The 47,624-nt window shown below is 48.0% G+C and carries 45 protein-coding genes; 23 read left to right on the top strand and 22 right to left on the bottom strand.

The features are described from left to right. Positions 1-164 precede the first annotated feature (164 nt). The 8 genes from mutM to KU855_RS10295 form a co-directional block, all read right to left on the bottom strand. The gene (mutM, locus tag KU855_RS10330) at positions 165-980 is read right to left on the bottom strand and encodes a bifunctional DNA-formamidopyrimidine glycosylase/DNA-(apurinic or apyrimidinic site) lyase (RefSeq protein WP_218530199.1); all 816 of its coding nucleotides are present in this window, start codon (positions 978-980) and stop codon (positions 165-167) included. A 7-nt stretch (positions 981-987) separates the two neighbouring features. Further along, entirely contained in the window at positions 988-1,383 is a 396-nt protein-coding gene (locus KU855_RS10325) for a hypothetical protein (protein ID WP_218530198.1), read from the bottom strand. Between the two features lie 149 nt (positions 1,384-1,532). Continuing rightward, positions 1,533-2,519 (bottom strand): GTP 3',8-cyclase MoaA, encoded by a 987-nt coding sequence (gene moaA / locus KU855_RS10320; RefSeq protein WP_218530206.1) that lies wholly within the window; start codon positions 2,517-2,519, stop codon positions 1,533-1,535. A gap of 13 nt (positions 2,520-2,532) precedes the next feature. Then, complete coding sequence (locus tag KU855_RS10315) at positions 2,533-4,320, bottom strand: bifunctional molybdopterin-guanine dinucleotide biosynthesis adaptor protein MobB/molybdopterin molybdotransferase MoeA (RefSeq protein ID WP_218530197.1); 1,788 nt, start codon at positions 4,318-4,320, stop codon at positions 2,533-2,535. Between the two features lie 7 nt (positions 4,321-4,327). Further along, on the bottom strand, positions 4,328-4,930 hold the full coding sequence (mobA, locus tag KU855_RS10310; protein ID WP_218530196.1) for a molybdenum cofactor guanylyltransferase MobA: 603 nt from the start codon (positions 4,928-4,930) through the stop codon (positions 4,328-4,330). After that, entirely contained in the window at positions 4,917-5,597 is a 681-nt protein-coding gene (locus tag KU855_RS10305; RefSeq protein WP_218530195.1) for an ATP-binding cassette domain-containing protein, read from the bottom strand. The genes mobA and KU855_RS10305 overlap by 14 nt, the downstream gene beginning before the upstream one ends. A 10-nt stretch (positions 5,598-5,607) precedes the next feature. Further along, positions 5,608-6,315 (bottom strand): ABC transporter permease, encoded by a 708-nt coding sequence (locus KU855_RS10300; RefSeq protein ID WP_218530194.1) that lies wholly within the window; start codon positions 6,313-6,315, stop codon positions 5,608-5,610. Continuing rightward, positions 6,312-7,133, bottom strand: coding sequence for a substrate-binding domain-containing protein (locus KU855_RS10295; RefSeq protein WP_218530193.1), 822 nt, complete (start codon positions 7,131-7,133; stop codon positions 6,312-6,314). Before KU855_RS10295 ends, KU855_RS10300 begins: the two co-directional genes overlap by 4 nt. Positions 7,134-7,418: 285 nt before the next feature. Between KU855_RS10295 and KU855_RS10290 the strand changes: the two genes are divergently transcribed. Then, complete coding sequence (locus tag KU855_RS10290) at positions 7,419-8,804, top strand: sigma-54 dependent transcriptional regulator (protein ID WP_218530192.1); 1,386 nt, start codon at positions 7,419-7,421, stop codon at positions 8,802-8,804. Further along, the gene (locus KU855_RS10285) at positions 8,805-10,949 is read left to right on the top strand and encodes a HAMP domain-containing sensor histidine kinase (RefSeq protein ID WP_256260972.1); all 2,145 of its coding nucleotides are present in this window, start codon (positions 8,805-8,807) and stop codon (positions 10,947-10,949) included. It begins immediately after the preceding gene. A 157-nt stretch (positions 10,950-11,106) separates the two neighbouring features. On the opposite strand, the gene KU855_RS10280 is transcribed toward KU855_RS10285, so the two are convergent. The 3 genes from KU855_RS10280 to KU855_RS10270 all read right to left on the bottom strand — a co-directional run bounded on the left by KU855_RS10280 (position 11,107) and on the right by KU855_RS10270 (position 13,759). Next, the gene (locus KU855_RS10280) at positions 11,107-11,583 is read right to left on the bottom strand and encodes a GNAT family N-acetyltransferase (RefSeq protein ID WP_218530191.1); all 477 of its coding nucleotides are present in this window, start codon (positions 11,581-11,583) and stop codon (positions 11,107-11,109) included. 16 nt (positions 11,584-11,599) lie between these two features. Continuing rightward, positions 11,600-12,259 carry a 7-cyano-7-deazaguanine/7-aminomethyl-7-deazaguanine transporter gene (locus tag KU855_RS10275; RefSeq protein WP_218530190.1) on the bottom strand — a complete coding sequence of 220 codons (660 nt, stop codon included), beginning with the start codon at positions 12,257-12,259 and terminating at the stop codon, positions 11,600-11,602. Between the two features lie 135 nt (positions 12,260-12,394). Beyond that, positions 12,395-13,759, bottom strand: coding sequence for an isochorismate synthase MenF (locus KU855_RS10270; RefSeq protein ID WP_218530189.1), 1,365 nt, complete (start codon positions 13,757-13,759; stop codon positions 12,395-12,397). 382 nt (positions 13,760-14,141) lie between these two features. Here KU855_RS10270 and KU855_RS10265 point away from each other — a divergent pair, with 382 nt between their 5' ends. The 6 genes from KU855_RS10265 to KU855_RS10240 all read left to right on the top strand — a co-directional run bounded on the left by KU855_RS10265 (position 14,142) and on the right by KU855_RS10240 (position 19,018). Beyond that, on the top strand, positions 14,142-15,527 hold the full coding sequence (locus KU855_RS10265) for an ABC transporter ATP-binding protein (RefSeq protein ID WP_218530188.1): 1,386 nt from the start codon (positions 14,142-14,144) through the stop codon (positions 15,525-15,527). After that, positions 15,514-16,173 carry an energy-coupling factor transporter transmembrane component T gene (locus KU855_RS10260; protein WP_256260971.1) on the top strand — a complete coding sequence of 220 codons (660 nt, stop codon included), beginning with the start codon at positions 15,514-15,516 and terminating at the stop codon, positions 16,171-16,173. Before KU855_RS10265 ends, KU855_RS10260 begins: the two co-directional genes overlap by 14 nt. After that, positions 16,170-16,706 (top strand): core component of ECF transporter, encoded by a 537-nt coding sequence (locus KU855_RS10255; protein ID WP_218530186.1) that lies wholly within the window; start codon positions 16,170-16,172, stop codon positions 16,704-16,706. Before KU855_RS10260 ends, KU855_RS10255 begins: the two co-directional genes overlap by 4 nt. 2 nt (positions 16,707-16,708) lie before the next feature. Beyond that, positions 16,709-17,452 carry a DNA-binding protein gene (locus KU855_RS10250; protein WP_218530185.1) on the top strand — a complete coding sequence of 248 codons (744 nt, stop codon included), beginning with the start codon at positions 16,709-16,711 and terminating at the stop codon, positions 17,450-17,452. After that, complete coding sequence (locus tag KU855_RS10245) at positions 17,452-17,682, top strand: hypothetical protein (protein ID WP_218530184.1); 231 nt, start codon at positions 17,452-17,454, stop codon at positions 17,680-17,682. Before KU855_RS10250 ends, KU855_RS10245 begins: the two co-directional genes overlap by 1 nt. 172 nt (positions 17,683-17,854) lie before the next feature. Beyond that, entirely contained in the window at positions 17,855-19,018 is a 1,164-nt protein-coding gene (locus tag KU855_RS10240; protein ID WP_218530183.1) for an HD-GYP domain-containing protein, read from the top strand. A gap of 229 nt (positions 19,019-19,247) precedes the next feature. On the opposite strand, the gene gorA is transcribed toward KU855_RS10240, so the two are convergent. The 3 genes from gorA to KU855_RS10225 form a co-directional block, all read right to left on the bottom strand. After that, complete coding sequence (gorA, locus tag KU855_RS10235) at positions 19,248-20,603, bottom strand: glutathione-disulfide reductase (protein WP_218530182.1); 1,356 nt, start codon at positions 20,601-20,603, stop codon at positions 19,248-19,250. A 132-nt stretch (positions 20,604-20,735) separates the two neighbouring features. Then, complete coding sequence (locus KU855_RS10230) at positions 20,736-21,161, bottom strand: hypothetical protein (RefSeq protein ID WP_218530181.1); 426 nt, start codon at positions 21,159-21,161, stop codon at positions 20,736-20,738. Between the two features lie 124 nt (positions 21,162-21,285). Next, positions 21,286-21,993 carry a hypothetical protein gene (locus KU855_RS10225; RefSeq protein WP_218530180.1) on the bottom strand — a complete coding sequence of 236 codons (708 nt, stop codon included), beginning with the start codon at positions 21,991-21,993 and terminating at the stop codon, positions 21,286-21,288. Between the two features lie 278 nt (positions 21,994-22,271). On the opposite strand from KU855_RS10225, the gene prlC reads away from it, so the two are divergent. Further along, on the top strand, positions 22,272-24,311 hold the full coding sequence (gene prlC / locus KU855_RS10220; protein WP_218530179.1) for an oligopeptidase A: 2,040 nt from the start codon (positions 22,272-22,274) through the stop codon (positions 24,309-24,311). Positions 24,312-24,480: 169 nt separating this feature from the next. Beyond that, a complete protein-coding gene (locus tag KU855_RS10215) occupies positions 24,481-25,011 on the top strand; it encodes a thioesterase family protein (RefSeq protein WP_218530178.1) in 531 nt (176 codons plus the stop codon). Here KU855_RS10215 and KU855_RS10210 read toward each other — a convergent pair. Continuing rightward, on the bottom strand, positions 25,008-25,655 hold the full coding sequence (locus KU855_RS10210) for a glutathione S-transferase family protein (RefSeq protein WP_218530177.1): 648 nt from the start codon (positions 25,653-25,655) through the stop codon (positions 25,008-25,010). The two genes, KU855_RS10215 and KU855_RS10210, sit on opposite strands and share 4 nt — an antisense overlap. Positions 25,656-25,685: 30 nt before the next feature. After that, positions 25,686-26,612, bottom strand: a complete 927-nt coding sequence (locus KU855_RS10205) for a LysR family transcriptional regulator (RefSeq protein ID WP_218530176.1) — start codon at positions 26,610-26,612, stop codon at positions 25,686-25,688. Positions 26,613-26,687: 75 nt separating this feature from the next. On the opposite strand from KU855_RS10205, the gene KU855_RS10200 reads away from it, so the two are divergent. Beyond that, positions 26,688-27,383: a DNA-3-methyladenine glycosylase I gene (locus KU855_RS10200; protein ID WP_256260970.1), complete on the top strand. Its 696-nt coding sequence runs from the start codon at positions 26,688-26,690 to the stop codon at positions 27,381-27,383. Between the two features lie 52 nt (positions 27,384-27,435). Here KU855_RS10200 and KU855_RS10195 read toward each other — a convergent pair whose 3' ends face one another. After that, entirely contained in the window at positions 27,436-28,212 is a 777-nt protein-coding gene (locus KU855_RS10195) for a TorF family putative porin (protein WP_256260969.1), read from the bottom strand. Between the two features lie 366 nt (positions 28,213-28,578). Between KU855_RS10195 and KU855_RS10190 the strand changes: the two genes are divergently transcribed. Beyond that, entirely contained in the window at positions 28,579-29,724 is a 1,146-nt protein-coding gene (locus tag KU855_RS10190) for an efflux RND transporter periplasmic adaptor subunit (protein WP_218530175.1), read from the top strand. Between the two features lie 12 nt (positions 29,725-29,736). Beyond that, on the top strand, positions 29,737-32,871 hold the full coding sequence (locus tag KU855_RS10185) for an efflux RND transporter permease subunit (RefSeq protein WP_218530174.1): 3,135 nt from the start codon (positions 29,737-29,739) through the stop codon (positions 32,869-32,871). A 223-nt stretch (positions 32,872-33,094) separates the two neighbouring features. Here KU855_RS10185 and yfcE read toward each other — a convergent pair whose 3' ends face one another. Then, the gene (gene yfcE / locus KU855_RS10180; protein WP_218530173.1) at positions 33,095-33,652 is read right to left on the bottom strand and encodes a phosphodiesterase; all 558 of its coding nucleotides are present in this window, start codon (positions 33,650-33,652) and stop codon (positions 33,095-33,097) included. A gap of 249 nt (positions 33,653-33,901) precedes the next feature. On the opposite strand from yfcE, the gene KU855_RS10175 reads away from it, so the two are divergent. The 6 genes from KU855_RS10175 to KU855_RS10150 all read left to right on the top strand — a co-directional run bounded on the left by KU855_RS10175 (position 33,902) and on the right by KU855_RS10150 (position 39,440). Continuing rightward, positions 33,902-34,096, top strand: a complete 195-nt coding sequence (locus KU855_RS10175; RefSeq protein ID WP_218530172.1) for a hypothetical protein — start codon at positions 33,902-33,904, stop codon at positions 34,094-34,096. A gap of 170 nt (positions 34,097-34,266) precedes the next feature. Next, positions 34,267-34,458 carry a hypothetical protein gene (locus KU855_RS10170; RefSeq protein WP_218530171.1) on the top strand — a complete coding sequence of 64 codons (192 nt, stop codon included), beginning with the start codon at positions 34,267-34,269 and terminating at the stop codon, positions 34,456-34,458. 105 nt (positions 34,459-34,563) lie between these two features. Beyond that, positions 34,564-35,133, top strand: coding sequence for a hypothetical protein (locus KU855_RS10165; protein WP_218530170.1), 570 nt, complete (start codon positions 34,564-34,566; stop codon positions 35,131-35,133). A 71-nt stretch (positions 35,134-35,204) separates the two neighbouring features. Next, on the top strand, positions 35,205-36,428 hold the full coding sequence (locus KU855_RS10160; protein ID WP_218530169.1) for an efflux RND transporter periplasmic adaptor subunit: 1,224 nt from the start codon (positions 35,205-35,207) through the stop codon (positions 36,426-36,428). A 29-nt stretch (positions 36,429-36,457) separates the two neighbouring features. Beyond that, positions 36,458-37,141, top strand: a complete 684-nt coding sequence (locus tag KU855_RS10155) for an ABC transporter ATP-binding protein (protein WP_371316349.1) — start codon at positions 36,458-36,460, stop codon at positions 37,139-37,141. Then, entirely contained in the window at positions 37,128-39,440 is a 2,313-nt protein-coding gene (locus KU855_RS10150; protein ID WP_218530168.1) for an ABC transporter permease, read from the top strand. The genes KU855_RS10155 and KU855_RS10150 overlap by 14 nt, the downstream gene beginning before the upstream one ends. 62 nt (positions 39,441-39,502) lie before the next feature. Here the strand turns inward: KU855_RS10150 and KU855_RS10145 are convergent, their stop codons facing one another. Then, a complete protein-coding gene (locus KU855_RS10145) occupies positions 39,503-41,107 on the bottom strand; it encodes an AbgT family transporter (protein ID WP_218530167.1) in 1,605 nt (534 codons plus the stop codon). Positions 41,108-41,651: 544 nt separating this feature from the next. Here KU855_RS10145 and KU855_RS10140 point away from each other — a divergent pair. Beyond that, the gene (locus KU855_RS10140) at positions 41,652-42,314 is read left to right on the top strand and encodes a lytic transglycosylase domain-containing protein (RefSeq protein WP_218530166.1); all 663 of its coding nucleotides are present in this window, start codon (positions 41,652-41,654) and stop codon (positions 42,312-42,314) included. Between the two features lie 42 nt (positions 42,315-42,356). On the opposite strand, the gene KU855_RS10135 is transcribed toward KU855_RS10140, so the two are convergent. Then, the gene (locus tag KU855_RS10135; protein ID WP_218530165.1) at positions 42,357-43,199 is read right to left on the bottom strand and encodes a 23S rRNA (adenine(2030)-N(6))-methyltransferase RlmJ; all 843 of its coding nucleotides are present in this window, start codon (positions 43,197-43,199) and stop codon (positions 42,357-42,359) included. A gap of 132 nt (positions 43,200-43,331) precedes the next feature. On the opposite strand from KU855_RS10135, the gene KU855_RS10130 reads away from it, so the two are divergent. Continuing rightward, positions 43,332-44,105, top strand: coding sequence for a class I SAM-dependent methyltransferase (locus KU855_RS10130; RefSeq protein WP_371316348.1), 774 nt, complete (start codon positions 43,332-43,334; stop codon positions 44,103-44,105). A 454-nt stretch (positions 44,106-44,559) separates the two neighbouring features. Here the strand turns inward: KU855_RS10130 and KU855_RS10125 are convergent, their stop codons facing one another. Beyond that, a complete protein-coding gene (locus KU855_RS10125; protein WP_218530164.1) occupies positions 44,560-45,513 on the bottom strand; it encodes an integron integrase in 954 nt (317 codons plus the stop codon). Between the two features lie 365 nt (positions 45,514-45,878). On the opposite strand from KU855_RS10125, the gene KU855_RS10120 reads away from it, so the two are divergent. Continuing rightward, complete coding sequence (locus KU855_RS10120; protein ID WP_256260968.1) at positions 45,879-46,397, top strand: hypothetical protein; 519 nt, start codon at positions 45,879-45,881, stop codon at positions 46,395-46,397. Between the two features lies 1 nt (position 46,398). Continuing rightward, on the top strand, positions 46,399-47,286 hold the full coding sequence (locus KU855_RS10115) for a Kiwa anti-phage protein KwaB-like domain-containing protein (protein ID WP_218530163.1): 888 nt from the start codon (positions 46,399-46,401) through the stop codon (positions 47,284-47,286). Positions 47,287-47,396: 110 nt separating this feature from the next. Here the strand turns inward: KU855_RS10115 and KU855_RS10110 are convergent. Continuing rightward, positions 47,397-47,624, bottom strand: a 228-nt coding sequence (locus KU855_RS10110; protein ID WP_371316347.1) for a transposase, incomplete at its 5' end; no start/stop codon positions are given.

Here is a 47,624-nt window from a genome sequence, read left to right as displayed (position 1 = left end):
GATTGATATGAGTACGCGCCAAAGCTTCTGAAAGTTGCATAAAAAAATCCGATGACAAGGGGTCATCGGATTTTGATCCTTTCAGTGAGATCGTCAAGCGATCTGTCTTAACTGATCGGCATTAGCCCATCGGGCGCCTTTATTGTATTGTCTGGCAATATCTATCAGGGCTTTTGGCAATGTGGGCAATAGACAGTGGCTCGCTGTCCCAGCTTAATTTCCCTTAGCAATAATCCACAGTGATGGCAGGGTTGATTACCCCGACCATAGACGCGTAACTCTTGGGCAAAATAGCCCGGTTTACCTTCGGCATTGGTAAAATCTTTTAAGGTAGTGCCCCCTTGGGTGATGGCATCGGCCAAGATGGTTTTCACCTTATGGGTTAACAAGGTCAGGCGTTGGTTATCAATCGAACCGGCGGCCGTTTGCGGATCAATGCCGGCGGCAAACAGGGCTTCATTGGCATAAATATTACCGACGCCCACGACAATATGATTGTCCATTAACGCCAGCTTGATGGCTTTCGTTTTGCCGTGGAGTGCTTGCGCGAGATACTCAGCATTAAAGGCGTCACTCAATGGCTCAGGCCCTAATTTGGCGAGCACGGGATGGCAACCATCCGGTAACTCACTCCATAACCAAGCACCAAAGCGGCGCGGATCATTAAGACGTAAGGCGCGGCCATTGGCCATCACCAAATCAATATGGTCGTGTTTCTCGGCCGGGGTATTCGCCGCTAAAACCCGTAAGCTGCCAGACATGCCGAGATGGATAATGGCAGTGCCAGCATCGGTTTCTAACAGTAAGTATTTAGCGCGGCGCCAAATGCGGTGAATTTTATGACCAATGATATTGGCCGCCACGTCAGGTACTGGCCATCGTAAATTGGGGTTTCTTACTATAAAACCCGTGACTTGCTGATTGAGCAAGTGCGGACTGATACCGCGACGAGTCACTTCAACTTCTGGTAATTCAGGCATAAAACCCCTAACGATTGGCGTTGGTCATTGGTGTTAGCGCCGCATTTAGGCTTGGCGGTATGGCAAACCAATTATTGGCTGGAGACTTTAACAGTTTTTGTTGCGGAAAATATAGCCATAACTGCATCTCAGACAGATTGCCGGCTTGGATCAGTAATTCTAGCGGGGACGATGAGATAGCCGGAGCGGCCAAAAGCGGCGATAAGGCCAGCATTTGCCAAGCGTTAGCCCATTGTTGGCAGTTAGTCACCGTCTCACTGCAAGTGATGACTTGGTTGTCAATCGCGAGCCACTCTTGTTCAAGTTGTAATTGTTGCAGTGGACTTTGGGTATCAAAGAAGGCCTGAGTCTCAGGCGCTGGCGGATTCATTTTGTCATGGATTAAGATCAAGCTTGCGATCATAACCAAGCAAAAAATAATAATGATGTTATTGATTTGTCGTCGACTTAGCGCCATTAACGATGACTTTTACAGTGAATTTCTAACAGTGTAACAGAGTCTTAGTCACAGTCTAGCCAGAGGCGCTGACGGACGAAGACTCATCTAATGAGCTAGCCGCCCGTGGCATTCATAAAGCGTAATATTTGGTTATGCTCGTGACCGCCAAAATCATGTTGTTGCGGTTTATGCCAAATAGCTTGGCTAATCACTTGTTTCAACATGGCAATATCGCCGGGATGTGCGCGTAACACGGCCTTTAAATCCACGGCGTTTTCATTGCCAAGGCACAGAAGTAATTGGCCTTCGACGGTCACACGCACTCGATTGCATTCGTGGCAAAAGTTATGACTGTGAGGCGAGATAAAGCCAATATAACAGTCACTATCAGCCATCTGATAATAGCGTGCAGGCCCAGCGGTACGCTCGCTTGACAGGGTTAATGGATATACTTGCTCAATGATGGCGCGAACCTCATCGCTGCTGCAATGGCGGGCGCTGGCGCGTGCTGATATTTCGCCAAGTGGCATTTCTTCAATAAAAGCGATATTGAGTGAGCGTTCGCGACAAAAATTAATGAGATCAATGACCTCATCGTCATTTTGCCCCTTCAGAATGACGGCGTTAAGCTTGATCTTCTCAAATCCTGCCGCCTTAGCGGCATCAATCCCGGCAATCACCCGTGCTAACTTGCCATTACGGGTGAGGGCGGTGAATTTTTGAGGGTCTAAGGTATCTAGGCTGATATTGAGGCGTGATAAGCCCGCGGCCTTCAGGCTCGGAGCTAACTTGGTTAAACGTGAGCCATTGGTGGTCATCGACAGTTCGCGCAAGTTCGGCAATTGAGTGAGCGCAGCGACTAATTGATCGCAATCTGAGCGCACCAAAGGCTCGCCGCCGGTCAGGCGGATTTTACTGACGCCTAGTTCAGTAAAGGCTTGGGCTATTTGCGCCAATTCCTCTAGGCTCAACACCTGTTTTTTATCAAGAAAACATGGGTCTTCACTCATGCAATAAACACAGCGGAAATCGCACCTATCGGTGACCGATAGGCGCAGATACTCGACTTTGCGATTAAACTTATCCAGCAAGGGCCCCATGGCGTCGGTAACCTTAGAGTAAGTCAGCAAACGGCTGAATATAAACGATTTGCCCTGGTGCAATCGCATCATCGGCATCGTCAATCACGATTAAGCAATTGGCCTTAACCATGGAGTTAAGCATGCCGGAACCTTGTGGGCCCGTGGTGCTAACATGGAGACGGCCATCATGACCTAAGTGATAAACACCGCGTAAAAATTCGCTGCGCCCGATGCGACTACTCAAGGGTTGATCGCTGATGGCTGGCAATAAAGGCGCTTGCCACTGATGCTCACCGGCCAGTTTACGCAGCGCGGGTTGAACAAATTGCAAAAAGGACACCATCACCGCCACTGGATTGCCCGGCAAACCAAAGAAGAGCGCATCGTTAATCTGACCAAACGCCAACGGGCGCCCTGGGCGCATATTGATTCGCCAGAAATTAATGCGTCCTATCTTAGCCAGTACCGTCTTAATGTAATCGGCATTACCGACCGATACCCCACCTGAGCTAATGATAACGTCGGCGGTAGCGGCTTGGGTTAATGCTTGGGTCAGCGCAGCTTCAGAATCTTCAATAATGCCAAGATCAACGACCTCACAACCTAATGCGGTTGCCATCGCGCTAATGGTGAAACGGTTCGCATCATAAATACAGTCAGGCTTGAGCGGTTCGCCCGGCTGACTGACCTCGTCGCCGGTACTAAATACGGCGATGACAGGTCGACGATACACATTGGCATTGGCAAAGCCGAGCGAAGCCAATAGGCCGATTTCGGCAGCACCTAAGCGTTGCCCAGCGCTGAGTGCGGTAGCGCCTTGGCGAATATCTTCACCGGCCAATCGTACATGTTGCCCCACAATGACCCCAGGTTCGCACTGCAGCTGACCGGCTTGCTCTGTGGTCAACTCTTTAGGGATCACGGTATCGGCACCTGCGGGAACCGGGGCTCCGGTCATGATCCGCACTGCTTCTGTGGCAAGTAATGGGCGGCCAAAGTTATGGCCGGCCAGCACTTCCCCAACGATCTGGTAGTTCTCGATGTTGGCGTCGTAGGCTAGGGCAAAACCATCCATTGCCGAGTTGGTTTGCTGCGGCACATTCACGGGGGAGATGGCATCTTGTGCCAATACCTTCCCGGCCAGTTGTTGCAAAGGCAGCGATTGGATCTCAGTGAGTGGGTTAACACAGTCAACAATGGCTTGCACGCCTTGAGCCACCGTTAAGGTCTGATTGGTTTGAGCCGGTGCGACTGTGGTTTGCGGGCGATGCGCCATCGCAGGTTGCCAATGGTTAACATAATCCATGACATAGTCAGCAATCGCACCCACATTGTTTAAATCTAAACGCGCCATGGTGGCTGGTAGCTGGGTATCGTCGCAACAGGCCACGGCCAAAATATTGTCATCATGCTCGTAAATAAATGGCTTGCCGTGCGCGGCGCGGTGGAGCTCAATTTTAGGCAATTCGAGTTTTTTAAAGCCTTCGACCAGCACCATATCGACTTTGTCGGCTTCAATTTGAGCGAGCAAGTGCGGTAATTGTGGATCACCGTCTACAGCGTCCTCAGTCATTAATGCCCAGCGAACATGGGAGGCAACCAGCATTTGTCTGGCGCCAGCTTTACGCATTTCGTAACTGTCTTTACCGGGAATATCGACATCAAAATTATGGTGGGCGTGCTTAATGACGGCTAAGCGTAATCCGCGCCGATTAAGCTCAGGGATTAATTGTTTCAGCAAGGTAGTTTTACCTGTGCCGCTATAGGCGCAAAACCCTAATACAGGAATAGAGAGCGGGTTTGAAAATGGAACAGTCATCGATGCCTCACTTAGCCATGCTGTGTAGGGTGGCTGCCAGTTGCTGTTTTTGCTCTGGCGTATTAACATTAACGAAAGCCTGCGGTTGATCGGCAAAGCTTACCTCTGCCACCCGTAAGCTGCGATACCAGAGATCAATTTTGCGATCGCCGCCATCTAAAAATGCCTGCATCGACTGGCGTAAGCTCGGTTTAAGCAGCATGATCACGGGTTGTTGGCGCTGGCCATCTGAGGCCACGGCCAGATCGGCTTGTTGTTGCTCTAAGGCGGTTTGCATCCGCGCGACTAAATCCAATGGCAGCAACGGGCAATCACAGGCCAAAGTGATCAGATATTGAGTGTCAGCGTCGCAATGATTTAGGGCGCTAACAATGCCTGCCAAGGGGCCAAGAAAACCAGAATCATTGTCAGTAAATACCAGATATCCGTAGCGCGCATACTTTGCTTGATTACGGTTGGCATTGATCATGATGTCAGCAACTTGGCCTTGAATACGATCAATCACGTGTTCGATCATCGGCTTGTCGTTGAGCGTCACTAATCCTTTATCGTCACCGCCCATGCGCTGGGCTCTACCGCCGGCAAGGATGACCGCTTTAATGGCTGACATATCGTTTCTCCTCAGGGAATTTACATGGCCAAGGCTGACAAATGAGACGTTGATTTTCAATGCGCCACTGCTGCTGACACATCTCGGTCAGGCCACATTGTTGATGGCTAGAGACCAGTAAGCCAGCACCTTGTTGTGCCAATGCGTTGACCATGGCTTGTACCAAGTGGCTGGACTCTAGATCCATATTTGAAATAGGTTCATCTAGTAATAATAATTTGGGATTTAATATCCAGGCTCGGGCAATGGCAAGACGTTGTCTTTCGCCACCGGAAAGATTGGCAGCATTGCTGCTAATCAGGTGTGATAGCCCTGCCATTTCAATCGCTTGATCTGTGCGCTGCTCAAGGGCTTTCCCTGAATCCCGGCTCAAACGAGCCGCAAAGTTGAGGTTATGTTTAACAGTACCCTCAAATAAATAGGGGTGTTGGTGCAAATACACCACGTGACCGAGGGGCGGCTTTTGCACCCCATTATCGGTGACGCTAAGGCGGCCTTGGCTGGGAGGGATGAGTCCCGCTAACAGCTTCATCAAGGTGGTTTTACCGCAACCATTGTCGCCTTGAAGATAAATATGTTGCCCTTGGCTGAACTGGAGTGCATCAATACTAAACAAGCGGCGTTGTTCGAATTGCATCACAATATCAGTGGCTTGCAGTGTAAGCATAAAGACCTGTTTAATGGCTGCGAGGCTCAGCTTTGCCTCTAAAGCTGCCAATACCAAAATTTAGTAATAGCGCTAAGATCAACAATACTAGACCTAAAGCAATCGCTTGAGCAAAATCGCCCTTACTGGTTTCCAAGGCGATAGCGGTAGGAATATTCCGAGTGGCGTACATGATATTGCCGCCCACCATCATTGAGCAACCGACTTCGGTCACAATCCGGCTAAAGGCAGCAATAATGGCTAAAATTAATGGCGCTCGCAGTTCGCGGCAGACGATCCATACCGCATGCCACCATGATGCCCCCATAGTGAGTGGGGTTTCCCAGGCGCGGCGATCGACACTTGAAAATGCCGCCTGACTCATGGCGATAAGTACCGGCGCACAAATCATCATTTGACCTAATATCATGCCTTTTTGGGTAAATAGCCAACCGAGGTCGCCCATAGGGCCGGTGCGAGTTAATAATAAATAGGCCAATAACCCAATCACAACCGTGGGAATAGACTGCAGTGTTTGTACTAAATTGGTGACCACCCAGCGGCCCGGGAAGCGGGTAAAGGCCAGAACAAAGCCGAGCATGATCGAGGGAACTAAGGTAATAAGAAGGGCAGAAAGTGAGACGATAAATGACACGCCTATGATCGACCACACCTCATGATTAAGTGAAAACAGCAGGCTTAAAGCCTGCTGTAATAATGCCGTCCAACTTTCAATCATTGCTGGTAAGTGGCCTTAAATAATTGCTCATCTTGTACCTTGTACTGATTGATCATTTGCTGCGCTTCATCGCTGATCATCCAGTCAGACAGGGCCTTGGCACCTTTGTGGTTGAGCTCTGGGTACTTGCTTGGGTTAATCAAGATAATTTGGTAAGGGTTGGCTAACGCATTGCCCCCATCAAAGTTGACTTTCAAATCGGTTTTGTTTTTATAAGCAACAAAGGTACCGCGGTCAGCCAAGGTGTAACCATGGAGCTCATTGGCCATTAAAATGGTTTTACCCATGCCTTGGCCCACTGAAGTGTAGCCAGAAAACTCAGGAGACATCGCCGCTTCTTTCCACAGAGATAATTCTTTCATATGGGTGCCGGAATTATCGCCACGAGAAATAAAGGGCACGTCTGAATGTGCGATGCGTTGCATGGCATCAGCCGCGGTTTTGCTTGAGCGGATGTTGGCGGGGTCATTATTAGGACCTAAGATCACAAAATCATTTTCCATAATGCCGCGTGGCATCCAACCAAAGCCTTCTTCGACAAACTTGGCCTCGGCGCCCGGGGCGTGGGTCATCACGACATCCACATCGCCTTGACGGCCTAAGGCTAATGCCTTGCCAGTACCTGTGGCAATGACTTGCACTTTATAACCTGATTCTTTTTCGAACGTGGGTAAAATGGCCGACAGTAACCCCGAATTTTCGGTGCTGGTGGTGGTCGCGAGTTTAACCACCTGATCGTTGGCCTTAGCTGGGCTGGCGGAGAGAAATAGCACGCCTAAAGAGAGTGTTAGCCATTGACCGATTGTTTTACTTTTCATATCTGCTCCAAAAATCCATCTGGTGTACCGCGCTAAGCAAAAGTGCTTGGTGCGGGCATTTTATTTCACTAATTGAGTCAGGGTAATAGCAAATACAATGCCAACTCAAAAATCGAGAAATAGAAGCCAGTTTGGCAAAAAGTGTGAACTTAGTCTGTATTTGATATCACAAGTTTCAGACAAAATGTCCTATGGCTCAGATTATTTGGTGCATAGTGACCAATTTCGACGTGACATTTGATAGACTCTGTTGCAATTGAGTCAAAATGTCCACAAGAGGACAAGATGAGCCTGAATCCAGTGAGATCTGCTACCCTGCCCACCGCCGTGTCTGTGCTAATTGTCGATGACGAGCCCGGCATGCGCAGTTTTTTAAGTAAAGCGCTTGCCAAAAAATTTGCCTTAGTCGAAACCGCAGGCAGTGTCGAAGAGGCTGAGCAGCTGCGCCAGCGTTGCCACTTTGACTTGTTGCTGGTGGACATTCGTTTACCGGGGCGTTCCGGTATTGAGTGGCATGAAGCCTTGTCAGATCAAGAGCGGCGCTCTGATGTGATCTTTATGACAGGGTTTGCCGATATGGAAGTCGCCATTCGTGCTCTGCGAGCCGGCGCCTCAGACTTTATCATGAAACCGTTTCATCTCGAACAGATGATGACCGCCGTTGACCGTTGTATTGAACGCCGTTTGTTAAAGCGTGAAAATTTAATGCTACGTCGTGAGGTGGCCATAGGTTACGCCAGTACCATCATAGGTAAGTCGCAAGCGATGTGCGATGTCAAAGACATTATTGCCCGGGTGGCGCCCACCAATTCAGTGGTGCTTATTCAAGGGGAGTCGGGTACCGGCAAAGAGTTGGTGGCGCGTCAGCTCCATCAGCTCAGTGGTCGCCAAGGGCCTTTTGTGCCAGTCAATTGTGGTGCCATCGCCCCGGAATTACTCGAAAGTGAACTGTTTGGTCACACGGCAGGTGCCTTTACTGGCGCCAAAGCGAGTCGCGAAGGATTATTTAGTTTTGCCTCTGGCGGCACCATCTTTTTAGATGAAATTGGTGAAATGCCATTAAAAATGCAGACCTCATTATTGCGGGTGCTCGAGCAAAAAGCTGTGCGACCAGTGGGCAGTGAAAAAGAGGTGAACATTGATGTGCGGGTGGTGGCGGCATCGAATCGTACCCTTATTGAAGAAGTCGAGGCCGGTAATTTCCGCCAAGATTTATTTTATCGCCTCAATGTACTCGATATCTTAATTCCTCCGTTGCGTGAGCGCCGTGATGACATAGTTGAATTGACTCATTATTTTACCTTGATGCTCTCAGCAGAGTTAGGGGTCAAGGATGTGGTATGGAGTCATGAAGATTTAGTCAAATTGCAGCAATATGATTGGCCGGGCAACATTCGAGAGCTGAGGAACATGATTGAGCGCTGCTTGTTGCTCGGTAAGCCGCCAGCAGAGTATTGGCGCAAAATCGAGCCGAAAGAGGAACAGGTGCAATCAGGTTACCCAACGGATTGGCCATTAAAGATGGTTGAAAAAGATCATGTGACGCGTGTCGTCGCCGCCTATGACGGTAATAAGAGTGCTGCAGCAAGGGATCTTGGGGTCTCACGTAAAACCTTGGATAGAAAATACAAAGAATGGTTTGAGGGTGATGCTGTTGAGGATCTTGGCTAAATGACATGGCTGGAGTCGGGGTTTAAGCAAATGTTTGGTATGAGCTGGATGCAGCTGAAGGCGAAGGTGCGGTATCGCATTTTAATTCTCACTCTGCTACCGATCTTGTTGACCTTAGTCAGCCTAGTGTTTATCACCATTTATTGGAATATTAGTTATACCGGCCAACAGCTCTTTATGAAGGTCAAAGCCGATCTGGCGGTGGCACAAAACACCTTAACTAGCCTGCAAGGCAAGCAGGCAGATCAACTGCAAAGCGTGGTATCTTCTTGGGATTTTCAGAATCATTTTCAACGGATAGGCGAAGAACAACAGATCCAGTTAATGGATGCTTGTTTGCAAAAGCAGCAACGAGAGCTCGGTTTAGATTTTTTACGGCTAGTGTCTGTCTCTGATGCTCAAGCGGATCCCAATTTACGGTTGATGCTACCTAAAACCCATCACCAACAAGCTTACTCAGGCTTGGTGGTGATGAGTGATCAGGCCTTGGGGCGCTTATCGGATCATCTGGCCGACCAAGCCATTATTCCGATTAAACCCACCAGTCGCGCCAAAGCACCGACCGCGACCGAGCTCACCCGCGGGTTAGTCAGTCGCAGTTTGCTCCCCGTGGCTGATAGCGAGGGCAATGTTTTTTGGTATCTCGATGGCGGGATCTTACTCAATCGCAATACCACTATCGTCGATGAAATTCGCGATCTAGTCTACGACGACGGCACCTTGCCAGAACGCTCTATTGGCGCGGTCACTATCTTTCTCGGTAATGTGCGTATTGCGACCAATGTGCCCTTAAATTTTTATCCCAGAGAAGGTCAAACGCGGGGGCGAGCTTTGGGGAGTTTAGTGTCTGAAGATGTTGATCAAAAGGTATTAACCGCAGGTCAGACTTGGGTCGATAGAGCCTTTGTGGTCGATGATTGGTTTGTGTCGGCATACGCACCGTTAAGCGATGTACGTGGTCATCGAGTTGGCATGATCTACACCGGCTTTTCGGAGTCGCCATTTGTCCATAACTATCTGTTAAATATCATCGAGCTCGGTACCATCTTAATGCTAGTGCTCTTAGTGTCTGGCTTATTGGTGTATCGCGGAGCCTATAGTCTTTTACAACCCATTGAGCGTATTCATCATGTGGTCAAGGGGGTGCAATCGGGCCGCAATATCCGCATTGGCCCATTAGGGTTAGAGCGCGATAATGAGTTGGCCCATTTAGCGGCGCAATTTGACCTGATGCTCGACCAACTGCAAGCGAGAAACCGCGAAATCCAAGCGGCGGCGGAACAGTTGGAAATGAAGGTTGAACAACGGACATTTAGCTTACAAGAAAAGACCTTGGAGCTAGAGCGCAACGTCAAGCTATTGAATGAAACGCGCCACCAACTGGTGACCAATGAAAAGCTGACGGCTCTTGGCGAATTAACCGCTGGTATTGCCCATGAAATCAATAATCCCACCGCGGTGATCTTGGGTAATATGGAGCTTATCCGCTATGAATTAGGCGACCAAGCGGATGGTGTGGAAGAGGAAATAGATCTAATTATTCAGCAGGTTGGCCGTATCAGCACCATCATTCGCAGCCTGTTGCAGTACAGCCGACCTGGCGAATTTAATGCACCGCTAGAAATGCATCAAGTGACCCCGATTATTGAAGAAACCATGGTATTGGTGCGTCATTCGATCAGCCAACAAGAAGTGATCTTGATTAAGGAGCTGCAAGCGCATTGCTTGGTCGAAATTAATCGACCTCAGCTGTTGCAGGTGTTGATTAATTTAGTGATTAACGCCACCCATGCCATGCAAGGTAAGGGACGAATTTGGATCCGCAGTTATGATTGGTATGCCCCTGGCGAGTCTGCTGCCGCAGGTGATCAGGCGCTTGGGGTCAGGATTGAAGTCGAAGACGAGGGCTGCGGTATTTCTGAGACTGGATTAAATCGGATTTTCGACCCATTTTATACCACTCGCAAAGACGGCACAGGGCTTGGCTTGTCATTAAGTTACGGCATTATTAAGCGATTAGGTGGCATTATCGAGGTAAGCTCGACTTTAGGTCAAGGCACCAAATTTACCATTGGTCTGTATCACCACGCGCGTGAAGCGGATGATAGCAATCCCTATGATGGCCTGCATTTTCAGTCAAATTGATGAGTGACGAGCAAAAAAAAACCGAGAAAAATCTCGGTTCAACAAAGGTTGCATAAGGCTGTCGCGCCTAAGATTAGCGCGACCAAGAACTTACCCGTAGGGCAATGCTCAGAACGCAATCAAATGATAATGATTATCATTTGATTGCACAAGTGCTTTAGCGCGTTGTCAGTGATTTATTGAGCGTAATCTTGTTATCCAAGCCAACATTGGCCACCGCCAGTGCGGTGATCTGATACTGGTGCTTGATCAGTAATTGCAGCATGGCGGCAAAGCGATTTTTGGTTTTCACCTCGATAGTGCGATACCCCTTGGTGCAGGCCCAATCTTGTTGTTGCACCAATAACGAATCAGCCAGCCCTAACTGTCTAAATTCAGGCAATACGCCACCGAGCCAGCTATAGAAGGTGTGCTCGTTGAGGGCATAACCTAGCTTGAAACCCGCCAACTCCCCTTCGACATACGCAAATTGAGCCAGTATTGGCTTGTCTTGCAGACGTTGCCGATAGTGCTCCTCACCATAGCTGTCTTGGCCAAATTGTTGGAACTCGGGGATCGCTGCCCCAGCACTTAGCAGCAGTGATAACGAGTGTTCATCAAGTTGTTCAACGTGAGATAAGGTGATGGTATACATGTAAACGTCTCAGTATTTAAATCAGTTTAGTGGCGGAAGCGCCGCTTAAAATCTTGTCTTGTAAGACTCTGAGTAACACCCCGTATGCAGGTAAGAATAAGGCGAAGCTAATGGCCAATTTAAAGCCATAATCCACCATGGCAATCTCAGGCCAATGTTGTGCCATAAACACATCGTTGGAGGCATAAAAAGCAATGCTGAAAAATACCAAGGTATCGACTAAGTTTCCGAGGAAGGTCGATGCCGCAGGGGCCACCCACCAACGGCTCATGGTGCGTAACTTGGCGAACACCCTGATGTCCATGAGTTGACCGACTAAATAGGCGGCAAAACTTGCAAAGGCAATGCGGAACATAAAGTCGTTAAATTCAGTCAGCGAGCCCAAACCTTGGAAGCTCCCCTGATGGAACAGCACGCCAATAATGTACGAAATCACTAAGGCAGGTACCATGGCCTTAAAAATAATGCCGCGAGCCTGTTGCTGTCCAAAAATCCGTACCGTGAGATCGGTGGCCAAATAGACGAACGGGAAACTAAAGGCACCCCAAGTGGTGTGGTAGCCAAAAATTTGAAAGGGTAATTGCACCAGGTAATTACTGGCGGTAATGATAAAAATATGGAAAGCAGTTAATAGCAATAGCGCGCGATGATATTGCGCCTTAGAAAGCATCAGCATCTTGTAGCCTTTTTAGTTTAAGGGCGGGGTTAGGGAACCCGCAAAAATCTCAGTGTTTGCTTCGCTGATCCATCGCCTGATGGCCGCGGAGGGCGCAAATTATAGGGAGCCGCTAACAGAAATCAAGTAGTAGGGCTAAAAATCGATCAGAATTGAGATGATGGTGGCCAGTTTGTTTTCTAGTTCTTGCCATTCGGCGTGGGGATCTGAGCCTGCGACAATGCCCGCACCGGCAAACAGGTTAATGCGATTAGGCTCAAACAAGGCACTACGAATGGCCACCGCAAATTCACTTTCCAAGCTATTAAAATAGCCGCAAGCACCCGCATACCAGCCGCGATGATAGCCTTCTTGATCGCGAATAAATGACATGGCCGCCTGCCGAGGTAAGCCGCCAACGGCGGGCGTTGGGTGTAATGCCTGCAGTAAATCAAAGTCATTAATCTCGCCTTTAAGCTCGGCGCGGATAGCGCGATGCAAATGCTGAATATGGGTTAGTTTAAATACCCTCGGGAGTTCATCGGCACCGACATAGTGACTTAATGGATTGAGCATATCAACGATATGTTCGCGAACTAACTGGTTTTCATACTTATTTTTGTCATCATCCAACAGTGCACGCGCTAACACTTCATCTTCTTCATCGCTAAGACCTCTGAGGGTCGTGCCGGCCAGTGCCTCGGTAAATAATTCGCGTTGACGGCGGCGAAATAAGCGCTCCGGCGAGCAGGAAATAAAGGCATGCTCAGGGCTAAATTGAAAGCCAAATTGAAAGCTATTGGGGTTACGACCTTGCCAGCAGGCCAGCACCATCCACGGATCTGCTTGACCATGAATATCGAGCTGGGTAATCCGCGATAACACCACCTTAGGGGTGGCTTGGTTAAAGTCAGGCGCAGTCACTTGCGTGACTAAGCTTTGCCAGCGCTCGAATGTTGGCAGATCGTGGCGGCTGCGTAGGGCTAATTTATGCGGCGGCATCAAAGGGCGGGCAGGCTTTATCTGCTGTAAACACTGGAGTGCTTCGGCTAATTCATTCTCGAGATTAGCCGCATCCAAATTAATATTGAGTTTGAGGCTAAAGTGCTCCGCGCTGCGCCGTAATTCGACTCTGGGTAGAACAAAGCGCGCTTGGCCAAATTCTGGCCAGCTTTTGAGGCTGCGATCAAAGGCGAGCCCACCGTAATAGCGAAATTGCGGGTTGTCACTCAATTGGCGTTGGCGTTGATAAACGGCGGCCAGTTGTTGGTCGCTGACATCTTGCTCAAAATAGAAACCTAAACATTGGCCTATGGCTGCGACTTCTTCAACTTTATCACGGCCTTGCCAGTAAATTCTTGGGTAGGTTTGCTGGGAAGCCAGCCAGGAAATCAGTGGGATCGCATCCACATCTTGAGACAGTTGGAGCAAGCGATCGCTGACACCTGAAGGTTGTTTTTTTAGCGAGTCAATTTTTCCCTTTAGGGTTTCAATGGCAGACAACAACGACTGAAAAGGCAAAATTGACTCCTACAACAAACAAAGACGCATAAAAATTGAAAAAGCAAAACGCTTAACAAGCCAATATTCATGCAATAGAACGTAATAATCGCTCAAATTAAGCTGCTGATTAGTCAGTGTCAACTAAATCGGCTCAGCTTGTGAGCTTATACCAATCCTTGGCTTAATGAGGGATTTACTTTGCTATCTGAGACATCAATTGTATCAGAGAAATACTGACCGGCATGGTTATCCGTTGGGACATTTTGTCTGTTACCTCGGCTCAAGCTTTGCCATTGACCTCAATTTATCGATCTCGGCAAATAAATGGCTATTTAGCGCTTGGAGCGCGCGCCTTGGTCTCCCACAATAATCATTTTGGCAGCCAACCTGGGAAACCTTTGTGAGCAACGCGCAAGTTAGTGCCGTCTTACCACGGATAGAATTATCTGGCATTCGACTCAGCATTGATTCGCATCCGATCTTGGATAATTTACAGTTAACCGTGTGTGCGGGTCAGTGTATCTGTGTGTGTGGCGATACTGGCGTTGGTAAGTCGACCCTATTGAAACTCATTGCCAATCAATATCATGCCCCCTATTCAGGCGAGCGTATCGTCCATGGAAACGGCCTGATTGCCTTAGTGATGCAAGATCCCAGTCGTCAATTCTTACGCCGCGAGATCGGGGCCGAAGTGGCTTTTGCCTTAGAAAACCTCGGTTACCGTAGCCAAGAAATGCCCGCATTAGTGCGGCGAGCATTGGACCGCGTCGGTCTTAGCTACCCCTTAGATTGGCCGATTGCTCAATTGTCGCTCGGCCAGCAGTATCGATTATTAGTGGCGGCACAAATAGTATATCAACCCGATATTCTGTTACTGGATGAGCCCTTTGCTCAGCTAGATGATGCCGGGGTGAGCGCCCTCATCACGGTATTGCAGGAATTAGCGCATGGGGGGGTTACGTTAGTTATCAGCGAACACCATCCCACCGCATTTATGGGCTTATGCGATGCCGTTTACCACTTGCATCAAGGCCAATTGCAACCATGGCAGCCGCCACGGGCGAGGGCGCTAACATCGTCACCATCCACCGCCATGGCCACGCCCCCCGCTAAGCTTGCGCCAGAGCCTGCGACCGACGCGCTCATCACCACCTCAGGGTTTGAGCTGAGTTATCCCCGTAAGCCGCCATTACTCAAGGTGCCGGCGCTGACAGTCACCGCCGGGCAATTGGTGATAATTTATGGCGATAACGGCGGCGGAAAATCGAGTTTATTAAAAGCCTTTTCAGGCATGGTCGCGCTGACTGATAGCGACGTCTTGGTGTTAGGTCGAGCCCCTGAGATTGGCTGTTATCAGCAGCAGTTAGGCTTGTTATTGCAGCGCCCCGCCCGACAATTATTTGCGCTGACAGTGCTCGATGAAGTGCAATTTAGCCTCACTCGTTTTGGTTTGGCGGCCATGGATGCGCGAGCCATCTTGACACGACTTGGCTTGGCCGCATTGGCGGCGCATTCACCGCATACCTTGTCTTATGGGCAACAGCATTTACTGGCGTTGGCATCTGTGATGGCTTATCAGCCCCGCTTGCTATTACTTGACGACCCCTTCGCAGGCCTCGATGCCATCAGCTGCAGCTATGTTTGGCGCGAAATAGCTTGGCTGAGAGCACAAGGTAGCGCCGTGCTGATTGCGATGCATAGATTGCCCGAACATGGGGGTGCCGACCAGTGGTGGCATATCCAGCAAGGCCAACTTGGCGTGAGGGCGAGCAATGCGAGCGCGTAATCCCTCACGGCCATCGTTGCCGCGGCCCAGCATCTCGCCATCTTGGGGGGTGATCTTGAGCCTTAGTTTATCGATATTGGCATTTATGGCGCCGGAAGCTGGGTTAGTGCCGCTGACAATCATTAGTACCGGCTTGTTATGGCAGGTGCGCTCAGCGGGCGGCTGGCGCGGCTTAGTCCAACTCTTTTTAGTGCAAATGCTGCTGACTCAAGCCTTGTATGTGTTGCTCTATGGGCCGCAATTGTGGTGGCAGGCCAGTGTCATTGTGTGGCGTTTGATGTTGGCTTTAGTGCCCGGTTGGTGGTTGGCACATCGCTATGCGCCGGAACAAACTGGAGCGGTATTTGCTAAGTGTTTACCACGGCAATGGGCTTTCGTGCTATCCGCCGCCTTATCGATGTTGCCGTATATTGCCTGCGAAGCCAAAGAAATTTGGCAAATTCAGCGTCTACGCGGCGCTAAGGTTAGTCTCAAACATTTGCGCCATCCTCGCCATTGGCGAGAGTTTTTCCAGTGCGTGTTATTCCCGTTATTAATCGCCTTACTCAAGCTGGCAAGAGAAAGCGCCGATGCTGCCCATTGCCGCCATTTCCATAGTCACCACCAGGCCAAACACCAGTATTGGCAGCAGGATAAAACTCGATGATCTTGGCTCGATTTACCTTACAACAATCATTATTCATAGGCTTTTGTGCCTGTTTACTTGTGGCGCTCAAAAGCATGCTCAAACTGAAATTAGGCATCTCAGGCCATTCGATGTTGCTGATGAGTTTTTTCTACCTGATTTGTTATGGCGCCTGCGGTCGCATCGGCAGCATTACTGCCTGTGGCTTGATGGCGGGGTTATTGTCGATGTTGCTCGGCGTCGGTAAAGGGGGCCCCTTGATCTTAATTAAGTATGTCATGCCCGCCATGGCGATGGATCTCACCTTATTGATATTCCCCATTGCCTTGATGAGCCGCAGTATTTTTATATTGGCTGTGACCGGTGCACTGGCATGGGGGCTAAAAGACGGCGTATTTCGGGCCTTGGCGGGGATGGCATTGGATGCCGCCGCGTTAACGGTGGCGATCAGCACAGCGCAAGGCCTAGTGTTTGCCATTGGCGGCATCGCCTTGGCCATTCCAGTGCTAAAGCAATTGAAAGCTCATGATTTAATCAATGACCATAGAGTGTAGTAATGAATCTTGAATACCTTATTTGTATTGATGACACCGATGATATTGGCACCAAGGGAACGGGGGAGATTGCCGAAGAACTAGCGCAAATGTTGCTGCAGCAATGGGGCGGGCATGCCTCATTAGTGAGTCGTCATCAATTATTTGTCCATCCAGATATCCCTTACACTTCCCACAACAGTGCCATGTGTTTTCGCTATCAAAGCCCCTTAGCTCAGCTTGCCGACATTGTGGCGTTGGCCTCTGAGATGTTAGTGGCAGAGTCGGCGCCGGCCGCCGATCCTGGCTTAGCCGTGGTTGCTGCGCCGAGTTGGCAACAGCAACAGGCATTGATAGCTTTTGGTTTGCAAGCCAAGCGCCAAGTGCTAACAAAGTCTCAGGCTTATGACTTGGCCGCTGCGCAGCAGATACATTTATCCGAGCATGGTGGCACAGGCCAAGGCGTCATAGGGGCCATAGCCGGGTTAGGCTTGTTTCTACAGGGCAGTGATGGCCGCATTAAAGGTCAATTTAATCTGGGGCAAAGTTCGCCAACCGCGGTCGTGATGACGGTCGCCGAGATTATCGCTACCACCGGCTTAGATAAGGTCATCGACACCGCGGGCGGTGAGATTGGCGCGAATGCTCGCATCCATTTATCGGGCAAGGTCAAGGCCGTGCGTTATCAGCATGCCAATGCCTTGCTGGTGGTCGCCGTAGATGGCGAATTTCATAATGCTGGCAAGTCGGTATTGAAGGGGTATTAATGATGCAAATATCGGCGGTATATCGCAAGTATGCGACAAATACCTGCGTGATTGATGAGGAAGATTATTCCTTATCACGACAGTTGGCGCTAGAATGTGGCCTCTTCGCGCAAGATGATGAAGATGAGCAAACGGATCCCACCTTGCTATCTTGCTTTAATTGTCGATATCGGCGTTGGTTAACGATAGGATTTGAGTGCAAAGTATCAAGGCCATTGACGGTTCGCTAAGTCAGCATAAGTGAATGCGTCAATCCATACCAAGCCTCCCGCGCCTTAGTCTATAAACCGCCTTTTTGTTTGGCGGTTTTTTTGTACTTATATTTGACAGTTCTGGGCAAGAAATCATTTCTTGTAATATGTTTATATAGAGTCCTTTCTCGCCTATTGGAGTGTTCTTTACATGGATAGTTCTGCCGTAACGGAAGAATTGTTAAAGATACCAGTGACCAAGTTGGCCGTGGGTATGTATGTGACCGCCATTGAAAATAATGGCAAGGTTGCTATTGCTAATGCCGGCCAAGTAAAGAACAAGGAAGCTATCCGCAAGATCCTCACCAGTGGTATCAAGTTCGTTTGGGTCGATATCGCCAAGTCAGCCAAAGGCTCAATGCCGTCCGTAAAAAAGAAGGCCGCGCCCACGGGTAATCGTAGTGTTCGCCAACAAAACGCCAAAAAAATTCTCGGCGAAGCCAAAGGATTAATTAAAAAGGTCATGGGCGAGATCTACGAAGGTAAAGCCATCGAGGTTGAACCGTTTGCCGCGCTGGCAGATAGCATGATTGAATCGGTGATGTTAGATGTCGATGCCTTTAAATGCATTTCCGCACTACGCTCTAAAGATGCTTACTTGCTCGAGCATTCAGTCAATGTGGCCTTTTTATTAGTGACCTTTGGGCGTCATCTGAAGCTCGATAAAGAATTGATGAAGCAAATTGCTATCGGCGGAATTTTGCATGATGTCGGCAAAATTCGGGTCGATAATAAAGTGCTGCATAAGCCCGGTAAGTTATCGCCGGAAGAGTTTGAGCATATGAAGTTGCATCAAGTCTATGCCCTCGAAGAAATGGAAGCGGCGCGAGGGTTATCGCAAATATCTAAAGATGTCTGCTTGATGCATCATGAGAAGTTGGATGGCAAAGGCTATCCTTGTGGCTTAAAAGGCGATGAGTTGCCTTTGCATGGCCGCATGAGTTGTATTTGCGATATCTTTGATGCGCTCACCGCGACTCGCTGTTATAAGCAAGCCATGAGCCCCGCCGCCGCCTTTAAGATCCTCTTGAGTCTCACGCCATTCCATCTAGACCAACAGCTAGTGTACGAATTCATTCGTTGTGTGGGGGTTTACCCCGTCGGCTCGCTGGTGGAATTATCTGATGGCCGAGTCGGCATTGTCTGGGACGCCAAAGACCGCGATGCGCTGCACCCCGTGGTGAAGTGTTTCTATTCGCTCAAGCATTACCGATATACCGAGGTCGACTTCATCGATTTGAATAAATCTGAGTTAGAAATCGAGCGCGGCGTGTCACCCAGTAGTTTGGATGTCGACCCCACCCCGTTTTATTGATGCCTGCATCTTTGCCCCAGTGTGAATGGCTTTAATGGCGACAGTGGCGTGATTGCTGGCCTGAGCGCTAGTGGTAAGGCATCGCGGCGCGTCCACTACCTTGTGCCTTAGCCTATGCCTAATGTCACAGCTCGTTCAGGGGATGCAAGTTCCCCCACGGTTTTTAAGCCATGCATGCACCGCAAGGCCTGCATTCGGCTTGCGGATGCGGCCACAAAAAAAAGCCAGGTTACCTCATGGTAACAAACTCTTCAGCGCCGGTGGGGTGCAGGGCAACACAGGCATCGAAATCGGCCTTGGTCGCGCCCATCTTAATCGCCACGCCGAATCCTTGCAGGATTTCGTCCATGCCAAAACCTATGCCATGTATACCGACGACTTGCTCATTGTCGCCAGCACATACGAGTTTGAATTTACATTCTTGGCGATGGGCTGTGATGGCGGTATACATGGAGGCAAAGGTTGAGCGATACACTTTAACCTGATCTTCCCCATATTTTTCAATGGCCTGAGGTTCGGTTAATCCCATGGTGCCAATCGGTGGGTGGCTAAAGACCACGGTTGGGACGGTGGCATAATCCATTTTGGCATGGGGCAAATTGCCAAAGAGTCGTTCAGATAAGAGTCGACCCGCTTTGACTGCCACCGGCGTTAACTCAATGCCGCCTGCCATGATATCGCCGACACAGTAAATGCCTTTATCTGTGGTGTTTTGGTATTCATCGGTGACAATAAAGCCGCGACTATCACGTGTGACTTGGGTATGTTCCAGGCCAATATCGTCGGTTGATGGCGTGCGGCCAATGGCCCAGATTAAGCAATCAACCTGATGCTGCTGTCCATTTTCAAGGGTGAGGATCAGGCTACCATCGGCTTGTTTCTCAACCGAGGTCGGAATGCTGTGCGGATGCACGGTTGGGCCAGTCTGCCCCATGGCGTCCATCAAGGCTTCGCTGATCATGGGATCAAAATTACGCAGCGGCATGTGCTTGCGCACAAATAAATGAGTCTCGCTGCCCAAGGCATGTAACACACCAGCGACTTCGACGGCGATATAGCCCGCGCCCACTACGGCGACTCGTTTAGGTTGTTCACTTAGGGCAAAAAAGCCATCAGAGTCGATACCGTATTCGGCGCCGGGGATCGCTGGGTAGCTAGGGCGGCCACCGGTTGCGATAAGAATGTGATCAGCGGTGTACTCGACACCATTCACTTCGACGGTACGACTATTGATAAAGCGGCCATAGCTACGCTCGACCGTGACTTGGTTGCTGGCAAGGCCACGATCGTAGGCGCCATGAATGCGACCGATATAGGATTCTCGGCTATTGATTAAGGTTTTCCAGTCAAAATTATTTACGGTTACGTCAAAGCCATAATCTTTAGCATATAAATGCATGGCTTCGGCAATTTGAGCCCCGTACCACATGACTTTTTTGGGAACGCAGCCAACATTGACACAAGTGCCACCCAAGGCTTTAGCTTCGATTAACAGAACCTTAGCGCCACGCATGGCGGCTCGATTGGCTGACGCGATACCACCACTACCAGCGCCTAAACATATATAGTCAAAATGTTGTGTCATTGGATATCTCCATCCTTGCGGCTAACGAGCAATAATGAGCTTATTGTAAGGAGGATGATAGCAAAATGATACAGGCTATTTTGTGGCGCCTTTGCCGCGTTCGCTGGCGCTCATCTAGGCTATGAGACTGATTTAACGTCGATATAAACAGCGGTCATGATCGCCAGACTTTGGGCCTTGCCCTGCACAATCCAAGCATTGCCATTCTTGCTGGCGTGCGTTTAGTTCAGTGTCTTGGTGACCATGGCGTTGGCGCTTGTCACTCAGTTGTTTGATCCTGCTATTAAGCCAGCGGCAACTGGGGTCGTTAGCCACATGCGCAGCGGACGATTGACGGCGCTTGGTGGGTGTCTCTTGGCGAGCAGGGGGCGCTTGAGTGGCTGGCATCACTAAATTGGGCGGCATGGATGGTATGGCAATTGGGTTGCCTTCGGCATCTCTTGCGCCATCGCGCGGCAGGGGATGAGTGGCATTTAATGGGGGGGCATCCGCCGCGCTGACCAGACCGCTGCTCAGGGTGCAGACTAGGAGTGCGCGCACTAACCAAGATGTTGTCATGACAAGTCTCCGGCGAAGGTTTATCGCTGAGTGTAGACTATCTTGGTGGGTGTTAAGGCTGGCAGAGTGGGATCATCGAGCCGCCAACATGACAGCTTGGTGATCCTACGTGAGCCAGAAGCCGTTACATGGCCCAGCTTAAATTCACTCCGGCCCAGGTTTGATCTTGATTAGCTTCGGGGTTGCCAGTGACTTGGGTTTCTCTGTCCATGGCGTGGCCGGCAAACACTTGGTTGGCGGTCACACTCACTGTCAGGTTCGGTTGCACCGTGAATTGGGCTCCGAGGGTCAAGGTGGTGTTATCTGAGCCCTTATGATCATGATTCACATAACCATAGTTAAAGCCCTGCACTGCACTGGCATATAAATAAGTGGCTTCCGAAGGATGGAAACCCGAGGTGAGGCCGAGCTCTAAATAGCCGCCTTTACTGACGGTTGAATACTGGTAGTTAACACTGGGCATGAGCCATTCGTAGTCGTTGTACTCCATGTTGACGATAAAATCATTGTCTGTGTATCTGTCATCGCCATAGCCTTCGACTTTTTGGTAGGTCAAGGTGGTGTTAATGTCGTAAAAACTCGGTAAATAATACTCTACGCCAATATCCATCTCGGTATAGTTCACACTATCGGCACGGCCTACGCTGATATAACTGCCAAAGTTTTCGCCAGAATAGGCGGCTGTGCCCCAAAAAACGCCGCCTTTTGCCAGTTGATTGCGACCTTCTGAAATATATTTGGAGTCCCATTCGGTACTGAGGTTGATCTCTCCGGCCATAGCATTGCCGGCAACACAGGATCCGATTAACACGAGTGCGATTGGAGTTTTCATCAATAAATTCCCTGTTGAACTGGAAAACGTTAAACAATAATTTGATTATAAGAATGATAATGATTATCAATTGTGATATCGGTTTGATTTTCACATTGTTGATGCAATATCTACCACGATAGAGTCGCGAAAATGATGTTTCATATCGTCGGTGTCAGTTGGAATCAACCCAGAATGGGGCTGCAAATAATTTTACTATTCCCCGTTGGCGGCTTGATTATTACCGATTGCGCCCTTATTTATACTGATGTCATCAAAATTTCATCTGAGGGAAAGGAATGAGTAATCCATTACTTAGCAACACAGATCTACCCCAGTTCTCGAAAATCAAACCTGAACACATCCAACCTGCGCTTGAGCAGGCAATTGAAGATTGCCGCCAAATGGTTGAGCAAGTGATCTCAGAGAACGAGGAATACACTTGGGAAAATCTTGTGGCACCTCTGGAAGCGGTCGATGATCGCCTCAGCAAAATGTGGTCGCCTATTTCTCATATGAACTCAGTCCTGAGTACCGAAGAGTGGCGAGCCGCCCACGATGCCTGTTTACCTTTATTATCTGATTATGGTACATGGATCGGACAACATCAGGATTTATATCAAGCCTATAAAGCATTGGCAGCCTCATCGGGGTTTGCGAGCTTAACTCAAGCACAGCAAACCAGTATTGAACATAGCTTGCGCGACTTTGAACTGTCGGGCATCGGTCTGGATGATGCTGGCAAACAACGCTACGGTGATATTGCTAAGCGTTTGTCTGAATTAACCAGTCAATTCTCAAACCAGTTACTTGATGCGACACATGCATGGCAAAAGCAGGTGACTGATGAGGCGTTATTAGCAGGCTTGCCTGAGTCGGCAGTGGCGGCCGCGAAGGCGATGGCTGAAGAGAAACAGCTCGATGGCTGGGTGTTTACCTTAGACTTTCCGTCTTACATGCCAGTGATGACGTATAGCGACAACCGCGAACTGCGCCAAGAAATGTATAGTGCTTATGTCACTCGCGCCTCAGATCAAGGGCCGTTTGCTGGCACATATGATAACTCCGCCATTATGGATGAGATTTTGGCCTTGCGTCATGAACTGGCCAATTTGCTGGGCTTTGCTAATTACGCCGAAAAGTCGCTAGCCACTAAGATGGCCGATACCCCTGAGCAAGTGATCGCCTTTTTAAATGAGTTGGCACTGCGCAGCAAAACCCAAGGGCAGGCCGATTTAGCCGAACTGAAGTTTTTTGCTGAACAAACCTACGGTGTCACCGAATTAGCCTCTTGGGATTTAAGTTACTATGCCGAGAAGCTGCAGCAGCATAAGTATGAAATTTCTCAGGAAGAATTACGTCCATATTTCCCTGAAAATAAAGTGTTATCTGGCTTGTTCTTTACAGTGTCTCAGCTGTTTGGTCTGCGCATTGAAGAGCAAAAAGAGTTCGACAAATGGCACAAAGATGTGCGGTTTTTCCATATCTACGATAGCACGGATACCTTGCGTGGTAGCTTCTATCTCGATCTTTATGCGCGCAGCGGTAAGCGCGGCGGCGCGTGGATGGATGAGTGCAAAGTGCGTCGTATTAACGGTACTGAGTTACAGTTACCGGTCGCTTATTTGACTTGTAACTTTAATGCCCCCGTCGATGGTAAGCCGGCACTATTTACCCATGATGAGGTCACGACCTTGTTCCATGAGTTTGGTCATGGCATTCACCATATGCTCACCAAAATTGAGGTCGGTGGTGTTTCAGGAATTAATGGCGTGCCTTGGGATGCGGTCGAGTTACCTAGCCAATTTATGGAAAACTGGTGCTGGTCGCCAGAAGCATTGGCGCAGATCTCTGGGCATTACCAAACCGGTGAGCCGTTACCGCAGGCGATGCTAGATAAGATGCTGGCGGCAAAGAATTTTCAATCGGCCATGATGATGTTGCGCCAAATTGAACTGTCCTTGTTTGATTTCCGCCTGCACCATGAATATCAGCCGGAGCAAGGCGCGCAAGTGCAAGCCATGCTCGATGATGTGCGCCAGCAAGTGGCCGTGGTATTTCCACCGGCATTTAACCGTTTCCAACATAGTTTTGCTCATATTTTTGCCGGCGGCTATGCGGCAGGATATTACAGCTACAAATGGGCCGAAGTCTTATCGGCCGATGCGTTCTCGCGCTTCGAAGAGGAAGGCATTTTCAATCCGCAAACCGGAGCTGACTTCTTGCACCATATTTTAGAAATGGGCGGCAGTGAGCCACCGATGGTACTGTTTACTCGATTTCGCGGGCGTGAGCCGAATATCGACGCCTTATTGCGTCATTCGGGCATCATTGCCTAAGTCTGAGCCGAGTTAGCGCCTTAGCCATCATCATGCCAGTGGAGACACTGGCATTTTTTATGGGGCAATGCCTGCGATGACCCCCTTGTTGTCTGGTCTGGCCTCTGTTAGCCTGTTGACCTTTTGTTAACTACAGCTAGGTAGCGACAGGCTATCTCAAGGATGAAGTGTGAACTTATATTTTCGACTGATTTGGCTGTTTTTATGGCGTATGCGTCACTGTCGGCGTATCGGCTTTTTAGACACGAGTGTCATTCGTTATCGCGCTTTGCCCACCGATTGCGATATCAATTTCCATCTAACCAATTCCCGCTATCCCGCCTTTATGGATTTAGCTCGCACTTATATGTTGGCGGATATGGGCTTGTTAAAAAAATTCCTCAAACTTAAGTGGATGCCCATAGTTAATGCGGCAGAATTTACCTATATCAAAGACATTAAGCCATTAGCGACATTTGATATCGAGACTAAGTTGGTGGGCTGGGATGAGAAGTATTTTTATATTGAACAGCGTTTTGTCAGTGAGCGCGGCCTGCATTGTATTGTGCATGTGCGTGGGGTGTTTGTGTGCCAACGCCGGCAAGTGCCTATCGAGACCTTGATTACGGCCGCCAACTATCATGGACCCGCGCCCGAATTACCCGCTGAAGTGGTCAAATGGAAAGAATTTTTGCAGCTGAAGAAAGCGCAAAATAGTTAACCTTGGGGAAACAGCACCATCCCGGCTGAATCGAGGGCTTGAGCTTGCGCTATTTCGTCACTGACCAGCATCCAGGCTCCGCGGGTTAATACCTGCTGACGATAGCGGCTGAGGTGTTCTAAGTCGCGGATTTCACGGATGACCAAGGGGTGGTTGATGCAAGGAATTAATGCACAATCGGCCAAGCTTAGGCTATCGCTACATAACCAGTGATGGCCGGTCAGTTGTTTATCCAGTTGCACTAAAAACTGACGAATGGCCTTGATAAGACCCTGTTGTTCCACCTGATTGGCATTAAGGATGTTCATATCATATTGATATAACACATGATTAAGTTGGGCATCCACTAAGCGATCCCATAACCTTATCTGTAAACTTTTGGCTTTGTCCCGCGGTAAAAATTGCGTGTTTTTGGTCAAGGTTTGATCTAAGAACTCAATAATGATGCTGGATTCTGGGTACAGTTGATCTTGGCGATAGCGCAACAGCGGCAGCATGCCATTGGGTGAGATTTGTTGAAAATTACGGCGCATAAGGGGATCGCGTAAATCAACAATACGCGGATAAAAATTGGCCTGTTTTTCGTAGAGTGCAATCAACACTTTTTGCGAATAGCGGGACAGCGGATGGTAATACAAGTCCATCGAGCTGGTCTCCTCTAACAAAATACTTAATTATAACTGTAGCCGCTTTTTAAAGACCTGCTCACTCAGAAAAGCCGCCAATGCTCGTATTCTCGGGGGCAGCGTATCGTTATGGTTGTGACTAAGGTAGATGCCACCGTGTTGTAATTGATAGTCGGGCAACACCCGTTTAAGTACTTGCTGATCTAAATAAGGTTGAGCCAGTGGGGTGGCAATGCAGGCCAATCCGAGCCCTTGGCAAGCCAGCTGTAAAATCGCTTGGCCAGAGTTACAGCTAATATTGGCTTTTACGCGAATATCAAAATGATCATTATGCTGATTGGTTAATCGCAATGGTTTGGGCAATTGATTGCTGCCAAAACTCAGCCATTGGTGGCGAGTTAGCAAGTCGGGATGAGAGATTTGACCATGTTGTTTAAGGTAGCTTTCACTGGCGACAATGACCTCTTGGTAGTCACTGAGTTTGAGGGTTTGCCATTGTTGGCTCTTGTGCTGCGCTTGTTGGCGCGCTTGGCCCATGTACAAGACCAAATCGATATGATGCTCATCCATATTGAGGCGGTTATCTTCCATCAGTAGGGTCAATTTTATTTGTGGATATCGCCGATGAAACTCGCCAATATGGGGGAGTACCAATTGCCGTCCTAAGTCTCTTGGCATGGCAAATTTAATGCTGCCAGCGAGGGTTGTATCATCGGGGATGACCGCTTGCTGGGCTTGTTTAGCTAAATGCAGCAACTCATTACAATATTGGAAATAATGGCGACCACTGTCGGTGGGCTGCACCGAGCGGGTGGTGCGTTTAAGTAGCGTGACGCCGATGGTTTGTTCGAGTTTTTTAATATGCTGACTGACCATGGAGCGACTGATATCGAGTGCTAATGCGGCTTGGGTAAACGAGCCCTTATCGACCACATTGGCAAAAACCAGCATGCGATAGAGTTGTGTGGCGTCCATGATTCGTCCTTGATTAGTTACTCATAATAACCAAACTAGTATTAATTCGGGGCTTTATCCAGAAAAGGTGACATATTGGAACGATTTTCAACGATTTATGCTCGCGCCTGTGAACGCAAAGGTGGCCCAGATGCGTTGAGCGAATTATTGCCGGCACGGGTCCTTAGCGCGCAAGTGAGCGGCATTAGCGATGGCCGCTATTTATCAGCGCTCAGCCGTCAGGTTTTTCAAAGTGGGTTCGTGTGGCGGGTCGTGACCCAAAAATGGCCGCAGTATGAACAGGCATTTTTTGAGTTTGAACCGCAAAAAGTGGTGTTACTGTCGCCAGAGCAGTTACAGCTACGGGCCAGCGATCCTGCGCTGATCCGCCATCAAAAGAAAACCCAAGCGATTTATGATAACGCGATAATGGTGTTAGAAACGTCGGCAGAATATGGCAGCTTTGGACAGTTCATTAGCGACTGGCCGAGTGACGATATTACTGGGTTGTGGTTATGGTTAAAACAGCATGGTAGCCGCTTGGGCGGCAATACGGGTCCCTATGCGTTGCGCGCGTTAGGAAAAGACACCTTTTTAGCCACGCGCGATGTGGTCGGTTACTTTACGGCCCATGGCTTATTAGATGCGGCCATCACCTCGAAAAAAGGCTTAGCGCAAATGCAGCAAGTATTTAATGATTGGCAACAACAAACGGGTTATTCGTTGGCGCAACTCAGCAAGATAGTGGCGTATAGCGTGGGCGAAAATCAAGTGCAGGCTAGAGCGGAATAATGTATTAAACGCGCTATGCCAAGGCTGACCTTTGCATGGCGCGTGACTAGGATTAGAAGCTTTTACTGACGCCAAAAACCAGTCGGTCATCAAAAATCTCGGTTTGACCGCCATAGACCAAATGCTCACCATCGACCGTGCTGCCGTGGTAGCGTAAATCAAAGTCGAGCGATACCCATTGCTTACTGACACCGATATTCCAGTGACCCCAACCTTCAGCATCTGGGCCACTCAAATCTTGATAGCCGTATGAACCCGAAATATTGAAACCATTAGTCAATTGATAGCTAGGATGAATGGCGTAGTTAACCCCTGACCAACCCTTGACTCCAAACCAATCGTCTAAGGTTGGGGTAACTTCCAGTTGTACCTTGGCTTGATCAAACTGCTTAGCTACCCTCAGCCACAGCTCAGTGTAATTTGAATACGAGGCGCCCGGATACAGATAGGCAAATACCATGACATCATAACTAAAGCCAGTGTCACCAAAGTTGCCGGCTTTACCGATATAGGGGGCGGTGACAATCTCAAGATTAGGATCTTGGAACTTAATATTGGAGGCGAAGACGCCGGCATACCAACCTTGTTGGTTCCCCCAGTTCAGGGTGCCTTGCACCACTGGGACTTCACCATCTAAGGTTTCGGATTCACCGCGAAATACGTAATCCGAGGCAAAGGTGAGCTTGCCAGTGATTTCACCGCCGAGTAACTGATTATCATCTGCTGTCGCTGAGTAGAGCGGGCTGCCAAATAACAATATTCCACCAAGCACAGGATACAGATATCGATGGTCAGTGTTGTTATGGGCGGCTTGCGTGTTCATATCCATACTATTCTCCGTCAAGTGAGCTCGCGCAAACTAAAGAATAGCAGTTGCGAATAAAGTGATTACTTAGATTTGCAATTTTTGATGTCACAGCGAAATGATCTAAAAATCAATGCCGTTCAAGCAATATCACAGGAATGTGAATTAAATGTAACTATGTTGCCTGTTGTTTGCTGCGTTTAACAGGTTCATAATACCTTGCGTGTGGGTTCGATCATCTTTTTCATTCGTTTACACTTTTTATCTAATGCTTGGTTGTACTGATATTCAAGGGTATGAGATAAATATGCGTTAATTATATCTTTACCTAAAACCCCTTATCTAGCACTTAGATATTCTTGGGGAAATTGCAATATTCTAGGAGTTCTGATGCGGCAAATGCTTAAGATTGTCACAGTGATTACTGCGGCGCTATGGATAACAGCTTGTGATTCTGAAGCTGAGGGACCAAAAGCCAATGCAGGCCCGCAAGGTGTTCCTGTGAGTGTGGTTAAGGTAAAGACGCAAGCACAAGATATCATGATGGAGTTGCCTGGTCGCAGCCGTGCCTTTATGGAGGCTGAAGTTCGTCCTCAAGTCACCGGCATCATCGAGGCTCGCAGCTTTGTTGAGGGTGGCATTGTGAGTGCTGGGCAATCACTTTATCAAATCGAACCGGCCACTTATGAAGCGGCGCTGGTGAGCGCCAAGGCCGATTTAGCCCGCGCTGAAGCGATGGAAGTGTCTACTAAGGCGACAGCTGCCCGTTTCCAAAAACTGGTGAAAACCAATGCCATTAGCCAGCAAGACTTTGATCAAGCCAAGGCGTCATATTTAGAGGCCAAGGCCAGCGTTGCCATCGCCAACGCCGCCATCAATAATGCTGAAATCAACCTTGCTTACACTAAGATGGCTGCGCCTATCTCTGGCCGCATTGGTAAGTCTAACATCACCCCAGGTGCATTAGTGACCGCTAATCAAGGTCAGGTACTTGCGAAAATTTCGCAACTGGATCCGATCAATGTCGATATCGTTCAATCCAGCACCCAAATGCTGCGTTTAAAGTCGCGCATTGCCAGTGGTCAATTACTGCAACCAGATACCACCGCCGTGAGCATAATCCTAGAAGACGGAACCGCCTATACCCATCAAGGTAAGTTGCAGTTCTCGGAAGTGACTGTGGATGAAAATACCGGCTCAGTGAGCATGCGTGCCGAGTTCCCGAATCCTGATGGCATTTTATTGCCTGGCATGTTCGTGCGGACGACCATGACAGTGGGCAGCGATCCTAAAGCCATCTTAGTGCCACAAAAAGGCGTGACCCGTAACCCGAAAGGTCAAGGTGTTGCCATGGTCGTAGGTGCTGACAATAAGGTGGAAATGCGGATTGTAACCACTGCCGAAGTCATTGATAACCAATGGTTAGTGACCAGCGGCTTAAAAGAAGGTGATTTAGTCATTGTTGATGGCCTCCAAAAAATACGTCCAGGCGCAACGGCTATCCCACAGATAGTGTCGAACACTGCTACTAATTAACGGGAAGAATTCATGGCACGTTATTTTATTGATCGCCCCATTTTTGCGTGGGTGATCGCTATTATTATTATGCTGGCGGGGGTCTTAGCGATTAAGACCTTACCCGTATCCCAGTATCCAAGTATTGCCCCGCCGACGGTGGTCATTAGTGCAACTTACCCTGGCGCGTCGGCTAAAACGGTCGAAGATACGGTCACCCAGGTGATCGAACAGCGCATGACGGGTCTAGATAACTTGCGTTATATCACCTCACAAAGTGATAGTTTTGGTGGTGCCACCATCACCTTAACATTTAATGCAGAAGCCGATGCTGATATCGCTCAGGTACAAGTGCAGAACAAACTGCAGTTAGCCATGCCGTTATTGCCGCAAGAAGTGCAGGCGCAAGGGATCAGTGTTAACAAATCCAGTACCGGCTTCTTAATGGTGCTCGGTTTTGTGTCGCAAGATGGCTCAATGGATAAAGCTGATATTGGTGACTATGTTGCCAGTAATATTCAAGATCCGTTAAGCCGTGTGCCTGGTGTGGGTGATATCCAGCTGTTTGGTGCGCAATATGCGATGCGCATTTGGCTTGATCCGCTAAAGCTGAATCAATATAGCCTCACGACCAATGACGTATTAATGGCCATTCGCCAGCAAAATGCGCAGGTCTCCGCGGGTCAATTAGGGGGCACGCCATCGGTTAAAGGTCAGCAGTTTAACGCGACAATTTCAGCCCAATCTCGTCTAGAAACGCCGGAAGAGTTTGAGGCAATAGTACTTAAATCGGATGCCAGTGGTGCCAATGTCTATTTAAGCGATGTGGCGGAAGTCGAAGTGGGCGCCGAAAGCTACATGGTGACCTCTTTCTATAACGGTCGTCCCGCTTCTGGTTTAGCGATTCAGCTCGCCACGGGTGCCAATGCATTGGATACCGCTGCGGCAGTATTAAAACAAATGGATGAAATGAAGCCCTTCTTCCCTGAAGGGTTAGAAATGGTTATTCCATTTGATACCACGCCATTTGTTGGGCAATCCATTGAAGGTGTGGTACATACGCTGCTCGAGGCGGTGGTCTTGGTATTTTTGATCATGTACCTGTTCTTGCAGAATTTCCGCGCGACCTTGATCCCCATGATTGCCGTGCCAGTGGTATTGCTGGGTACCTTCGGTATTTTGGCGGCAACGGGCTTCTCGATTAACACCTTAACCATGTTTGCCATGGTGCTGGCCATTGGTTTGCTGGTGGATGATGCCATTGTGGTGGTGGAAAACGTCGAGCGGGTGATGTCTGAAGAAGGTCTAAGCCCGCTAGAAGCTACACGAAAATCGATGGATCAAATTACCGGTGCCTTGGTGGGTATTGGTTTGACCTTGTCGGCTGTGTTCGTGCCTATGGCATTTATGTCGGGTTCTACTGGGGTCATTTATCGCCAGTTCTCAATCACTATCGTGTCCGCCATGGGCTTGTCGGTATTGGTCGCGATTATTCTGACCCCAGCGTTATGCGCCACCATGCTCAAACCCCTGAAGCAGGGGCACACTCACATTAATACCGGTTTCTTTGGGTGGTTTAACCGCCATTTTGACAACCTAACCAATAAATACGAATCAAGCGTGGGTAAAATCGTCAAGCGCACTGGGCGTGTGTTTGTGATTTATTTGGCATTGGTCGTGGCAACCGGTTGGATCTTCATGCGCATGCCGACGGCCTTCTTGCCGGACGAAGATCAAGGCGTCATGTTTGTGCAGGCCATTTTACCGGCTAACTCGACCCAAGAGATGACACAGGGTGTGCTCAATCAAGTGAATGACTATTTGCTTGAAGATGATAAAGACTCGGTGGAATCAGTGTTTACCGTATCAGGCTTCAGTTTCGCTGGTATGGGTCAAAACATGGGGTTGGCATTCGTTAACATGAAACCTTGGAATGAGCGTACTGAACCGGGTCAAGGTGTGCAGGCCGTGGCTAACCGAGCCATGGGCGCCTTTATGCAAATTAAAGAAGCGTTTGTGTTTGCCTTTGTGCCTCCCGCGGTTTTAGAACTCGGTACCGCCAACGGTTTTGATATGTATCTGCAAGATAAAAATGGTCAAGGTCATGATGCATTAATCGCGGCCCGTAACCAACTGCTCGGTATGGCGGGTCAGAACCCAAGTTTGGTTGGTGTGCGTCCTAACGGTCAAGAAGATGCCCCGCAATATCAGCTGGACATCGACCATGGCAAATTGCGCGCCTTGAGTTTAAATCTCGATGACGTCAATAGCGTGCTGGCGACCGCGTGGGGTGGGTCTTATGTCAATGATTACATTGACCGTGGCCGTGTCAAAAAGGTATTTGTGCAAGGTGAAGCTGAAGCCCGCATGCAGGCTGAGGATCTAGATTCTTGGTATGTTCGCAATAGTCAAGGTGAAATGGTGCCTTTCTCGGCATTTGCTACCGGTCGTTGGGAGTTTGGTTCGCCGCGGCTTGAACGCTTTGGTGGATTACCTGCGGTGAACATTCAAGGGGCAACCGCGCCTGGAGTGAGTACCGGTGCCGCCATGGACATTATGGAAGACTTAGCTAAACAGCTGCCACCAGGTTTTGGTATCGAATGGAGTGGCTTGTCGTATGAAGAACGTCTCTCTGGTAACCAAGCTCCGATGTTGTATGCCTTGTCGATCTTAGTGGTGTTTTTGGTGTTAGCGGCGCTTTACGAAAGTTGGTCAGTTCCATTTGCGGTTATCTTAGTGGTACCACTCGGGGTGATCGGTGCCTTGTTGGCGACTTATGGCCGCGGCCTCAATAATGACGTGTTCTTCCAAGTGGGTCTGTTAACCACGGTCGGCTTAGCCACCAAGAACGCAATCTTGATTGTGGAATTCGCTAAAGAATACTACGAAAAAGGCGCCGGATTGATTGAAGCCACCTTGCATGCCGTGCGGGTGCGTTTGCGTCCGATTTTGATGACCTCACTGGCGTTTGGTTTAGGGGTTGTGCCGCTTGCCATTAGTACCGGTGTTGGCAGCGGAGCCCAGAATGCGATTGGTACTGGGGTATTGGGCGGTATGATGAGCTCGACCTTCTTGGGCATCTTCTTTATCCCACTGTTCTTCGTGATAGTTGAGCGTATCTTTAGTAAGCGCGAAAGCGATGCTAAGAAGGCGAGCAAGCCGGAATAACTTGTCTATACCAGTTGTTGATTGATGAAAACCCAGCAGAAATGCTGGGTTTTTTGTTTGGTAGTGGCGGCGGTGGCTGCCATGGTGAATGCACATTACTTCCGCCTAGCGGCGGCGCAATGATAGCTGGCATAGGGGGGCGCGGCCATGCAAACCGAGGTTGCACTCGGCTTGAGTCATGGCATGACACCGCCAAGATGACCTTAGGCAATGTATTCAGCGCCTACAGCGCATGACGCAGCTTGCAGCTGACGATGACTTCATCTGTGTGCAAATCCCGAACCTGACACTCGGTGTCACTGAGTAGACCATAGGAGGCGCGGCCACCATTGCGCGGAATGGTGGTGGAGCCTGGGTTGAAGTGCAGTACGCCCTCTTGGTATTCGGCTAGCGGAATATGGGTGTGACCATAGACAAAGCCATCGCCAGTTTGTAGTGGCGGCAGATTGTCGGGGTGATAAATATGGCCATGGGTCAAAAAGAGCCGCATTTGAGGCAGTAATACTTGTTGATAGCTGGCGGTGAACGGAAATTTCAGCAGCATTTGATCCACTTCACTATCGCAATTACCGCGCACCGCAATAATCCGATCGGCATATTGATTCAGGTGTTCAGCCAGTGAGACCGGATCATAGCCAGCAGGAATGGCATTGCGGGGACCATGATTGAGTAAATCCCCAAGTAACAATAGATAACGAGCACCTGATTGCTCAAAACGGGCCAGCATGGCTTGGCCGGCAGTAAGAGAACCGTGGAGATCCGAGGCGATAAACAGTGTCATGATAAAACCTTACAAACTAACTTAGGTCGTCAATATAGCGCCTAAGCCAAGCATTGCAAGGTTAACCCTGATTCAATAGACAATGACTGCACTGAGGTTTGGTTAAATTCAGCAAGTAAAACGTAGCCGTCATTGAATCAATGAATAAAAACCGATGCTTTCATGGGGTGTTGCTGAAAAGTGGCCATACCTAGGCGGTTATTTTGGCTTAGCTTAATTGCATTACTATCAAAATAAAAAAGAGATGCTTTGGCTCGTCAAGTCGTCACTGAATATCCGCAGATACGCCATTATTGTATCGAAATCTCAATCATGAGTCTCAAGCGACAGTGGTCAGTGGTCAGTGGTCAGTGGTCAGTGGTCAGTGGTCAGTGGTCAGTGGGGCAAGGTGGCGATGATAATGATGGGTCAATAAGTGCAAAAAGAATAAGAAAAGATGTTTAGCCTTTACAAGATAACTCGCTGAGCTAGAACATCATTAACCCGTAAATAGACATTGTTGTTATAGGTCTGATGGTACAATGTTGCGCAAGCGCTTTATTTTTGTTGATTTTTTTTGTGACGGCTAACTTATTAAGGCCAAATGTTGGCATAATTATTTATACGGATTAACCATGTTGAAAGCAAAAATGATGGTGTTGATGTTAGTCGCTCTAACCAGTTTGGTTGCAGCAGCGTATGCCGCTTGTGGTGACTCACAATGTGCTTGGGGGGAGGATGGATTCATTTGTATTGCTGAAGGGCCAGGTGGCGAAGGAACGGTATGTACTGAAGCCCACCCATGCACTATTAATTGCCCGTCGTAATTAAGCGACAGTATGTAATGCTGCAGCGAGAAGTCGCAGCACTCCCCCAAATTAACACAATAAGTGACAGGGAAAATCATGATAATTTATAGGCTTACTCTTAAAATGCTTCTGTTCATCGGTATTGTTCTGGCGTCAGTATCAAGCCAAGCGGAAGGGAAAGATCCCCAGGCTGAGGCCAAAATTACTTTTGCTAATCAGCCGAATGAAACCTGGCAGCTTGGTAGTACCCTGCGCTTTGATAGCTTTGAAACCTTCTTTACGCACAATATCGCTAAGACGCGACCTTTTTTTGCGGTCGCTTATCTGTTTGATACCCGCAATGCCCATTGGCTCAGTTATGAGGAGACGATGGCGATTGCGCCTAAATTGGCGCCAGTATTAGTGCCGAACGATACCAGTCATATCAATGTGTCTAGTGAGCAATTGGCGGCATTTTTGAATATTGAATTACCCAGCGAACCTGGGCTCATTATGTTGTATTTCGACAGTCCCACCCTGTTAGATACTGGTGGTCAATATATGATGGCAGGCTCAAATTTTGAGAAGGCCGATAGTAATGCTACCAAAATAAAAAATAAACGGGCTTTGGCTCATCAAATCGTCACTGAATATCCCCAGATCAGCCATTATCGTATCGAAATTCCAGCGTTCGGAATTAAACCCCAGCGTTAACCTTGGGGGCTATGTTGTGCGGTGGTTAGATGGATTTGTAGGCTGTATTCGAGCTAAAAATAACAAGGATAATGATGCTAAGTATTCCGGAGCGTGAGTCATGGTTCGCTAAGCCAACATTATGGGGCATCGTCATGCTGTTCGTTGCCTTACTTACCCTGAGTCTGTGGCAGATTAAAGGTCTTGCCTCGTCACCCGTTGATGCCAATATTCCATTGGTTCAAGTCACGTTGGGAGACGTGGCGAGTCAAGCTGCCGCTTATGGTCGGTTAATTCCACGGGTTTCTTCCAGTTTAGTGGCCAAGGTCGAGGGGAATATTAGCCAGTTGCATGCCTACCCTGGGACCGAGGTCGAGCCTGGACAAGCCATATTAAGTTTGGTTAATCCGCAGCTCCAACGAGAGTTTCAAATTGCCCAATTAGAATGGCAAATAGAGCAAGCTAATTATCAATCTGAAACCCTGAATCAACAGCGGCGGGTGACCGAGCTTGCCAATGAAATTGCCATTGCTAAAAGTGAAATTACCTTTGCGGATAAAGAAATATCGACCTTAACTGTGCTCCATAAGCAGCAGCTGATTGGTGATTTAGAATTTTTAAGAGCCAACACCCGAGTTGAGCAACTCTATCTCAAGTTAGAACTACTCAACGCAAGCGCAGACAGTATTCACCTTGGTTTAGCCGCAGAGCGTGGTGTGTTAGATGCCAAACTAAAGGCAGCAAAATTACGCTTAGCCTTGATTGAATCTGATATGATCGAATTAACCGTGCTAACTAACAGCTCAGGAATCATCGGTGAACTGGGTGACAATATTGAAGTTGGCCAAGTCATTCGCAAAGGCGATTTAATTGCCAAACTCACGGACCCTGACACCTTATATGCGCGATTAAATATATTGGCGATGGATGCCAGTGATATCGCCATTGGCATGCTCGTGAAGGTTGAATTGAAAGGCCAATTTTATATGGCGGATATTATTCGAATTCACCCTGCGATTGAAGATAACCAAATTACCGTTGAAGCCCAATTTCATGATGATTTACCCAGCCTTGCTAAAGCAAATCAAAGTGTGTCAGCGAGTGTCATACGACAACATAAAGAACACGTGCTGCGGTTAACCCCGCCAATCTATTTTGATCCTAAGCAATCTCAGCAAATATTTTATGTCAAACAAGGTGCTGACTTTGTCGCTACAGAAGTGACTGTCGGACTTGTTAACCGTGATGTTGTGGAAGTGATCAGTGGCTTACGCGAAGGTGATTGGGTGGCGGCGCAATTGCCATTCGAGCAGTAATTTAATCGTTAAATAAAGGATGGTTGCTTGTGACGTCATTGATAAAAATGCAGCAAGTCGGTAAGCAGTTTGGTGCGAGTCAGCAGCGGCAAACCGTGCTTAATCATATTGATTTAGTCATTGAAGATGGTCAATCCGTGGCCTTAACTGGTGCATCAGGCAGTGGTAAGTCGACCTTGCTGTCGTTAATTGGTTTGCTGGACGATATCAGTACTGGTGAGTATTTTTTGCGTGATACTCAAGTGAATAGCTTGAGTCGTCAGCAAAAAAGTGTGATCCGCAATCGTCATATCGGTTGGATTTTTCAAAACTTCAATCTAATCAGTAGTATGAGTGTAATTGGTAATGTGATCCAACCCATGCGCTACCATCCTGATATCGATAAGAAAGACTATCAAGCACGGGCAATGGCCATGCTTGATCAAGTGGGAATGGCGGACAAGGCCTTATCGCAACCCGCTACTTTATCTGGGGGAGAGCAACAACGGGTTGCCATTGCTCGGGCATTAATTAATCGGCCATCGTTAATCTTAGCGGATGAACCAACTGGGAATTTGGATTCTGAAAATAGCCAGAGGGTGATGGATTTGTTGAGCTCGATGAGTGAGTCGGGTGGCACCTTAATCTTGGTGACCCATGATCCCCTAGTGGCAAAGATTTGCCAGCGCCGTTTGACCATTTTGGATGGCAGGATAATCGATGATGTCTACTGATGTGGTATTTGAAACTGTCAGTGAATGGCGCAGGTGGCGCGGACTTAAAATTAAGCTGTTAATTATGTTACTTGGTTTTGGGCTGGCGCTGGCGCTCCTCACTTTAGTGATGAAACTGGGGAGTTTATTGTTCTTTGAAAACCCCCGCTGGGTCAATACTTCACAACCCTTGTATACGGTTGGTCGCTTGCATAGTGATTATCGACTTGATCCTATTAATTTACAGGCTGTTAGAAAAATATCTGAATTAAGCGTGGTTGAGCAAGTCTCATCCTTAGCGATAAAATCTATGGATTTCAATCTAGCTGGGACCTCTTTGCCTGCCGCCCAAACCGCATTTTTATCGAATAATTTTACCGAGCATTTGCTGACAGACTTCACTGTTGCGGGTGGGCGGGGTGTATGGCTTACTGAACAATATTGGCAGCAAGCATTTGCAGCCAATAAAGAGGTTGCAGGCCAATTTTTGAGCCACAAACGGATCCCATCAGATTTACCCATTTTAGGGGTGCTGCCGCCTCAATTTAATATGATGGCTAATCATAAAATAGATATTTGGGCCAGTAGTGATTTATTAGAATATACCACGCCTTTTGGTCCCGGACCGATAGCTGATAAGTTTTTGTTGGCGGCACCGATACACTATGCGGTATTCACTGCCAAGCGTGAGTTTCCAATCGACCAATTAACTAAACAGGTTAATGCGTTAGATGTCAGTGTTAAGGGCATGGGCATGCCTGAAGCCGCGCTATCCATTGCGGTACTAAAGGGGTTGCAGCTCGACCCCAAGAGCCACCAGCAATTATTGTCGTTATGGTACTTGCTGATCTTGCTGACACTGGCCTTATTTGGCGTGTTGGTGTTTGGATTATTAACTTTGGCAACCAACAAAGCGCTCAATGCCAGTCACGAGTACCGTACCCTAGAAGTACTTGGTGCTAATCGCGGTCACTTCTTGCTGGGTAGTGCTGGTATGAGTGTTATGGTAATGCTGGTTGTCACCGCGATAAGCTTGTTGAGCCTACCATTATTACTTAGCTTGGTTACGCTGGCACCTAGCGTTCAAGTGTTGGCGGGGGGCGCGTCCATCACCATCGCTTGGCCTGTGTATTGGCAAGCTTGGCTCGCTGTCTGGCTGGTGATTTTGATTGTATTCGTCACAACGACACTCCGCTTAAATACCCGCACGTTATTTTCTCGAGCCCGACAGCAAGGCAGAAGCCGTTGGCAAATGTGGTTTGCTCAAGGGTTGTTGGTGCTGCTGATGACCACGACCATCAGCATTTGTTACTTTTTGGCACAGATTGCGCAAACACAATGGCAAGCGTATCAGCAAACTAATATTGATCTTGAGGTTAAACAGCTGGATGTGGTGAGCTCAGATTCGTTAGCTCCTTTACTCGATGCCATTTCACTAGGCCATCATGATCATGTATCAGCATCATTGCAGTCCTTTGCAGAACCAACACGAATATCTATCAAGCACAGTAACTTAACTGAGCCGCAAGTATTTGCTGTGATGTCAGTCAGTCCACAATATTTTAAAGTGTTGGCCATTGAGACCAGCGCAGAACTTGCGCAAGGTATTTACGGTGTTGTGATCAATCAAACCGCGGCTAACTTACTCTACGCTGGGGATCAAAGCGCGTTATTAGCGGGCACTATCCCGCTATTTTTTGAGGAATACCCCATAGTCGGGACGGTGGCTGATATTCCACATTGGGGCAAGAGTCATCAGTCATTGCCCACCATATACTTCCCGATAAACCTTCGAGATTTCCAAGATGTCAGCCGGTTATCTATCCAATTTAGTGATGATAAAGCGAGAGCATTGATTCAACCTTACCTTAACAACGCTGGCCTCACTTCCCTGAGCCCTGTCATGACACTGGGCGAAGTGATTGACCAACTTGATCGTTTTAGTTATGACTTATTACTATTTTCAGGCTTAGTGATTGTCATTTTTATGCTGAGCACCAACATCAGTTTATGGCATCAAAGCCAAAATCGAGTGATGGTTCAAACACAAGAGCTCAGTATATTAATGGCGTTAGGCAGCGATGATGCCGCAATATTATGGCGGATGGCTCGCCAATATTTGTTGGCCTTTAGCGGTGCTTGCCTAATCGCCATTAGCGTGTTGCAAGTGTTTGCTAACGATTTAGGGGCTGCAGAGGTTGAGGTTGTCATTTTGGCATGGGTCATCGTGATAGTCTTTGTGGTGGGTTTAGTGGCTGTACTGCATCCAGTGATAAAATTATTTAATCAGCCGCTGCAACAATCATTGCATGAGGTGTGAATCATGCACCATGGCTAAGATGTTGGCGCGTCACACCAGGCAGTGGACGCGCCCGATGACCATTAAGGCGTGTAGTAAGTCGCTGCGCCAGGACCGACCGGGAAGCCTAACACAAACACCCACAAGAAGAAGAAGCTGACCCAACCCACGAAGAATACGATGGTGTACGGCAGCATGGTGGCAATTAAGGTGCCGATACCTAGATCTTTCTTATAGCGACAGGCCACCGCTAAAATCAAACCAAAGTAACTCATCATTGGGGTGATAAGGTTGGTCACTGAATCACCAATTCGATAGGCCGCCTGAATAGTTTCGGGCGCATAGCCAATCAGCATGAGCATCGGCACAAAAATGGGAGCGGTAATCGCCCACTGCGCCGAGGCGCTGCCAAGCGATAAGTTAATCACGCCGCACATCATAATAAACAGCACAAACACCAGTGGCCCGGTTAAGCCGATAGCATTAAGGGCATCAGCGCCTGCGACTGCCAGCACCGCGCCTAAGTTAGTCCATTTGAAAAAAGCCACAAACTGCGACGCAAAGAACACCAGCACGATATACATGCCCATTGAGCTCATGCTCTCTGACATGGCATTAATCACGTCTTTGTCGTTTTTCATGATGCCAATGGCCTTGCCATAGACGAGGCCTGGAATCGCAAAGCCGACAAAAATAAAGGCCACAATCCCCTTTAAGAAGGGTGAGCCAGCAACATCCCCCGTGACTTGGTTACGCAGCGGTGCACCTTCTGGCACCACCAGCAAGGCGATGACTAACGAAAAGGCTAATGCAGCTAAACCCGCCAGCTTAAGCGCACGTTTCTCTTCGCTGCTGACGGTTTCCATGGTTTGGTTACTTAAATCAATACCGGCTTCGCTGGGATCATAGTGACCTAAGTTAGGCTCAACAATTTTTTCTGTCACTAAGGCGCCAAGGAAGGTGATCAGGAAAGTAGAAACGAACATAAAGTACCAGTTCACTTCAGGGCCAACAATATACTCAGGGTCAATCATGCGCGCTGCCGCCTCAGTGATCCCTGACAACAATGGATCTACCGTACCTAACAGTAAGTTGGCGCTGTATCCGCCTGAGACCCCTGCAAATGCCGCCGCAAGCCCGGCCAACGGGTGGCGTCCTAACGAGTGGAAAATCATCGCTGCCATGGGAATGAGTACCACATAGCCGAGCTCTGACGCGGTGTTAGAGACGATTCCCGCGAAGACGATAGTGACTGTGACTAAGCGTTTTGAGCTGCCAATCACCAAGAGGCGCATCGCCGCCGATAACATGCCTGAGCGCTCGGCAATCCCAACGCCTAACAAGGCGACTAACACTGTGCCTAAGGGAGCGAAGCCGGTGAAGTTAGTCACTAAATTTGACACTATCATCCGCAAGCCTTCGCCATTCATGAGGCTTACCACATGAATAAGGCCATCGGCACTGCGCCCTGATGACCCCACGGGGCGGGGGTCGGTCACTGACAGGCCGAAATAGCCGGCAATACCGCTGATCACAATGACCGCCACACAGAACATGGCAAAGAGGGTGATGGGGTGGGGTAGCAAATTACCTAAACGTTCAACCACATTTAAAAATTTAACAAACCAGCCTTTGCTGGCGAGATCTTGTGGTGAATGGTTCACTTCTTGGGCCGGGGGTTGACTCATGAATACTTCCTTCCAATGGTAGGTGCTAGGCACTCTTGTTATTGCAGCCATACTGTCGCAATGGCTTATTGTTATTTTTTATGAACGCATCTTGGATGAGGTGATGTTAATGGCGCAGTCTATTATGACGGGTAACACTTAAGTCAATTTTAATGTTGCGGTTTTTTTGACCTCGCCCAATACCAGTAAATCCATGCTGCTATCAAAAATTGGCAATAATATTCATGCATTTGCGGTTATTTGTCAAAAATGACCATCAATCTGGTTATTTTGCCAAGTTAACTGATCGTTCTGAGACGGTGTATGCGGTTTTAACTTGTTGTTGTGTACAAAAAATAACACCCAAAAATTGTTTTAAATTATTGTTAAGTATGCGTTTTAAAATAAGTTAATGGTGATTTCGGATAAAGTTTCTATTTTTTGTGGTCTTTAGGCAAAAAAATGACTGATGACAGATATTCTGAGACTGTTAACATTTTGTACCGCTGACGAATTGAATTTGCTAAAGTTTATCTTAGGAAGGCAATAGCGTTTGGGACAATGGATGACAGTGCAGCGACAATGGGGGCTGGCCGTGGCTTCAGTGGGGGTCATGGTCTTGATGCTTACCCATCCCTTAGTGATTAGCCCCGCGATCGGAGCCGAGCCCAGTGAGACTAAGGGGCAATATCCTGTCTATCGCTACCAACGTGCCGATGGCATGTGGGTGTTTACCGACAGTCCGCCGCCGACGCAGAGTTATCAGTTACTCCTGTATGATTGCTATGCGTGTGGTGATGATGGCTTAGATTGGCAACAAGTCAGTTTGCATATTGGTCCTTATCGGCAGTTAATTCAGCAAGCCGCCACTGAGCATCAGGTCGAAGAGGCTTTAATCCAAGCCATTATTCATGCCGAATCTAATTTTAATCCATTGGCGTTATCGCGCCGAGGTGCCATGGGGTTGATGCAGCTAATGCCGCCAACGGCCAAAGAGTTGGGGGTCACCAATGCGTTTATTCCTGAGCAGAACATTTTAGCCGGCACTCAATACCTTGCGGCCATGTTGCGTCGTTTTGATGGTGATTTAACCAAGGCCTGTGCGGCCTATAATGCTGGCCCAAGCAATGTGGTGCGTTTTAATGGTGTGCCGCCTTTTGCCGAAACGCGCGCTTATGTGGAGCGCGTTAAAATTTTATTGGCGCGGTATCGCCAGCAAGGGGTATAAAAATGCCCAGCACTGGGCTGGGCATTCATGTTGCAGCAAGGCTTATTCGCCGACTTCCCATGTGACTTGGGTAGCGCCGCCCCCTTGATCGAGGCAACGACTTAAATAGCGAGTGGTTTCTTCGGCCAACGTATCCAGTTGCCATGGTGGGTTGATGACCCAAAGCCCGGCCGCTGTCATGCCAAACTCATTGCTGTCTGGGCGAATGGCTTGCTCAATGCGCAACTGGCGCTTAATGCCACTGGCTTTTAAGATATCAAACATGGCTTCGGTTTGTTCACGATTGACCACGGGATACCAGATCATATACACCCCAGTCGCAAAGCGCTTATAAGCCTCAATCACGCTGATAGCGACTTCTTCGTAATCGGATTTAATTTCGTAGCTCGGGTCAATCAAGACTAAAGCGCGACGCTCGAGCGGGGGCACGGCGGCGATTAACCCTTGCAGTCCATCGGCGTGAAGCACTTTCACTTTACGTTCGCCGGCAAATTGCTGCGATAAAGTATCAACATCGGTGGTATGCAGTTCGTGCAGGACCATGCGATCTTTGGGGCGCAGCTCCATATCCATGATCGACGGCGAACCTGGGTAATACGCCAGTTGATCGCTGTCCCCATTAAACAGGCGCACTGCCCGGATATAATCTGCTAATGGTGCCGGCAAATCATCCGCCTGCCATAGCTTGGCAACCCCGTCGAGATACTCACCAGTTTTTTGAGCAAAGTCAGCCGTTAACGAATAACCACCGGCTCCCGCATGAGTGTCGATATACACAAATGGCTTATCTTTTTTTTGCAGTAAGCGGATGGTCTGCAAAAGCAAACTGTGTTTAAGCACATCGGCATAATTGCCAGCGTGATAGCCGTGGCGGTAACTAAGCATGGGAGCCTGTGATAACAAAAGAATAATGGCGCATTATAGCTAGCCGCAGCCCAGATGTCATGGACGCTAGAGTGCATCGTCACACGGACAATGGCATAATGGTGTCGAGATACTTAACCCAGATGTGATCCCGTGAGCCAAGCGATTTACTTTGATATTAATGATGACCGACTGGTAGCGATTGCCAACCAGCAGCAACTGATTTTTGACCATCAAGGCCTGTTTGAACTGACCTTTGTTGATGATGCCTTAACCTTGCTAAAGCGCGATGAGCCCAAGCTTGGCGGTATTAGTGTCGATTTTATCGCGGGTGCGGTGGCACATCGACGTAAATTCGGCGGTGGTCGTGGTCAATCCATTGCTAAAGCGGTCGGATTAAAGCACGGCTCTAACCCCACGGTAATCGACGGTACCGCAGGCCTTGGTCGCGATGCGTTTGTGTTGGCCAGCTTAGGCTGCCACGTCACCATGTTGGAGCGTAATCCGGTGGTTGCCGCCTTATTGGCCGATGGATTACGCCGCGGATATCAAGATGCGGAGATTGGCAGCTGGATGCAAGAGCGTATGTCTTTAGTGCACGCTTCCAGTCTGCAAGCGCTGCCAGCGTTAGGTTTAAGCCCTGACGTGGTGTATCTCGACCCCATGTATCCTCACCGAGAAAAATCAGCGCTGGTCAAAAAAGAAATGCGAGTATTTCAGTCCTTGGTGGGTGCCGATCTCGATGCCGATGGCTTATTGCAACCTGCCTTGGCGTTAGCCACAAAACGCGTGGTAGTTAAACGCCCAGATTACGCAGAAGATCTCGATGGGGTGAAACCCAGTGCCGTGATCGCCACCAAAAAGAATCGCTTTGATGTCTATGTGAAAGCGGCCATGCAATCCAGTGCAGGAATATTTCGAAACTGATGGAGCGGGTTAAGTTTTTTATGGATCATGCTTCACCATTTCCTGGTGGCGGGCATGGTCTGGTGAAAGTGGAGCACAATTAGGATCACTTATTTAGGCTAAAGCGGTACTGAACCATAACAATATAAGTTGCCATGAATTGGATCATAGATAACTTATTGATTTACAATGGATGGTACTTTAATACTCTTTTATACTCTCAACATCACTCCATCTCAGTCAAGTGGTAGTTCGTCACGCTTTTGGCTAGGTGCACACTAGTGGAATTCAATGTTGGTACCCATTTATTCACTTGATTCAGCATGTAATGGATGATGTCTTACATACTTACCCGAAAATTCCTGTTAAATTTTGATGACAACTTGAAAAGCGTTATCAAGGATGATGCTTACCGGAGCTAAACCGGTGGGCGGTAGCGTGTTTGGTGCGAGTGGCACTCGCTTTCAGCAAAAAATTAGAGTTGGTCGAGTGGGCTGACTGTACCCGCATAGTGCTCGCCCATAACATGGGTATAAATCTGGGTTGTTGAAAGATCATTGTGGCCCAATAGCTCTTGAACAGTACGGATGTCATAGCCTGCTTGCAGTAGATGAGTTGCGAAGGAGTGCCTGAACGTATGGCATGTTACTCGTTTTGCTATATTGGCTTGCGCTACTGCAGGTTTTAAGGCTTTTCGTACCAGGCTTTCATGCAAGTGATGTCGGCAAAGCACTTTTGTGACGGGGTGGCGGCATAACACATGGCTTGGGAATAGAAACATCCAACAAGATTGGCGAAAGGCATTAGGATATTTTTTTGAAAGTGCTGCAGGCATTGAGGGACCAACAGCAATAGCATTATCTTGTGTCTGAACATCGAGGACGTAATTCATCTGATTGGTTATCCAGGAAAGGCAAGATTTAGGTAACAGGGTTTGCCTATCTTTATTCGCTTTACCGTCTCTAACAGTGATTGAAAGCCTCTCAAGATCTATATCCTGCAATCGAATTCTTAAACATTCAGAAATCCTCAAACCCGAACCATAGAGCAATTGCACAACCTTATGAGCTTCACCACCGAGGTGGTTGATGATCTGCCTGACCTCTGATGCCGATAAAACCGTTGGTAATCTTCGTTGTTTAGTCGCGAGTGAAAAACCTAAATTACCAAGGTTGATTTGTAAGTGGATTTGATAAAGAAAAACCAATGAATTTAGAGCGACTTTTTGTGTGTTGACGGCAACATGCCTTTCGACAGCCAAATAGGTTAAGAAAGCGATAATCTCTGCCTCGGCCATTTCAGCTGGGTGTCGCTTTTGGTGAAATAGGATGAAACGTTTAATCCAATGCACATAGGCTTTTTCTGTGCGGAAACTATAGCCTCTAAGTTGCAAACTATCGCGAACAGATCGAAGGAATTCACTCGCCATATCGCTACCTCACTAAACGACATGTAACACTGTTTTTTTATACAGTGCTATTGGTGATTAAGCAAGTCAGAGTCCTGTTTTGTTTGTGACAGTTACCCGGTTATTACATGGTGAGAGAAATAAGCATATGATTAGTCGACGTAAATTTGGTACTGTTATTGAATAAGCGTGAGCTATTTGACTCGATAACCGGAACGGGTGGTTTTTATGTAAAGGTATCGAGACATTGACATCGAAGTGCATTGAATTGAACGGGTTTAACACGTCTTGTTTAATCATCAAAATCTGGATAAACGAGACGTCTCATTATACAAAGGTTAGCATGCAAATCAACATCAACTATAAATTTGAGCTAAGGAATTCATGTGTTAAGCACACTAGCCAAAATACTACTTACTAGCACAGCAATAGCACCAGTAGGCTTTACTTATGCTTGGGTAGCTTGGTTTGATGGCGAAAAAACATTTGCTGGTTTGGCCATCGCAGCTTCTTTATTTTTAGTGCTGATTTGCATCTGGATGCTTCGCTATGCGAAGAGAAACCTTGAGCGCTTCAACTTCTCTGTAGCTACCGTTGAAGCTGCTGATCGTGAAAACATGGGGTTCCTTCTTTTATATTTACTGCCGCTTTTTACTGCAAGTTTTACAGCATTAAACTGGACAGTATGGGTTCCGACGTTATTGATATTTGCAGTGATAACCAGTACAGGATACAGCTATCACTTCAATCCCCTTTTGGGCATCATGAAATGGCACTTTTATAAAGTAGGTACACCTGAGGGCGTAACTTACGTACTTATCACCAAAAAAGAACTTAGACATGCTAGCCAACCTTTAACGGTGGCGCAGTTAACAGAATATATTGTTATAGACGTAGAGGAATAGAATGACAGCACAACAGAATTTTTTCGCTCTTATTAAGGACGATAGCGGTAGCTGTCAAATTAAACGAGTTAGAGTTAACCAGCCACTTCAGACAGAACTGATTCAAATATTTGAAAATCAGCGTGTTCTCTTTGAAAAGGGAGTTGATACTGAAGTTGATTTTAATGGTGATTGGAAGCCAGATTCAAATGAAGTCCTAACTATTGCTGATATTAATGAGTCTACCTTGATGAAGGATGCAATCAATGCAAATGCATCATCATTTACTGATGTGATTATTTCTAATTTTGCAAATGAACCTATAAAAGCAATATTCACAGGTATAACTACAAATGGTCAAACTAAAGTGTTTGTCCAAAAATTCTCATCAAGACAGGCTCTTTCACTAAACCAGCTCCCGCTCATAAAAATGCAAACTGGCAATACATTTGTTAAAACAACTGATGACATATTCACTATTGACAATAAATTAGTAGCAATCATCGAAGGCAATAAGACAAAATTTAAAAGCTTTCACAATGCTCGAATGGTCTTCGATCTATCCGAGTTTTATAAAGAGGCGACAGACGAAGATTTAACTCAGATGTCTCAACATGCTTCCTTGGAGGTTACTGACCTGACAAGCTTTATCGAAGAAGCTGATACGCAGGTAAGAAAGATGGCACACTCTATTGAACGCTCAGGGGTATTGGATAACTATACGGTCACCCAAATATCTACTGCCGCTGCCAACTTTCCTGATATCCCTGTCGTCGTAAATAATGGAAAAATTGCATTGCCAAATGATAAAAAAGAGCTCAAAGAAGTACTGCACTTTTTACTAGAAGATATATATAAAGGGCCGTTGTCTGGTAGTGATTATCTAACTAACTCTAAACGTGTGCGGTAGCATGCTAACAAGGCAAGTTAATCGGACGGCTAACACTGTCGCATTTTTTTGCTAAAAAGACAGCAAAAACCGCGCCAGCACGCCCAGGGCGGGAGCATACTTTGATGGATTTATAACCCAAAGAAGACTCTTGCCCTATAATCATCGTTCCAACCCGCTTTCTTCATCTTCACTTTTTGGCTCGGCGCACCACAGTCGCATTGCTTGAGCATATTCATGACAAAACGTCTAAACAACGCGATGTTTTCAACAGCACCATCTAAAGTGATACGAGAGCTATCTTCTTTAAAAACAACATCTAAAACATAATGTTGGCTGTTCTCAATCCGCCAATGCTG

Origin of the sequence: Shewanella sp. NIFS-20-20, assembly GCF_019209865.1 — a bacterium.
GTDB lineage: Bacteria > Pseudomonadota > Gammaproteobacteria > Enterobacterales > Shewanellaceae > Shewanella.
Note: the sequence above shows the minus strand (reverse complement) of the source record. Positions and strands in the feature narration are given on the sequence as shown.

Bases quoted from the DNA above. Each gene is read 5' to 3' on its own strand.
- mutM (WP_218530199.1), bottom strand. From the start codon at position 980: ATGCCTGAATTACCAGAAGTTGAAGTGACTCGTCGCGGTATCAGTCCG.
- KU855_RS10325 (WP_218530198.1), bottom strand. From the start codon at position 1,383: ATGATCGCAAGCTTGATCTTAATCCATGACAAAATGAATCCGCCAGCG.
- moaA (WP_218530206.1), bottom strand. From the start codon at position 2,519: ATGGGGCCCTTGCTGGATAAGTTTAATCGCAAAGTCGAGTATCTGCGC.
- KU855_RS10315 (WP_218530197.1), bottom strand. From the start codon at position 4,320: ATGACTGTTCCATTTTCAAACCCGCTCTCTATTCCTGTATTAGGGTTT.
- mobA (WP_218530196.1), bottom strand. From the start codon at position 4,930: ATGTCAGCCATTAAAGCGGTCATCCTTGCCGGCGGTAGAGCCCAGCGC.
- KU855_RS10305 (WP_218530195.1), bottom strand. From the start codon at position 5,597: ATGCTTACACTGCAAGCCACTGATATTGTGATGCAATTCGAACAACGC.
- KU855_RS10300 (WP_218530194.1), bottom strand. From the start codon at position 6,315: ATGATTGAAAGTTGGACGGCATTATTACAGCAGGCTTTAAGCCTGCTG.
- KU855_RS10295 (WP_218530193.1), bottom strand. From the start codon at position 7,133: ATGAAAAGTAAAACAATCGGTCAATGGCTAACACTCTCTTTAGGCGTG.
- KU855_RS10290 (WP_218530192.1), top strand. From the start codon at position 7,419: ATGAGCCTGAATCCAGTGAGATCTGCTACCCTGCCCACCGCCGTGTCT.
- KU855_RS10285 (WP_256260972.1), top strand. From the start codon at position 8,805: ATGACATGGCTGGAGTCGGGGTTTAAGCAAATGTTTGGTATGAGCTGG.
- KU855_RS10280 (WP_218530191.1), bottom strand. From the start codon at position 11,583: ATGTATACCATCACCTTATCTCACGTTGAACAACTTGATGAACACTCG.
- KU855_RS10275 (WP_218530190.1), bottom strand. From the start codon at position 12,259: ATGCTGATGCTTTCTAAGGCGCAATATCATCGCGCGCTATTGCTATTA.
- KU855_RS10260 (WP_256260971.1), top strand. From the start codon at position 15,514: ATGCGAGCGCGTAATCCCTCACGGCCATCGTTGCCGCGGCCCAGCATC.
- KU855_RS10255 (WP_218530186.1), top strand. From the start codon at position 16,170: ATGATCTTGGCTCGATTTACCTTACAACAATCATTATTCATAGGCTTT.
- KU855_RS10250 (WP_218530185.1), top strand. From the start codon at position 16,709: ATGAATCTTGAATACCTTATTTGTATTGATGACACCGATGATATTGGC.
- KU855_RS10245 (WP_218530184.1), top strand. From the start codon at position 17,452: ATGATGCAAATATCGGCGGTATATCGCAAGTATGCGACAAATACCTGC.
- KU855_RS10240 (WP_218530183.1), top strand. From the start codon at position 17,855: ATGGATAGTTCTGCCGTAACGGAAGAATTGTTAAAGATACCAGTGACC.
- gorA (WP_218530182.1), bottom strand. From the start codon at position 20,603: ATGACACAACATTTTGACTATATATGTTTAGGCGCTGGTAGTGGTGGT.
- KU855_RS10230 (WP_218530181.1), bottom strand. From the start codon at position 21,161: ATGACAACATCTTGGTTAGTGCGCGCACTCCTAGTCTGCACCCTGAGC.
- KU855_RS10225 (WP_218530180.1), bottom strand. From the start codon at position 21,993: ATGAAAACTCCAATCGCACTCGTGTTAATCGGATCCTGTGTTGCCGGC.
- prlC (WP_218530179.1), top strand. From the start codon at position 22,272: ATGAGTAATCCATTACTTAGCAACACAGATCTACCCCAGTTCTCGAAA.
- KU855_RS10210 (WP_218530177.1), bottom strand. From the start codon at position 25,655: ATGGACTTGTATTACCATCCGCTGTCCCGCTATTCGCAAAAAGTGTTG.
- KU855_RS10205 (WP_218530176.1), bottom strand. From the start codon at position 26,612: ATGGACGCCACACAACTCTATCGCATGCTGGTTTTTGCCAATGTGGTC.
- KU855_RS10195 (WP_256260969.1), bottom strand. From the start codon at position 28,212: ATGGATATGAACACGCAAGCCGCCCATAACAACACTGACCATCGATAT.
- KU855_RS10190 (WP_218530175.1), top strand. From the start codon at position 28,579: ATGCGGCAAATGCTTAAGATTGTCACAGTGATTACTGCGGCGCTATGG.
- KU855_RS10185 (WP_218530174.1), top strand. From the start codon at position 29,737: ATGGCACGTTATTTTATTGATCGCCCCATTTTTGCGTGGGTGATCGCT.
- yfcE (WP_218530173.1), bottom strand. From the start codon at position 33,652: ATGACACTGTTTATCGCCTCGGATCTCCACGGTTCTCTTACTGCCGGC.
- KU855_RS10170 (WP_218530171.1), top strand. From the start codon at position 34,267: ATGTTGAAAGCAAAAATGATGGTGTTGATGTTAGTCGCTCTAACCAGT.
- KU855_RS10165 (WP_218530170.1), top strand. From the start codon at position 34,564: ATGCTTCTGTTCATCGGTATTGTTCTGGCGTCAGTATCAAGCCAAGCG.
- KU855_RS10160 (WP_218530169.1), top strand. From the start codon at position 35,205: ATGATGCTAAGTATTCCGGAGCGTGAGTCATGGTTCGCTAAGCCAACA.
- KU855_RS10150 (WP_218530168.1), top strand. From the start codon at position 37,128: ATGATGTCTACTGATGTGGTATTTGAAACTGTCAGTGAATGGCGCAGG.
- KU855_RS10145 (WP_218530167.1), bottom strand. From the start codon at position 41,107: ATGAGTCAACCCCCGGCCCAAGAAGTGAACCATTCACCACAAGATCTC.
- KU855_RS10140 (WP_218530166.1), top strand. From the start codon at position 41,652: ATGACAGTGCAGCGACAATGGGGGCTGGCCGTGGCTTCAGTGGGGGTC.
- KU855_RS10135 (WP_218530165.1), bottom strand. From the start codon at position 43,199: ATGCTTAGTTACCGCCACGGCTATCACGCTGGCAATTATGCCGATGTG.
- KU855_RS10125 (WP_218530164.1), bottom strand. From the start codon at position 45,513: ATGGCGAGTGAATTCCTTCGATCTGTTCGCGATAGTTTGCAACTTAGA.
- KU855_RS10115 (WP_218530163.1), top strand. From the start codon at position 46,399: ATGACAGCACAACAGAATTTTTTCGCTCTTATTAAGGACGATAGCGGT.